Below are 56,848 nucleotides of genomic sequence, written 5' to 3' on the forward strand. Positions count from 1 at the left end.
CCGAGGCCGAGTCTCGCGCCCCTGACGGCCGCGGCGACCGTCTCCGCGTCCTCGTGGTGACCGAGGTCGTCCTCGTGGAAGAACGGGAGCCCCATCAGCAGGTCCGTGCTCTCGGGCGTCACTTCGAGGGCGAGGGCCGTCTGCTGGGCGACGTACCCGCCGTACAGGCTCTCCAGTGGCATCCAGGTGTCGTACGACATGACGGCGATCTGGTCGACGCGCCGCGCGACCTCGCCGAAGAACTCCTGCGACCACCACTTCTCGCTGCCGTTCGAACTGAGCGCGCCCAGCGCCGTGTGGGCGCCCGGCAGCGGGTCGATCTGGTGGGCGGCGACCGAGAGCGGGGCCTTGCGGGCGCGGGTCAGCTTCCCGAGGTCGTCGAGGAGGGAGAGGTAGTCCCGGTCGTCGGAGTGCAGCGGCTCCAGGTCGAAGTGGACCCCGTCGAAGCCGGCGTCGAGGATCTGCCGGGCCGAACCCACCACGGCGCGGCGCGACCCGGCGTCCTCCAGGCGCAGCCCCACCGGCCCCTCGGAGGCCAGGACGTCGCCGAGCCAGGCCTGGACCCGTATTCCGGGCATCGCGCGGTGCACCCCGTCGATCAGCCATCGCGCCCGGGGGTACTTCGCCGCCGGGAGGGTGCCGTCGTGCTCCAGGGGCCCGGCGTGCACGTACAGGTCGCGTATGCCGCTGTCCTTCAGCCGCGCGGCGAGGGCCGCGAGGTCGGCGTCCTTCTTCCGTCCGTCGACCCAGGCGTGCCCGATCCAGAACGCGTCCTTGCCGCGGGTCCGCGCGTCGTCCCTGAGGTCTCCCGCGTAACTGACGCGCAGGGCCAGGGCGCCGAAGAGCGGGGGCACCACGAGCAGCAGGACGACACCGAGGACGAACCAGCGCCCCCGCCTCCACACACGCCTCAGCCGTCCGTCCACCCGAGCCCCCCAAGAGCCGTCGCGTCACTGGAACCACCGTAGCGGCGGCTACTGACAGTGACGTCCTGGCGGGGGAAACGGTTTCGGGACGCGACGAGTCCGTGGTGTCGGCCCGGTCGCGGGACGGCATACCCGGACATAGCCTCACCTCTGTGACGCGAATAGCCACCCGAGCCCTTCTCGCGATGCTGGTGGCGGCGTGGTGGCTCCTCGTGCCCGCCGTGCACGGCGCCCACGCCGACGACCCCGTCGTCCTGTCCCGGGACGGCCAGATCACCGACCGGGTGGACGCCCTCGGCGACCGCCGCGCCTCCGTGGTCCAGGCCCTCGACCGGCTCTACGACGACCGGCGCGTCCAGCTCTTCGTCGTCTACGTGCGGGACTTCTCCGGGCGCTCAGGCCAGAGCTGGGCCGACGCCACCGCGGAGCGCAACGCGCTCCGCCTCGACGACGTCCTGCTCGCCGTCGCGACCCACGACCGGCAGTACGGCTACTCGGCCGACCCCGACTCCCGCCTCACCCAGGCCCAGCTCGACGAGGTCGCGCGGACCGCGATCGAACCCGCCCTGCGGCAGAACGACTGGGCCGGCGCCGCCATCGGCGCGGCGAACGGCTACGACGCCGTCCTCGCCGGCCGGCCCGTCCCCACCCCGACGCTCACCCCCGGGCCGGCCGACCCCGGTGCCGCGCCCGACGACGGCACCTCGGCGACCGACCTCGTGCTGCCCCTGGTCCTCGTCGGCGGCGCGGGGGCCGTGGCGGCCTACGCGTACACCAAACGGCGGCGGCGCGCCGAGACCCGTACGACACCGGGGGGCGGCCGGGGCTGGGGCCCTCCGAAGGAGACCGCTCCGCCGTCCCTGGAGGAACTCGACGGGGAGGCCCGCCGGACGCTGGTCGCCACCGACGACGCCGTCCGCACCAGCCAGGAGGAACTCGGATTCGCGTCGGCCCAGTTCGGCGAGGAGGCGGTACGCCCGTTCACCGGGGCGGTCGACTTCGCCCAGGAGCAGCTGACGGCCTCGTTCCGGCTGCGGCAGAAGCTCGACGACTCCTTCCCCGAGGACGACTCGACCCGCCGGGCCATGCTGGACGAGATCCTCCGGCGCTGCGCCGAGGCGAACGCCCGTCTCGACGCCGAGACGGAGGACTTCGACCGCCTCCGGGCCCTGGAGCGCACGGCTCCCGAGGCGCTGGGCACGGTGGAGGCGGCCTTCCGCGAGCAGACCGGCCGGATCGGGACGGCCGAGGCGTCACTGGCCGCGATGCGCGAGCGGTACGCGGAGACGGCGGTGGCGCCCGTCGCCGGCGACGTCGAGCAGGCGAAGGACCGGCTCGTGTTCGCGACGACCCACGTCAACCAGGCCCGGCAGCAGATCGACGCCGGTGACAACGGCGGGGCGGCCGTGCACATACGGGCCGCCGAGGGCGCCGTGGACCAGGCGGCCCGGCTGATCGAGGCGGTCGACCGGCGGGCGCAGGAGCTGGCCGAGGCCGAGGGGAAGCTGCCGGGGGCGCTCGGGGAGACGGACGCGGACCTGGCGGAGGCCGGCGGCTTGCTGAAGGGGACCGCGGAGGGGGTGTCCACGGCCGATCTGCAGGGCCGGATCGCGCGCGCCGAATCGGTGATCGCCGAGGTGCGGCGGGGCGTGGACGCCGGGCGGTACGACCCGATCGACGCGCTGCGCCGGGTCGAGGAGGCCGACGCGGCGCTCGACGAGGCGCTGGAGGGCGCACGGGAGCGCGAGTCGGGCACGCGGCGCGCCCGCGCGCTCCTCGATCAGGTGATGCTGACGGCCCGTTCGGCGATCGGGGCGGCCGCCGACTACGTCACCACGCACCGGGGCGCGGTGGGCAGCGAGGCCCGTACGCGCCTTGCCGAGGCCCAGCGCCGCTGGGAGAAGGCGCGGTCGCTCGCGGCCGCCGACGACCCCCAGGCGGCGTTGGCGGAGGCCCAGCAGGCGGACGCGCTGGCCCGGCGGGCGCAGGACCTCGCCGAGCAGGACGTCCGGACGTATGGGAACCCGAACGGCCTGGGCGGTGTAACAGGGGTGGGAGGAAGCGGTGGCGGCGGGCTCGGCGGTGCGGTGCTCGGCGGCATCATCCTCGGCGGACTGTTCGGCGGTGGACGGGGAGGCGGACATGGGGGGTTCGGTGGAGGTCAGGGTGGCGGGGGTTTCGGGGGCGGAGGTCTCGGCGGCGGGCCCGGCAGCTTCGGCGGCAGCGGCACGCGCGGCCGGCTGGGCGGCGGAGGCCGTTTCTGAGGACGGCCGTCCTCTCCCTTCTGTCCCTCTCAAGGAGAAGAGCCATGAGCAGCAAGCAGACCGTCCTCGGCCGGGTCACCCAGCTGGCGAAGGCGAACATCAACGCCCTCATCGACCAGGCGGAGGATCCGCAGAAGATGCTGGACCAGCTCATCCGCGACTACTCGAACAACATCGCGGAGGCGGAGGAGGCGGTGGCGGCGACCATCGGCAACCTCCGGCTGATGGAGCAGGACCACCAGGAGGATGTCGACGCGGCGAAGGAGTGGGGCGGCAAGGCGCTCGCCGCGAGCCGGAAGGCGGACGAGCTGCGGAGCGGCGGGCAGACGGCGGAGGCGGACCGCTTCGACAACCTGGCGAAGGTGGCGCTGGGCCGCCAGCTGCAGTCGGAGAAGGAGGCGCGGACGGCGGAGCCGACGATCGCCGCGCAGACCGAGGTGGTCGGCAAGCTCAGGACGGGCCTGGACCAGATGAAGGCGAAGCTGGGCGAGCTGAAGGCCAAGCGCGACGAGCTGGTCGCCCGCGCGAAGTCGGCCCAGGCGCAGAACCGGATGATGGACGCCGTGAAGAGCATCGACGTGCTCGATCCGACGAGCGAGCTGAGCCGCTTCGAGGACAAGGTGCGCCGGGAGGAGGCGAAGGCGCTGGGCAAGCAGGAGCTCGCCGCCTCCTCCCTGGACGCCCAGTTCGAGCAGCTGGACGCGCTCGGCGACAGCGCCGAGATCGAGGCCCGGCTGGCCGCGCTCAAGGGCTGATCCGTCGCTTCCTCGCGTCTGTGTGGGAGCCCCTCTCAGAACATGCTGAGGAGCTGCTCCACCGTGGGCTCCGCCGCTCCTTCGCCGTCCGGCAGGGCCAGTTCGAACCAGACGGTCTTGCCGCGCGGGGTGCGGCGCGAGCCCCAGGAGGAGGAGAGCAGCCCGACGAGCTGGAGGCCGCGGCCGCCCTCGTCGGTGTCCCGGGCCCGCCGGCGCCGCGGCTGGACCAGGCCGGCGTCCCAGACCTCGCAGACGAGGGTGCGGTCGCGCAGCAGGCGCAGCCGGATCTCCCCCTCGCCGTAGCGCAGGGCGTTGGTGACGAGCTCGCTGACGAGGAGTTCGACGGTGTCGACGAGCGGTTCGAGGTCCCAGGCGGCGAGCTGGGCGCGGGCGAGTTCGCGGGCCCGGCCGACCGAGCGGGGTTCCCTGGGCAGCCGCCAGTCGCCGACCGCCTCGCTGGGGAGCCCCTGGATCCTGGCCATGAGGAGGGCGATGTCGTCCTCGCCGTGACCGGTGTTCAGGCTGGTGAGGACCCGGTCGCAGACGTCCTCCAGGGGACGGGCCGGATCGGTGAGGGCACGCCGGAAGGCCTGGAGGCCCTCGTCCAGGGGGTGGTCCCGCGACTCGACGAGCCCGTCGGTGTAGAGGGCGAGGAGAGCGCCCTCGGGCAGCTCGACCTCGACCTCCTCGAAGGGTTCCCCGCCGACGCCGAGGGGCATCCCGGGGGGTACGTCGAGGAGCAGGGCCTCCTCGCCGGGTTCGACGAGCACCGGCGGAAGGTGCCCGGCGTTGGCGAAGGTGCAGCGGCGGGTGACCGGGTCGTAGACGGCGTAGACGCAGGTGGCGAGGTAGACCTCGGAGAGTTCGGGGCCGCGGTTCTTGTGGGTGCGGGACTGCTGCGCGCCGATGGGGGCGCCCAGGCCGCGGGCGATCTCGTCGAGGTGGGAGAGGACCTCGGCGGGCTCCAGGTCGAGCTGGGCGAGGGTGCGGACCGCGGTGCGGAGTTCGCCCATGGCGACGGCGGCGCGCAGGCCGCGGCCCATGACGTCGCCGATGACGAGGGCGGTGCGGTGGCCGGGGAGTTCGATGACGTCGAACCAGTCGCCGCCGACCTCGGTGGCGGCGGTGCCGGGGAGGTAGCGGCAGGCGATGTCGAGTCCGGCGGCCTCGGGGTCGCCGGGCGGGAGCAGGCTGCGCTGGAGGATCAGGGCCCGCTCGTGCTCGCGGCGGTAGAGGCGCGCGTTGTCGATGCAGACGGCGGCGCGGGCGGCGAGTTCGACGGCGAGGGCCCGGTCGCGCTCCCCGAAGGTCTCGCTGCCCTTGGTGCGGGAGAACTGGACGAGGCCGACGACGGTGTCGTGGGCGACCATCGGGACGACCAGGGTGGACTGGACGAGGTCTCCCTCGGAGCCCGGGACCGTCCGGATGCGGCCGGTGCGCAGGGCTCCGGCGCAGGGCGAGTTGAAGGGGTAGCGGTGGACGGCCCCGACCTCGATGGGTACGGGTCCGCAACAGCCGCTGCCCGCGCCGTGCCCCTCGTCGGTTCTGAGGGGGGTGTCGGAGACGGCGCTGGCGAAGGCGACCCTGCGGAGTTCGGCGCTGCCCGCCCCGTAGCCGACGTCGTGGGAGTTCCCCCACCGGCCGGGCGGTGCCTCGTCGCCGGTGAGGAGGCCCTGGTAGAGGTCGACGGAGGCGAGGTCGCAGAAGCCGGGTACGGCGACGTCGAGGAGCTCGCGGGCGGTGGCCTCCAGGTCGAGGGAGTTGCCGATGCGGGCGCCGGCCTCGTTGAGCAGGGCGAGGTTGCGGCGGGCGCTGGCGGCTTCCCTGGCCGCGTTGTGACGGCGCGTGACGTCGATGCCGAGCCCGGCGACTCCGATCGGGCGGCCGGAGCCGCTGTGCACGCGGTAGAGGTTGATGGACCAGTGGCGGCGGTCCCTGGCGCCGGGGGCGGCGCCGACGATCTGGAAGTCGGTGACGGACTCGCCGGTCTCCAGGACCCGCCGGAGCGCGGTGGTCATCCGGTCGGCCTCGGCGCGGTTGAGGTAGTCGTGGACGGTCCGGCCCCGGTGGTCGTCGGCCTCGCCGCCGAAGACGGTGGCGAAGCGCCGGTTGGCCCGCTTCACGGTGAGGTCGGTGCCGAAGAGAAGGAAGCCGAAGGGGGATTGGCCGAATATCGCCTGGGAGGCGGCGAGGTCGGTCTCGATCCGGCGGAGGGCGCGCACGTCCACGACGATGCACAGCGCGGCCCGTTCCCCGGTCTGGGTCTCGCTCGGCATGACGTACATCTCGGCGATGCCGCGGGGCCGGTCCTCGCCGGGCATGCGGAACGGGACGAGGCCCGTCCACTCCTTGCCGTCGAGGATCTCCTTGACCCGCCGGTGGCCGCGCTCGCGCAGGTCGGCGGGCATGAAGGCCTCGACGGGGTCCTTGCCCCTGGCCTCCTCGGCGGTGACCCCGAAGAGGTCCACGGCCCTTCGGCTCCACTGCTCGACGAGGCCGTCGGGCCCGATCGAGAAGGACGCCACCCGGATGTAGTCATAGATGGAGCCGGGCGGGCTGCTCTGCCACACGACGCCGCCGCTCGCCGTCTCAGGTATCTCGCTCACGCGACCGTCCCCTCCAGCTCACCGCACCGGACCGGCCATGCCCGCAGTATTCAATACGGCAGGCCCCGACGGCACGACGTTCACGATCACAGGGTGGTCTCGTTCGTCCCTCGCCGAGTACCGGTGATCGTTGTCCCACCCTGTTTACTCACCAGGGAGAGCCAGCTCGAACCATACGGTTTTGCCCGTCCTTCCTCTACGGGTTCCCCAGCGGCGTGCGGAACAGGCCACGAGACCCAGGCCGCGACCCCCCTCGTCCTCGGGTCCCGGGGCCCGCTCGGTCGGTGGATCCGGAAGCGGATCGGAGACCTCCACCAGGAGCGCCGGCGGATGCGCGGGGTCGGCGCCGTCGGAGCGGGGGCGGACGAGCCGGACCCCGATGGGGCCGGAGGCGTACCGCAGGGAGTTGGTCACCAGCTCGCTGACCAGCAGGACGGTCACATCGCCGAGGGCCGTGTCGAGCTCCCAGGCGCGCAGGGTCGCACGCACCGCGTGGCGGGCCGTGCGCACGGCGTTCGCCTCCGCCGGGAAGTGCCACTCCGCGCGGTCGCCGTCGGTGTCGATCACACCCGATCACTTCCCCAGCCGTGCGTCAGCAGGAAGGTTCACGCCCCCTCCCAAGGGGACATTCTGGACATACCCGCTATATGGTGCGGGATATCCCGTCGGGGGCGTCAGCGGGCGCACGGTGGCACGAACGGCGTAGGAAGTCAGCCGCGCGCTCCGTCGACGGGGGCCGGCGGCAGCCTCAGCGCGGCCTCGGCGACGGCGGGGCGGTCCTGGTCGAGCCAGTCGACCGAGTCCAGCTCGTGCCGGGAGAGCCAGCGGAGCTCGTCGTGGTCCTCCAGGGGACGCGGTTCGCCGGAGAGCAGCCGGGCGGTCCACACCCGCAGGACGTATCCGGGCTTCAGGGGCCACTCGCCGGGGATGCGCTCGCCCGGCTCGACCTCGACACCGAGCTCCTCCCGGAGCTCGCGGACCAGGGCCTCTTCCGGGCTCTCGCCCGGTTCGAGCTTGCCGCCGGGCAGTTCCCAGCGGCCGGCGAGCTCGACGGGGGCGCTGCGGCGCGCCGCGAGCAGCCGCCCCCGGTCGTACAGGGCGCCCGCGACGACCACGACGCCGGCTCCCTGGCCGGGGCCGGCGTCGCGCCGGGGCTCGTGGGGCGTGGGGTCGGTGGTGCGTTCCGTCATGGGCGCGAGGGTAGCCCGACCCGGTCGGTGCCCGCCGGGGTCAGAGGGCGGGGGTGCCGATGCGTTCGACCCAGTAGAGCTGCTTGTGGCCGCGGTCGTCGAGGCTGTCCGCGATCTTCTGGGCTTCGTCCTTGGTCGCGTACCGCCCCACCCGGTAGCGGTTGCCGTTGTCGTCCTGCCGTATGACGAGCCAGGGAAGAACAGGGCCGCTGTCGGTCATCAGGCTTCTCCCTCCGCCGGTCCGGGCACCGCCAAGGATCTCCGGGAAACCGCAATCCGCATATGCCGGAGCTTACGCCTGACCTTCACACAGCGGATACGGGTTTTCACAAAGAGGCACGGATCGGCCGGGAACCGACGGAGGGAGGCCGAAGGTCACACCACGGGCGCCGCCGCGGGAACGATCGGCACGGGCATGAGGACGGGGCCGCCGGCGCCTTCGGGATCCTTGCGGCAGACGTCCCCGCAGTCGGCGTCGAGCGAGCAGCAGAGGGAGCAGACCGGGCCGGACCGCACGGGGCAGTCGGCGATGTCCGGCAGCTCGTAGGCCGTCTCGCACTCCGCGCAGGTGTGGGTCGCCCGCTCGTCGGCGACCTCGGCGCCGGGGCCGTTCACCGTGTTGGGGCGGGCCAGGTAGTAGCGCCCCTTGGTCGCCCAGGCGATGAGCGGGCAGAGCACGACGGCGAGGCCGGCGGCGATGAAGGTGGAGAACGCCTCGGCGTACGTACCGAAGAGACCGAAGAAGGCGAGGATCGAGACGACGGAGGCGATGACCATGGCGCCGAAGCCGGCCGGGTTCACGGCGTACAGGTAGGCGCGCTTGAACTCGATGTACGGGGGGCTCCAGCCGGCCCGCTTGTTGATGACGAGGTCGGCGGCGACGGCCGCGATCCACGCGATGCCGACGTTGGAGTAGAACCCGAGCAGCTTGTTGAGGGCGGCGAACATGTTCATCTCCATCAGCGTCAGCGCGATGGCGAGGTTGAGGAAGATGTACCAGACGCGCCCGGGGTGCCGGTGGGTGACGCGGGAGAAGAAGTTCGACCAGGACAGCGAGCCGCTGTAGGCGTTGGTGACGTTGATCTTGATCTGGGAGACGATCACGAAGAGCGCGGCGGCGGGCAGCGCGAAGGAGCCGAGCCAGGGCTTGAGCGCCTCGATCTGCGGGGCGATCGGCTCCAGGGCGTGGGTCTTGCCGACGGCCTCCAGGGCGACGAAGGCGAGGAAGGCGCCGCCGAGCTGCTTGGCCGCGCCGATCACGACCCAGCCGGGCCCGGCGGCCAGCACGGCGAGGTTCCACCGGCGCCTGTTGGTCTCGGTCTTGGCGGGCATGAAGCGCAGGTAGTCGGCCTGCTCGCCGATCTGGGCGATCAGGGAGAGCGCGACGCCCGTGCCGAGACCGAAGCCGATCCACGAGAAGCCCGCGCCGGCGCCCTCCGTGCCGCCGAAGGAGGCGAAGGCGCCCCAGGCGTCGGGGGCCTCGAAGGCGAGCACGGCGAAGGGCAGCACCAGGCCGATGAGCCAGATCGGCTGCGTCCAGGCCTGCACCTTGGCCAGGGCGCCCATGCCGCGGAAGACGATCGGGATGACGATCAGGGTCGTGACGAGATAGCCGATCTCCACCGGCAGCCCGACGGCCTGGTGCATGGCCTGGGCCATGATCGAGCCTTCGAGGGCGAAGAAGATGAAGGTGAAGGAGGCGTAGATGAGCGAGGTGAGCGTGGAGCCGAAGTAGCCGAAGCCCGCGCCGCGCGTGATGAGGTCCATGTCCAGGCCGTACTTCGCGCACGCCCGGGCGATGGGGATGCCCGTGAGGAAGATGAGCGTGGCGGCGGTGAGGATCGAGGCGAGTCCGCTGCCGAAGCCGTAGGTGAAGACGATCGAGGCGCCGATCGCGAAGTCGGCGAGGTAGGCGATGCCGCCGAGCGCGGTGCCGGCGACGGTCCCGGGCGACCAGCGCCGGAAGGAGTGCGGGGCGTACCGCAGGGAGTAGTCCTCGCGGCTCTCGTCCGCGGCCAGCCTGGCGTAGCTGCGGCGGGGTCCGGCGGGCGGCGGGGCGGCCGCCTCCGGCTCCGGGGTGGGGGTGGTGACCGTGTCCGTCATGAGGGTTCCTGTCGTCCGACCGGGTCGCGGGTACGGACGAGGAAGGTAGGAGCCGTGCGTGACGGAGGCCGACGGCACGCGATTGCCGGGCGGTTACGCGAACTGACGCCCCGTTAACTCCCGGTCACACCCCCCGGACACCGGACCCCGCTGAACGGTCACGGTCGGCGCCACCGCGAACGGCACCCCAGGGCGCCGCCCCCGCCACACCGTTCCCGAGGCTCCATCCCGAGCCCGCGCCCCGAGCACGCGTCACCGCGCCCCGCCCCCGCGCCGCCGCCCCGCGCCAGTACCCCCGACTCCCCCTCACCCCTCCCGCCGCCCCGGCGTCACCGCACCGGCAGGTGGTACGCGATGCGGTAGCGGTCGGCCGGGACGACGACGTCGGCGGTCTCGACGGCGCGGCCCGAGGCGTAGTACGTCCGCTCCACGACCATGACCACGTGCCCGGGCACGCCGCCGAGGGCCAGGAGTTCCTCGGCGAGGCCGGGCCGGGCCCCCACCTCCTCCACGACGTTGTCCACGACGACGTCGATGGCCGCCATGCGCTCGACGACGCCGCAGCCGCCCAGGGGCCCCTCCTCGGGCAGCATGACCGGGGTCCGGCCGGTGACGGCGAGGGGCTCCCAGGAGGTGGAGACCATCATGGGCTCGCCCCCGTCCCGGTACACGTACCGCGTGCGCATCACCCGCTCCCCCGGCTCGATGCCGAGGCGCTCGGCCACCTCGACGCTCGCCGGCTCCTGCTCGCTGCGCGACTCCCAGGTGCCTCGGGCCCCTTCGGCCGCCTGCTCCTGGCGGAAGGGGCTGGCGCCGGACACGGGGCGATTGCCGGAGCGGGCGATCCGCCGCGGCACGGGGCGCTCGCGCACATAGGTCCCCGAACCCGAGCGCCCCTCCACGAGCCCCTCGGCCATGAGTACCTTGCGGGCCTCCAGCGCGACGGTGTCCGACACCCCGTACTCCTCGCGGATGCGTGCCTGCGAGGGGAGGCGGGTATGCGGCGGAAGCGAGCCGTTGGCGATCTTCTCCCGCAGATCGCTCGCCACGCGCAGATAGGCGGGCTGCTCACCGAACGTCACTGGACACTCCCCTCAGGTTGACTTACAGCTACAGCCTGGCAACCGACGGTCGCGATCCGCAAGCATGGGCCAAAGTTTCACTCGAAGTGATGACACTCGCGGCTACCCGCGGCCACCTCGGCGAGATGCCGTCGAACCCCTTGACCCCTATTGGTCCAGACCAATAGGTTCCTGCCCGCACGCTCCATCCCGCCTCGCACAGGAACGAGCCCATGCGCCCCAGAGCCCTGACCAAGCTGACCCTCGGCACCGCCGCCGCGGCCGCCCTCGGCCTCCTCGCCACCCTGGCCCCCTCCGCGGACGCGCACCAGCGGCCCCCGCAGGCATCCGCGCACACGCCCGCGCTCAAGCGGATCGGCTACTTCACCCAATGGGGCATCTACGGCCGGAACTTCCAGGTCAAGGATCTGGAGACGAGCGGCACCGCCGCCAAGCTGAGCCACATCAACTACGCCTTCGGCGTGGTCGGTCCGGACGGCAAGTGCCTCATGGGCAACGCCCCCGGCTCCGACCCCTGGGCCGACTACGTCCGCCCCGTCGACGCCGCGAACTCCGTGGACGGCGTCGGTGACACGGCCGATCAGCGGCTGGCCGGCAACTTCAACGAACTGCGCGAGCTCAAGGCGGAGAACCCCGGCCTCAAGGTCATGATCTCGCTGGGCGGCTGGAGCGGCTCCGCGCACTTCTCGGACGCGGTGCGCACCGCCGCGGGCCGCAAGGCCCTCGTCGCCTCCTGCATCGACACGTACATCAAGGGCAACCTGCCCGTCGACGGCGTCCGCGGCGGCGCCGGGGCCGCCGCGGGACTCTTCGACGGCGTGGACCTGGACTGGGAGTGGCCGGGCTCGGACGGCGCCCCCGGGAACGTGATCCGTCCCGAGGACAAGCCCAACTTCACCAAGCTCGTACGGGAGTTCCGCACGCAGCTCGACGCCTACGGGCGCTCGCTGCCGCAGCGCAGGCACTACGACCTCAGCGCGTACGTGCCCACCGCGCCGGCCAAGATCGACGCGGGCTTCGAAGTCGCGAAGATCATGCGGGACTTCGACTTCGTGAACCTCCAGGGCTACGACTTCCACGTCTCCGGCGAGAAGACCACCGCCCAGCAGTCCGCGCTCTTCGCGAAGGACGACTTCAGCGTCGACCAGACCGTCAGGGCCTGGCTGCGGCGCGGTGCCCCGGCCCACAAGCTCGTGGTCGGCATGCCCTTCTACGGCCAGGGCTGGACCGGCGTGACCGGCGGCGGCGACGGGCTCGGTCAGCCGGCGGCCGGCCCCGCCCCGGCGACCTGGACGGCGGGCTCCGAGGACTACAAGTTCCTGAAGAAGCTCGCGGATTCGGGGACGTACAAGCTCTACCGGGGACAGCGGAACGGTCACGCCTGGCTCTTCGACGGCACGACCCTGTGGACGTACGACGACCCGACCGTCCTGCGCGCCAAGGCCTCCTACGTCCGGCAGCACGGGCTCGGCGGCGCGATGGTCTGGTCGCTCGACGGGGACACCGCGGACGGCGAGCTGATCACCGCCATCGACCGGGGCCTCACCCGGCACTGACACCCCTTCCCCGGCCCCTCCGAGGGTCGGGCCCGAGAGCCGCGGACCGGCGCCCCCGCCGCTCACGGCGTTCCGCGACGGCGGTCGGTCACGGGCCGTCGTCGCGGGCCGCCGTCTCCGGTCCGCACACGACGGGGCCGGGCCTCCCGACGAGGGAGACCCGGCCCCGTTCCCGTACGGTCCGGCCTGCTCAGGCCTGGGTGCCCTCGCCCGCCGGCGGCGTGCCCGTCAGGCCGAGCGCGCGCCGGGCGTCCGCGCCGAGATCCTCGGGAAGGGCGTCCCAGGCCCCGTCGTACGCCTCCCAGTAGGCGTCCGCGTCGGCCGCCGCGGCCAGCTCGCGCCAGCGCGCGGAGGCCGTGGAGAGCTCCTTGCGGAGCGCGGCGACCGGGGCCGTGGATTCGCCGGGCCAGGAGTGCTGCCCCAGCCCCGCGTGCGCGGCGTCGATCGCCTCCAGAAGCTCCCCGGCCCATGCCTTGTTGGCGGCGAAGTCCTCGTCCGGGTCGTCCTCCGGCTCCCGGTAGGTGACCGTCTCGATCGGGTTCACGGCCGTCAGGAAGAAGCTCTGGTCGAGGGTCAGGGTGGACTTGTCGGAGCGCACCGAACCCGAGAAGGGCTTCTTCTCGGCGGCGAACGCGCAGGTCACCGTCCGGTCGCCGAGCCGCCAGCTCTTGCCGCTGGGCAGGTAGTAGTAGATCCAGACGTCCTTCGGGATCGCCCAGGTGTCCATCGCGTAGGCCGTGTTGATCGTCTCGCAGCGCTTCTGGGCGAGGTCGTCGACGGTGTCCTCGCCGGGCCACTTGTCGAAGCCGGTCACCTTGAAGCCGCCGGTGACCTCCCCGTCGTGCGGGCGGGCGCAGTCGACGATGGTGACGTCCGTCGTGTACTCCTCCAGCCCGCTCTCGTCGGTGAAGCACTGTCCGGTGCGCAGCGAGAACGGCGACGTGGAGCGGGAGGCCTCGTCCACGCCCTCCTGGAAGCCGTTCCACGCCGAGCCGATGCCGCCGGTCGCGAGGCCGACGACGAGCAGCAGGCAGCTGAGGGCGGAGAGCGTGATCCCGGCGATCGCGAGCCCCTTGCCCGCCTGCTCATTCTTCCTGATCTGCGGCAGGGCGACGAGGCCGAGGATCAGGCCGAGGGGCGGGAGGCAGCACACGATGCCGGAGACGAGGGAGCCGATGGCGAGGCCGTTGGTGGAGCGGCGCGGCGGCTGCCCGTACGGGACGGCTCCGGGCATGCCCGGCTGTCCGTACGGCGTGTAGGGCATCCCCGGGGAGGTGTACGGGCCCGGGGCGGGCCATCCCCCGGGCTGCGGCGGGCCGCCTGCGGGCGGCGGGGTCGGCTGGCTCGGCTGGCTCGGCTCCACGGGTGCGTGCTCCTGTTGCGCGGCGGGCGATGCGAACAAACGCTCGGTCGCGCATCGTACGGAGGGGGCGGCCGCCCGCAGGCGACCGCCCCCCTGTTTCAGCCGTGGATCAGAACTGCAGGGCCCAGGAGTCGATCTTCCCGGTGTCGACGTTCGCGTTGTCCGTGACGCGCAGCTTCCACGTGCCGTTGGCGACCTCCGAGGAGGCGTTCACGGTGTACGTGGTGTTGATGTTGTCCGTGCTGCCGCCGGTGCCGAAGGCCTTCAGCGTGTACGCCGAGCCGTCGGGGGCGATCAGCTGGACCTGGAGGTCACCGATGTAGGTGTGGACGATGTTCACCGGCACCTGGAGGGCGGCGGGCGCGTTGCCCGTGACGCCGCTGACGGTGACGGGGGACTCGACGGTCGCGTTGTCGTTGATCGCGTAGTCCGCGGTGTTCTCGAACTTCGGGCCGGTGGGCGGCGTGGTGGTGCCGCCGCCGACGTACAGCAGCCTGTTCGGGGAGCCGCTGCCGGGGCTGGTGACGACGTTCGGCGTGGCGGCGTTCACGAGGGCCGTGGAGACCTGCGCCGGGGTCGCCGTCGGGTTGGCCGCCAGGTAGAGCGCCGCGGCGCCGGCGACGTGCGGGGTCGCCATCGACGTACCGGAGATGGTGTTGGTGGCGGAGTCGCTGGTGTTCCAGGACGAGGTGATGGAGGAGCCCGGTCCGAAGAGGTCGAGGCCGCTGCCGTAGTTGGAGTAGCTGGCCCTGGCGTCGCTCGACGTGGTGGCGCCGACCGTGATGGCCTCGGCCACGCGCGCGGGTGAGTGGTTGGCGGCGTTGTCGGTCTCGTTGCCCGCGGCGACCGCGTAGGTCACGCCGGAGGCGATCGAGTTGCGGACGGCCTGGTCGAGGACGCTGTCGACGCCGCCGCCGAGGCTCATGTTGGCGACGGCCGGCTTGACGGCGTTCTGCGTCACCCAGTCGATCCCCGCGACGACCTGCTCGGTCGTGCCGGAGCCGGAGTCGTCGAGCACGCGGACGCCGACGATCTTCGCCTTCTTGGCGACGCCGTACGAGTTGCCCGCGACGGTGCCGGCGACGTGGGTGCCGTGGCCGTGGCCGTCCTGGGCGGTGTTGTCGTTGTCGATGGCGTCGTAGCCGTAGGAGGCGCGGCCGCCGAAGTCGCTGTGGGTGATGCGGACGCCGGTGTCGATGATGTACGCCGTGACGCCCTGGCCCGCGGTGTCCGGGTAGGTGTAGCTCTGGTTCAGCGGAAGGGCCTTCTGGTCGATCCGGTCCAGGCCCCAGGAGGGCGGCGAGGGCTGGGTGCCGTCGACGTGGAAGACGCGGTTCTGGACGACGGACCTGACCGCCGGGTCGGCCGCGAGCCTGCGCGCCTGCGCCTCGGAGACCTCGACGGAGTAGCCGTTGATCGCCGAGGTGAACGTCCGCTTGATCTTCGCGCCGAACCGGGCGGCGACGGCTCGGCCCGCGGCGGTCTCCGCCTGGGCGGACTCGTCGAGGGTGACGATGTAGCTGCCCGGGACGGTGCCCTCGGCCCCGGCGTTCTCGATGACGCCTTCGGGGGCTGCCGGTGCGGCGGCCGCCGGGAGGGCGGTGAGGGAGCCGAGGGCGAGGGCGGCGACGGCGATGGCCGCGGCGGTGGCCGTACGGCGACGCGGTGCACGCATCACTGACATGTGGGGGTCCTCCTCGTGGGGGTAAGGCAGGAACACGACACGATTGCGACATGGACATGTCAATACGTCACGGGAGGCCCGCGCCGTCTCGCACGTCCGGCTGCCGAGCGAAAGATTGACTGATCCATAGGAATCCCACAAGGGCTCGCACACGTGCGCAACACCCGTGCCACACAGCTGACATGCTGCCCCTCATGACCGTCTACGAGTGCCCCGAATGCCGCATCCAGTCCCCCGTCGACGCCCTCACCTGGTGTTGCCCGAAGTGCCGCGGCCCCTGGGACCTCGCGTTCGCCGGTGCGCCGGTCTCCCTCCCGTCACTCGCCTCACGTGTGAATTCATTGTGGCGTTACGCGGAGGCACTGCCTCCGGTCCCGCACGGGCCCGAGGTGAGCCTCGGCGAGGGCCGCACCCCGCTCGTCCGCCTCACCGACTCGGTCTCGGCCAAACTCGACTTCCTCATGCCGACCCTGTCCTTCAAGGACCGCGGCGCCGTGATGCTCGCCGCGCACGCCCGCCGCCTGCGACCCCGCACGGTCCTCGCCGACAGCAGCGGCAACGCCGGCACGGCGATCGCCGCGTACGGCGCGCGGGCCGGGCTCGACTGCGTCGTGTACGTCCCCGAGGGCACGTCCCCGAAGAAGCTGGAGCAGATCCGGGCGCACGGGGCCCGCATCGTCGAGGTGCCCGGCGACCGCGAGGCGACGGCCCGGGCGGCCCGCGAGGCCGCCGACGAACCGGGCGTCTTCTACGCCTCGCACGTGTACAACCCGTACTTCCTGCACGGCACCAAGACCTACGTCTACGAGCTGTGGGAGGAGCTCGGCGGACGCCTCCCGGACACGATCGTCGTCCCCGTCGGCAACGGCACCCTGCTCCTCGGCGCCGCCCTCGCCGTCGAGGAGCTGTACGGCCACGGCCTGGTCGACACCCGGCCCGCGCTCGTCGCCGTCCAGGCGGAGGCCGTGTCCCCCCTGGCCGAGGCCTTCCACGCGGGCGCGGAGGACCTCACGGGCCCGGCCGCCGCGCGCCCCACCCTCGCCGAGGGCATCGCGATCCCGGCCCCGCCCCGCGCCCGCCAGATCCTGCGGGCGGTCCGCGCGACCGGCGGCACGTTCCTGACGGTGACGGAGGACCAGATCCGCGCCGCACAAAGGGATCTGGCCGGTCGCGGCCTCTTCGTCGAGTCGACCGGCGTGGCCTGCTGGGCGGCGGTCGGCGCGACCCCGCCCCGCCCCGGGCTCACCGTGGTGCCGCTCTGCGGCGCGGGGGTGAAGACCGGCCTGGCGCCGTGAGGCCCGGGCCGGACCGCCCCCGGACGGGGCGGTGGCCTGACGAGCGTTCGGGGGCTACGAAAACACCTGGTCGCGCCGGGACGTTCCCCGGCAGACTGCGCCCATGAGCAGCAGCCGAGAGGTGACCGGGATCGAGGCCCACGTGGCGGGCGCCACCGGCCGGGTCGCCCTGCGGGACCCCCGGGACAGCGGGTACGGCCATGTCGTGGAGCGGTACGTGAGCACGAAGCGCCACGGCCGGCCGCGCTACATGGAGCTGCTCGGAGGCCGGTACCTGAACCCCGACCAGCCGCCGCCCCGCGGCTTCGTCCGCGGGATCGTCGAGGACGCGGCGGCCGTCACGGACGAGGAACTGGACGCCCTGCTCGCCTACGAGTGGCGGTCACGGTACACGGCGGCCTGGCTGATCGGCGTGGACCGGCGGGCCCGGTTCCGTGAGCGGCTCGGCGAACTGCTCCTGGCCAGCGAGGTCTGCTACGCGGGCGGGGCCTACTGCTTCGCCCTCGCCCGGCTCGGCACCCGCGCCGACGCGGAGCTCCTCGCCGCCTACCTGGACCGCTACCTGCCCCGTACCGACCTCAGGTACGACCAGCCCGAGGCCCTCGGCGCCCTGCTGCGGCTCGACGCCGGCCTGGGAAGCTCGTACGCCGAGCGGTTCCTCGTCCCGGACGGCCTCTGGGACACCTGGGTCGGCGCCCTCCCCTGGCTGCGCGACGACCCCGGGTTCACCCCGGAGAGGCAGCGGTGGTGGAGCGACCTCCGGTGCGACTTCGCGGACGGCTGGACCCGTCCCTGACACCGCACCGGGGGCGCTCACGCCCTCGCGCGGATCAGAACTCGTCGGCGCCGTTGCGGAGCTCGTACGTCCAGTAGCCCGTCTTCGCGGCGGCCTCGTCGACGGCGAGGCCGCCGGCGGGGGCCTTCACGACGATGCTGCCCTCGGCCGGACCCTGGGGGGCGAAGAGGTTCACGTTGAACTCCTTCACGACCTTGTTGTCCTCGTGGGCGCCCCCGAGCGCGACCCGGACGTTCGCGTAGGCGGGCTCGCCGGCCTTCAGGACGACCAGCTTCGCCGGCTTGCTCTTCGCGACGGCCGGGATGTCCTTGGCGGTCTGGATCGGGCCGAAGGCGATGAGCGGGTACTCCAGCAGGGTGCACGAGCGGCCGGAGGTGTTGGTGGCGGTGAGGACGATGTGCTCGGTCGGGACCTCGTCCGCCTTCGCCGCCGTCACCTTGATGTCACCGTAGGCACAGGCCGGGGCCTTGGCGGAGCTGTTCTGGCCGGTGGAGCCGGTGGAACCGGTGGAACCGGTCTTGGATCCGCCGGTGGAGCCGGTGGAACCACCGGCCGTGGAGCCGCCCGTGGCCGAGCCGCCGGAGGTCGAACCGCCCGTGGAGCTCGAGCCGCTCTTCGCGGACGTCTGGTCCGCCGTACCGCCGCCGGCCGTGCCGTTGTCACCCGTGCCGGCCGAGGTCTGCGCGGAGCTCGCGCTTCCCGCGTCCTTGGCGCCCGAGGCGCCGTCCCCGCCGCCGCAGGCGGTCAGGCCCAGCGAGAGGGCGGCGATGGCGGCGGCGGCCAGGACGGTGTGCTTGCGGTGGTTGCGCATGGTGGTTCTCCCCCGTTGACGCGGTCGGTCGGGGCGCACGCTCGGTGCCTGCGCCTCGTGGCACCGGCCTGTTCTCCCCGGTGCTGCATCCAGCTTCCCGTTCGGCGCTGCCGTCCCGCTTGCGTACCGCTAACGATCCGCTGTCAGCCGCGAGAGGTGCGCCGCCGCCCGCGCCGAACCCTCGGTGAAACCGGCCGCGTCGGCCGCGACGATCGCACGTTCCAGCTGGTCGGCGGCCTCTTCGAGACGGCCGATACCGGCCAGCGCCTCGCCCAGGGTGATCTGCAGCGAGGCCCGGATGACCACCGCGTCGGGCGCGACCAGTTCCCCGGCGCGAAGGGTGTGCGCGAGCGCCGCCTCGTACTCCTCCGCCTTCAGACAGTGGCCCGCCAGGTGCTGGAGGGTCAGCACCTGGGTGGACGGGTGGCCGATGCGGTCGGCGAGCGAGACGGCGTGCAGCATGAGCAGCCCGGCCCGCTCGTGCTCCCCGGTCGCGTCCAGGACGGCGGCGTAGTTGACGTAGGCGATCGCCTCGCTGATCGCGTCGCCCGCGCGGGCCGCCAGACCGGGCGCCTTCTCCAGGTGGACCAGCGCCTCGGCGTCCCGGCCCTCCTCGTGCAGGATCCAGCCGAGCAGGGCACAGGTGCGTGACTGGGCGTCGAGGTCGCCGATCGCCTCGGCCGAGGCGAGCCCGGCCTCCAGGAGCGGAGTCCAGCCGTCCCCGATCCGCATGAGCATCAGCGGCCACTGCACGAGCGCCAGCCGCCAGGCCCGGTCGTGCAACCCGAGGGCGGCCGCGGCGGCGACCGCTCCCTCCAGGGCGGGCCGCTCGGCCACGTACCAGTCGAGCGCCGCCGTACGGTCCTCGAACTCCCTCGTCGCGGCGGGCCGTCGGGCGTCGGCGGGCAGCGAGTAGCAGGGCTGCGAGCCGGGCTCCGCGGCGGCGTCGGCCGCGAGGCCGGTGTACAGGTAGTGGTCGAGCAGCCGGGGCAGGCCCTCGGGGTCGGCCTGCGCGGCGACATGGCGGGCGTAGAGGCGCACCAGGTCGTGCGGCGTCCAGCGGCCGGGGACGGCCTCGGTGAGCAGGTGCGCGGCGGCGAGCCGGTCCAGGTCGGCGGAGGCCTGCCCCGGTGTCGTGCCGGCGAGCGCGCCCGCCGCGAACCGGTCCAGGTCGGAGCCGGTGTGCAGCCCGATCGCGCGGAACATCCGGGCGGCGGACTCCGGGAGCTGCTGCACGGTGAGGCGCAGCGCGGCGGAGACGCCCCGGTCCTCCACGTCGAGGAGTGCCAGCCTGCTCTGTTCGTCGGCGAGTTCGCCGACCATGGCGTCGAGCGTCCACTGCGGCCGCTCGGCCAGGCGGGCGGCCGTGACCCGGAGGGCGAGCGGCAGGCCGTCGCAGAGCCGGGCGAGCCGGGTGGCGGCGGCGGGTTCGGCGGCGACCCGGTCCTCGCCCAGCACGGTGGTGAGCAGGGCGGCCGAGGCGGCCGGCTGCAGGTGCCCGAGCGGCACGGGACGGGCGGCGTCGGAGGCGATCAGGCCGCCGAGCCGGTCGCGGCTGGTGACGAGCGTCGTGCAGGGGGCGCCGCCGGGCAGCAGCGGCCGGACCTGCTCGGAGGAGCGGGCGTTGTCGAGGACGACGAGCAGCCGGCGCCCGCCGGTCAGGGAGCGGAACAGCGCGCCGCGCGCGTCGACGGTCTCCGGGATCCGCTGCGGCGGGACACCGAGGGCCAGCAGGAACTCCCGCAGGACGGCGGCGGTCTCGGGCTCCGCGGTGTCGCTGAAGCCGCGCAGGTCGGCGAAGAGCCGCCCGTCGGGGAAGTCGGCGCGCCGCTCGTAGGCCCAGTGGACGGCGAACGCGGTCTTGCCCACGCCGGCGGGCCCGGTGACGAGGCAGACCGGGCCGTCCCCGGCGCGGGCGGCGCGGTCGAGCGCGGCGAGTTCGGCGCCGCGTCCGGTGAATCCGCGCGGGGCCCGCGGCAGACCCTCGGGCGCCGGGGCCTTGACCTCGACGGCGGGCCGGGGCACGGAGACGGGCTCGGCGGAACGCAGCAGCGTCGCGTACGCCTCGCTGAGGGTCTCCCCCGGGTCGACGCCCAGCTCCTCGGCGAGCAGCCGCCGGGTCCGGTGGTACCAGTCGATGGCGTCCGACTGGCGGCCGGAGCGGCCGAGCGCCAGCATCAGCGCGGCGGCCAGGGACTCGCGCAGCGGGTGGGCGACGGCCTCGGTACGGAGGACGGCGGCGGCCCTGCCGTGCTCGCCGAGCTGTCCGTACGCCTCCGCCAGCGCCTCCACCGACGCGAGGCGCATCTCCTCCAGGCCTCCGGCCGCGGCCTCCAGGGGCCTGCTGTGCACGGTCCCGGTGAGCGCGGGCCCCTGCCAGTACGACAGCGCCTCCCGCAGCATCCGCACCGCGTCGGCGGGCCGGCGCTGCACCCCGGCGAGCCCGACGAGCTCCTCGAAGCGGTGGGCGTCCACCAGCGACTCCGGCATCCGCAGCACGTACGCCGAACCCTGCGTGGCGAGCTCGACCCCGTACGCCTCGGCCCCGTGCTCGGCGAGCAGCGCCCGCAGCCGTGAGACGTGCCCCTGGAGGACGGTCTTGGCGTGCGTGGGCGGCTCCTCCTCCCACAGGGCGTCGATCAACTGGCCGACGTTCACGGCACTGTTGGGCCGCAGCAGGAGCATGGCGAGCAGACTGGACCGCTTGGCGGGCCCCAAGGCTACGTCCCTGTCCTCCGTCACCAGCGCAACGGAGCCGAGCAGCCGGAACTCCACCTGTATACCTCCGCGATCCCTCTCCCCCATTCCGAGGAATCGAGGATACGTGGGAGTAGCAAGTCACCCGCCGGGTGATCCCGCACCCCAGAACGAACAGGGCCGGACCCCGAGGCCCGGCCCTGCTCATCACTCTCGAACGTCAGACGTTGAAGCGGAATGTCTGCGGGCTGATCCTGACCTGCGACGGAGCCTCGCACAGGGCCCTGACCTGGGATTTCCTCGTTGGCATGCGTTGGCTCCCGACGGCCGTATACGGGTGTCCTGCGGACTGGCTGCGGACTGGCCGGGGGTCCCGAGGCAGAGAAATCCATGGCACAGGGGCGGGACCTGCAACGAAACTGCGCAGGTGAGCGACTCCTACCCCTGCCCGTGCTGCGGACACCGCGTGCTGAGCGCGATGCCCGGCTCGTACGAGATCTGCCCCGTCTGCTTCTGGGAGGACGACGGGGTCCAGTTCCGCTGGCCGGCCATGAGCGGCGGCGCGAACAAGGTCTCCCTGATCAAGGCCCAGCGGAACTACCAGGACTTCGGCGCCTGCGACGAGCACGGCCGACGCTTCGTGCGACCCTCAGCAGCCGGCGAGCCACTCGACTCCGCCTGGCGCCCCATCGATCTGGCGCGGGACTCCTTCGAGGACTGGGCGGCCGAGGGCCGCGCCCCCTGGCCCGAGGACCTCTCGGTGCTCTGCTGGTGGCTCCCCACTTTCTGGCGCCGGGACCACTCCGCGTCATGACCTCCCACATCGAGACACTCGTCCAGCAGCTAGACGGCAAGGCCGACGAGTCCTACGACGCCCGCGCGGAGCTGATCTGCATCGGCTCCGACGCCACCCCCGCCATCATCGACGGGCTCCCCTCCCTCGGCGGCTTCGGGCAGCTGACCGCCATCGAAGTCTTCGAAGAGGTGACGGACCCACGCTGCGGCCCCGCTCTGATCGCCCTCCTGCACAGCGACAACCCCACCGTCCGGGAATGGGCGGCGATGGCTCTGGCGAGCCGAAGATCGACGGCGCGGTCGAGCCCGTGCGCCGTGCCTATCGCGCCTGCCTGGAACGGGCGACGCCACCGGACTGGAGCGAGCCGGAAGGCATCCACTGGGCCTGACCGAACTCGGCGCCCGCACCCCCGTCGTCCCACCGCTTGCTGCTCACCTACGAGCCACCGCTGCGGGCAACGCCCCGACCTGGATCGGCCATACCGACCTGCACCTGCCGCTGGATCGACGAGCGCTGCGGCTTCGTGAACGGCCGCCCCCGCCCACAACCCTGTCATTCTCAATCACTTTGTCCCAGTCTCGCTCGACCTCGGTCGCCCCAAGGAACGAACGGGGAACGACGGGGAACGAAAGAGGCAACAGGCAACACCGCCGAACCCCGATTCCCCAGGCGCGCCTCATGCCAGACTCACTCTCGAACGCGAAGCGAGACGGAACCGTCACAGTAAGTGTTCACCGTCGAGTTTCATGTCGACCGGTGATCGTCGGATGACGGCTCCCCGCGAGGGCGGACGGCTCTCGCGGTCACTGTTCAAGGGGAGGGTGACGATGAGCACGACTTTACGTTTTGGACCGGAACTTCGTCGTTTACGACTAGAAGCAGGACTGACTCTGACCGAGTTCTCCGTGGCGCTCAACTACGACAAGGGGCACCTCAGCAAGGTCGAGCGCGGGGAGCGTTCCGCGTCCCCCGAACTGGCCCGGCGGTGCGACGCCTTCCTCGGCGCGAACGGCGCGCTGCAGCGCCTGGTCACCCGCCCCGAGACGGACTCGGACTCGGGCGCCGCCGAATCCCCCATGGGTCCGAGCCGCTGGCTCGTCGGGCGCCGGGAAGTCCTCTCGGCGGCCACAGGAGCGCTGATCGACCTCGGCCTGAAACTCGGCGGTCAGGCGGTGTCCTCCACCGACGATCCCCTCCTGCCCTCCTTCCGCATGCAGTTCGACCAATTGCGGCAGCTCGGCCAGTCCACCGCACCCAAGGTCCTGCTGCCCCTGCTGGCGACGCAGACCCGCATGATCACCGGGCTGGCCGCCGACGCCCGGTCCGCTCATCGGGCCCCCGCACTCTTGCTCGCCTCTCGGTTCGCGGAGTTCACCGGCTGGATGGCCCAGGAGGCCGGGGACATCGACGCGGCACTCGGCTGGACGGGCGAGGCCGCCGAACTGGCGCGCGCCGGAGGCGACCCGTACCTCGGTTCCTACGCACTGGTGCGACGCGCCCTGGTCACGATGTACGCAGGGGACGCCGCCGGCACCATCGCCCTGGCCCGCCGCGCCCAGAGCAGCGAGCTCCCACCGCGCATCCGGGGACTCGCGGCCCAACGGGAGGCCCAGGGACACGCACTCGTCGGCAACGAAGTCGACTGCCTCCGCAGCCTCGACAGGGCATGGGAACTGCTCGTCGGCGACGACGCCCGCAACGGTGCCGAGCCCGTGATCGGCACCTCCCATGTGAGCGATCCGGCAGCGATGTCGACTGGCTGGTGCCTGCACGACCTCGGCCGTCCCAAGGCCTCCGCCGAGGTACTCGACCGGGAGTACCTCCGCCTCCCGCCGCACGCGCTGCGCACCCGCGCCCGATACGGCTTCCGCAGGTCCCTGGCCCATGCCGCTTCCGGAGAGGTCGAGCACGCGTGCACGATCGCCGCAGAGCTGCTCGGCGTGATGCCGGCCGTTCCGTCGGCGACGGTGAATAGCGACATCCGGCGTCTCTCGCGGGAACTCTCCCGGTTCCGGAGCAACCGCGCCGTACGCGATCTGCAGCCCGCACTGGCACGCGTACTCGCCCCCGCGCAGGACTGACACACGTTTCACGACCGACACTGGCTCGAGCCGCCCGGCTCGCCGGATCCCCTGATCCCGTTCGGTCGAGACCTGCGGACCTTCTGATCCCCGCCCGATGCATCACACCGAGCAGCGCTCGCTTCCTTCAGGCTGCCCGCGGCCAGTGACCCGTCGGGCGGCGCACCCTCCTCCGTACGCCTCCGATGGCTGCGCCATGCCGCCACGAGGTCGTGCCCTCTCTCCGTCCTCCATTCCACTCATGAAGGGAATCGGCATGTCCGACGTCTTCATCAACTACCGCACAGGCGACGAGGAATCCGCCGCGACTCTGATCGCCCGGGAGCTCGTCCGGCGGTTCGGCCGCGATCACATCTTTTTCGCCAGCGATTCGATCGAGCTCGGACACCGCTTCCCGGCGGAACTGGACGGGGCGGCGGAGAAGTGCGACGCGCTCATCGCGGTGATCGGCCCGCGCTGGGCGGAGGTCCCAGGGCCCGACGGCCGCCCCGCCCTCGAAGCCGAGCAGGACTGGACCCGCCGCGAGATCCGGACCGCGCTCGACCGCGGAATCCTAGTCATCCCCGTGCTCGTAGGAAAGGCGACGCGGATCGACCGCGTCGTCCTCCCGAAAGACCTGCGTGAGCTGGCGGACTGCCAGTACAAGCGCTTCGACCACCGCAACAGCGACGCGGACCTGGCAGTGCTCGGCGACGCCCTGGCCCGGCAACTTCCCGAACTGCTCGAGGTGGACCGCGACGCCCCCGCGGCGCGGGACAGGGCGAAGTCGAAGTCCCGCAAGGGGTCGGCCAAGGACGCGGGACACTCCAGGATGCGGACGCGCGATGTCGAGCAGCGAGTGCGTGGCGGCATCGGAAACCTCAACGGCGACCTCGGTACGTTCGTCAACGAGCCGCAGGGGCCGGTGAACACCGGCCCGGGGCCCCAGTACAACGCCCCCCACTTCGAGGGCGACAACACAGGGGTCCAGTTCACCGCGGGCGACAACAGCAGCACGGTCCACCAGCGTTTCAAGCGCGAGCGCCGGCCCTCGGACGACCGACGATGACTGCACAGGACCGCGTCACCGTCAACGATGCGCGTGGCCCGGTGAACAACGGCACGGGACCCCAGTACGTCTTCTACGGCGCCCGAACCACCTGGAGGAACCGTAGAAGTGCGGAACCCCTGCGGATCGTCCGCGAGGACCGGTTGCACCTGGCCGACCGGTTCGCCCCGCCGGGGAACTACCGCGCTGCCGCCGACCGCCTAGAGAAACCCGGCTCGGTGGTGCTGCTCGACGCTCAGCCCGGCACCGGTCGTCGCGCCGCGGCGATCATGCTGCTACACGAGCTCGGTGAGGACTGCGAAACCCCCAGAGGAGACGTCCGGTTCGAGGAGCTTCCCACCCCGGACAAGCCCACGAGCAAGGACGAGGACAGGGACTGGGACGGAGATGGAGGCGGCGACGCAAGACCTGCTGCCCCCGGTGCGGGAGACCGCCTCCTCCTCGACCTCTCCCGGATGGCTGGCGAGGAGGAGTACGCCGGCGTCCAGCGCCACTTGGCCGGGCTCCGGTCACAGGTTCAGGAGGCCGGGGCCCACTTGGTCGTCGTCCTGCCCTCGGGCATGACACAAGCCCATCCGCCAGAGCTCGCACCGCACACGGTGACGCTGGAACGCCCCCGGGGCATCGCCGTCCTCACCCGGCACCTTCGGATGGACCGGATGCCCTTCCGCCCCGCGGACCTGGAGCGCCCCGGCCTCCGGCTTCTGTACGACCGCTCCCCCATGCGGGAACTGGCACGGCTGGCAAGCCTGGTGAAGACTGCTCGCGACAGCGGCCGGTTCGGCACCGCTTTCACAAACTGGCTCGACCAAGCCCTGTGTGCGGTGACCGACCGTGCCACCGAGGTGAGCCGGCGAGTGGCCACGGCATGCACCGCGCCCGAACGGGCCCTGCTGCTCGCCGCGGCGATGTTCGAGGAAGCGCATGCCGACACCGTCCACGAGGCATGGCGCAGCCTGCTGACAACGGTGGGGCACGAGGAAGAGGCGGCCACCGAGCTCGCGCGGATGGATTTCGGGCAGCGGTTGACGGCCCTCGGGATCGAGCGAGACCCGGACGGACGGCTCCGCTTCGAGCAACTTGCCTACGCCGACGCGGTACGAACGTACTTCTGGGCGAACTTCCCCGGGCTGCGCGACGAGCTCGCGGAATGGATCGGCGTGACCGCCGGGCTTCCCGGTCTGACCACCGACGACCAGGCGAACATCGTCGTCCGCTTCGGCGAGCGGTCTCTGGCCACCGGGCGGCCCGACGACCTCTTCGAGCTCGCGACTCTGTGGGCGAAGGGCGCAACCGGGGCCTCCAGCGACCCGCGCGCCGTAGCCGCCCTCGAACTCGGACTCAGTCACGAGGGGTTCGGGGGCTGGTTTCGCAGACGGATGTACGACTGCGTGAACTCCCCCTCCTTGTCGGACGGTGTCGTCCGCGCCCTGACCACCGTGTGCGTCCGGAGTCTCGCCTCCACCCATCCCGATCAGGCCGTGGTGCGGCTGCGGCACCTCGCCGTACGGGAGGGGGAGGCGGCCCGCGCGGCCGAAGAGGCACTCTTCGAGATCGTCCGCAGCGACCGCCGGCTGTACCGATTGCTGATCGACCGCCTGCGGGGCCCGGCACGCCGGGAGTCCCGGGCGGCTGAGCCCCCTCTTCGGCTCCTCACCGAGCTGTTGAGGAGCGATCGGGTACCTGACCCGCCACGGTGGCCGGACCTGTCCTTGGGCTGGGGGACGGTGTTCTCCCGGCCATCCACGAAACTCTGGGACCCCATGGTGAAGAGCTGGCTCGACACCGTGGCGGGCGACCGTACGCAGGAAATGGCGCTGGAGGTGATGGTCGGGGCCACGCACGGCCGCAAAACCGCCCTCCATCGCCTCTATGCCATCGCCTGCGACTGGGCGGGCACGGCACGCGACCCGGCCCGGACAGCCGTCGCCGGCCGCTTGTGGCAGCACATCGACCAGGCGCAGTACGCCCGCGCCGACCGTACGCGGCGTGCGGGCGACGGACCACGGACCACGGAAGAGGCACGATGAGACCCCGCTTTCCCAGCCTGCTGCTCGTCGCTCTCTGCGGCGTCGCACCGGCTGTGCTCGGCAACCTCCTGCACTGGTCGGCTTGGCTGTGGGGCTTCATGTCCATGGGCACGGCCTCGGGCTCCCTCCTGCTCGTGCTGACGTTCCTCGACGGTGGCCATCCAGAGGCCGATCCGTACGGGACCGAGGAGCCCGAGCCGCCCGCAGCGCCCACAGAGCAGCCGTACCAGGAGACGCGGGTGATCGACGCGGCGCTGCCGAGCGCCGTGGACGGCTACGACTTCCTCTTCTCCGCCACCGTGTGGTGGCGGCCTGTCCCCGACCACACCGGCCGGTCCAACAGCGCCTCCCCGGCCCTCGCCGTGTCCGCGGTCGTCAGCCGGGCCCTGGAGATCGTCCGTCGCGAGCAGCCGGACAGGGCGAGCGTCGCGCGGTTCCTCCTGGAGGGAGAGCTGAGCGTCCCGCTCCCCGACCGGAGCGGACGGGTGATGGCCTTGGCTGCCGACGCGACGCTGACGCTCGCCCCCGCTGACCGCGAGCGCCTGCGGAAATTGAGTGACCTGCGCAAGGACGAGGAGATCTGGGAGTACGAGCGCCAGCACGAGCGCAACAAGCGGCGCTACCTCGGTGACGACGTGCTCGAGAGCCCGGGCAGTGCGGTGGTCTGGTGGCTGGCCCGGCACGAGGACGAGATCGAGAAGGCGGTCGACATGATCGGACCGCTCGCGCAGATCGCCTCGGCCGCCAACAACGAGGAGGTGCCCGAACTCTTCCGTCATCTGCTCGTCCCGCCCGTGGACGCGCGGAGCGAAGCGACCGGCAGCGGACCGCTCTGGGGCGACCCTGACCCGGGAGCAGGGCCGTTCGACCGCGAGGCGGAGGTCGGGGCCGCCGATCGGCTGGTCCTGCTGCTCACGGCGGCGGGCGTTAAGCCGGACATGGACGAGTACACGGTGCTCGTGAACCGTTTCGTCATGAGCTTGGAGATGGCCGAGCTGTACGAGGCCGCCGACGAGATCAGACGGGCCCTCTTCCCGACGCCCGATCAGAGCGACGGCGCGGACGAGGGCGAGGGCCCGGACGCCGATACGGGCGAAGGCGACACGACGTCCCCGTACTTCTGGGACGCCTCCTACAAGCCACACCGGCCCACGGCGCCCCGCGCACCGAACGAGGACGAAAGCTGATCCGTCAAGCATTCACGCCCACGGGGCCCGACTCCGAAGAACCGGGCCCCGTGGGCACGTCACGCATCAGACGTTGAAGCGGAACTCCACGACGTCGCCGTCCTGCATGACGTACTCCTTGCCCTCCATGCGGGCCTTGCCGGCCGCGCGGGCGTCGGCGACCGAGCCCGTCTCGACGAGGTCGGCGAAGGAGATGACCTCGGCCTTGATGAAGCCCTTCTGGAAGTCGGTGTGGATCACACCGGCCGCCTCGGGGGCCGTCGCGCCCTGCTTGATCGTCCAGGCGCGGGATTCCTTCGGGCCGGCCGTCAGGTAGGTCTGGAGGCCGAGGGTGGCGAAGCCGACGCGGGCGAGGGTGGCGAGGCCGGGCTCCTCGGCGCCGACGGACTGAAGGAGCTCCATGGCGTCCTCCTCGTCGAGCTCGGCGAGGTCCTGCTCCAGCTTGGCGTTGAGGAAGATCGCCTCGGCCGGCGCGACCAGGGCGCTCTGCTCGGCCTTGAAGGCGTCGTCCGTCAGCTCGTCCTCGTCGACGTTGAAGACGTACAGGAACGGCTTGGTGGTGAGGAGGTGGAGGTCGTGCAGGAGCTCCGCCTTCTCCGAGCCCTGGACGATGCCCTGCGAGAAGAGGGTGTCGCCCTTCTCCAGGATCGCCTGGGCGGCCTCGACGGCGGCGACCTTGGGCGCCGTGTCCTTCTTGATCCGCATCTCCTTCTGGAGGCGCGGCAGGACCTTCTCGATCGTCTGGAGGTCCGCGAGGATCAGCTCCGTGTTGATCGTCTCGATGTCGTCCTTCGGCGAGACCTTGCCGTCGACGTGGACGACGTTCTCGTCCTTGAAGGCGCGGATGACCTGGCAGATCGCGTCCGACTCGCGGATGTTCGCGAGGAACTTGTTGCCCAGGCCCTCGCCCTCGCTGGCGCCGCGCACGATGCCCGCGATGTCGACGAAGTCGACCGTCGCCGGGAGGATGCGCTGGGAGCCGAAGATCTCCGCGAGCTTGGTGAGGCGGGCGTCCGGGACGCCGACGACGCCGACGTTGGGCTCGATCGTGGCGAACGGGTAGTTGGCCGCCAGCACGTCGTTCTTGGTCAGGGCGTTGAACAGGGTCGACTTGCCGACATTCGGCAGACCGACGATTCCGATCGTGAGCGACACGGTGGCGACTTCCTGAAGTGTGGATGGTGGGCCGATCCCCCAGTTTACGGGCGGGGCGAACCGGCCAGCGACGCCGACCTTCGGTCGTTCTCGGGGGCAAGGTCACCCAAAGGGCGTGTCCCGGACCCGGTTCCCGCCCCCTTCCGACCTACGTTGGTCGAGTGGAGCAGCACAGGACAAGTCAGCCGCAAGGGCGCCGAAGGCCGCAGACCCCCGCCACGCCACCGGTCGCACCGCCCGGCGCGCTCGTGGAGGGCGCCGCCGTCTACCGCGTGACCGGCAGGGCCGGGCGCACGCCCGGACGTGCCCGCGTGGAGCGGGCCGCGGGTGCCGCCGCGGCCCCGGCCGGCCGCGTCGCGGGGCGGCCCGCCGGGCGCCGGCCCGTGCCGCCGGTCGTCCTCGCCCTGCGCCGGCTCCCCTCGCCCCGCCTCACCGGTCTCGGCGCCGGGCTCTTCGCCTCGGCCGTCATGCTGGCCCTGGGCCTCCTCGACGAGCTCCTCCTCGACGGCTCCCCCGTCGTCTACGGGCTGCTGTTCCTGCCGGTCAGCGCCCTGACCGCGCTCTGGGTCCGGACCGCCGACCTGGTCACCGCCCCGATCGGCGTCCCCATCGCCTTCGCCGTCGGCGTCGTCCCCATCGCGGGCGGCACGGGCGGCTTCGGCGGCCAGGCCATGGCCATCGTGACCGCCCTCGCCGTGCACGCCGGGTGGCTCTACGGCGGCACCCTCGTCGCCGGTCTCATCGCGAGCGTCCGCAAGGTGCGGGAGATCGGGCGCCGCCATCAGCGCGGTGCCGCCCGGACGGCCTCCGGGGCCGGCGTCGGCGCCGGGCCGGGCGAGGGGCCGGGCGGACGGGCTCCGGCGGCGGGCCGGAGGCCGGTCGTGTAGACGGGGGATCGGATCCCGCAGCCGGGATCCTGTAGCCGGGATCCAATATCCGGTGTTCGAATGTCGGATATTGGATCCCGGATCACCGCCGGACAGCCGCCCTCAGGCCGCCCCCGCCGCCATCCCCGCCCCCACGATCCCCGCGTTGTTCTGGAGCTCCGCCGGGACGATCTCCGCGCGGATGCCCTCGATCAGCGGCAGGAACTTGTCGGCCTTGCGGCTCACGCCGCCGCCGATGATGAACAGTTCCGGCGAGAAGAGCATCTCCACGTGCGCGAGGTACTTGCGCAGCCGTCGGGTCGCCCAGTGCTCCCAGCTGAGGTCCTCGTCCTCCTTGGCCTTGGTCGAGGCGCGGGTCTCCGCGTCGTGGCCCTTGAGCTCCAGGTGGCCGAGCTCGGTGTTGGGGACGAGGCGGCCGTCGACGAAGAGGGCCGAGCCGATGCCGGTGCCGAGGGTCAGCAGGATCACCGTGCCCTTGCGGCCCCGGCCCGCGCCGAAGGTCATCTCCGCGACCCCGGCCGCGTCCGCGTCGTTCAGGACGGTCACCGGGAGCCCGCCGAGGCGGTCGCCGAGCAGGGTGCCGGCGTCGACGCCGATCCAGGACTTGTCGACGTTGGCCGCGGTACGGATGGTGGAGCCCGTCACGACGCCCGGGAAGGTGACGCCGACCGGTCCGGTCCAGCCGAAGTGCTCCACGACCTCCGCGACGCAGCCCGCCACACCGTCGGGTGTGGCGGGCTGCGGGGTCAGTACCTTGTGGCGCTCCTCGGCGAGAGTGCCGCGCTCCAGGTCCACGGGAGCGCCCTTGATGCCCGAGCCGCCGATGTCCACTCCGAAGACGTTCATGGACCCCACGGTAAGGGCTGGCGCGCCCCGCTACTCCTTGACGGGCGCAGCCGCCGCGAGCTTCTCCGCCTCGGCCCGCAGGTCCTTGTTGCGGAGCTCCTTGGGCAGCGAGAAGGTCAGGGACTCGTCCGCCGTCTTGACGATCTCCACGTCCGCGTAACCGCGCTCGGCGAGCCACTCCAGGACCTCCTGCACGAGGATGTCCGGGACGGAGGCACCGGAGGAGAGACCGACGCTGGTCACGCCCTCCAGCCAGGCCTCGTCGATCTCGCTGGCGAAGTCGACCAGGTACGCGGCGGGAACCCCGGCCTGCTTGGCGACCTCGACCATGCGGATCGAGTTGGAGGAGTTCTTCGAGCCGACGACGATCACCAGCTCGGCCTGGCCGGCGAGCTCCTTGATCGCGATCTGGCGGTTCTGCGTGGCGTAGCAGATGTCGTCGGACGGCGGGGAGATCAGCTGCGGGAACTTCTCCTTCAGCGCGTCGACCGTCTCCATCGTCTCGTCGACCGAGAGCGTGGTCTGGGAGAGCCAGACGACCCGGGAGGGGTCGCGGACCTCGACCTTGGCCACGTCCTCGGGGCCGTCGACCAGCTGGATGTGGTCGGGGGCCTCGCCGGAGGTGCCGATGACCTCCTCGTGGCCCTCGTGGCCGATGAGGAGGATGTCGAAGTCCTCCTTGGCGAAGCGGACGGCTTCCTTGTGGACCTTGGTGACCAGCGGGCAGGTGGCGTCGATGGTCGCGAGCCGGCCCACGCGGGCCTCCTCGTGGACGGTCGGGGCGACGCCGTGCGCGGAGAACATCACGATGTTGCCGGGCGGCACCTCGGTCGCCTGGTCGACGAAGATCGCGCCCTTCCGCTCCAGGGTCTGGACGACGTACTTGTTGTGGACGATCTCGTGCCGGACGTAGATCGGCGCCCCGTACTGCTCCAGGGCCTTCTCCACGGCGATCACGGCACGGTCCACGCCCGCGCAGTATCCGCGGGGTGCGGCGAGCAGGACACGCTTCGGGCGGTTCGTCGCGGAGGCGGAATCGGGCGTCGGCGCGGGCGTTGCAGTCATGCGTCCCATCGTAAGGCCGCGTCGGTGAGCCCTTGGAGCCGCGCCGTGGCCGAAACTGGCGCCATGGCTCAGGAGACGCGGGTGCCGGACCACGAGAAGCTGCGGCGGAATCTCGGTTTCCGTGACCTCGTCGTGTACGGACTGCTGTTCATCGCCCCGATGGCACCGGTCGGCGTCTTCGGCACGCTCGACGCGAAGTCGCACGGGGCCGTCGCACTGGTGTACGTCGTGGCCACGGTCGCCATGGCGTTCACGGCGTTCAGCTATGCCCAGATGGTGCGGGTCGCCCCGCAGGCCGGTTCCGTCTTCACGTACGCGCGCAAGGGGCTCGGCGAAGGGCCGGGATTCATCGCCGGGTGGATGGCGATGCTCGATTACCTGCTCATCCCGGCCGTCGCCTACCTCTTCGCGGGCATCGCGATGGAGGCGCTGGTCCCGGAGGTGGACCGGTGGGTGTGGACCGGGATCGCCGTGGTGGTCACCACGCTGCTGAACCTGTGGGGCGTGCGGGCGGCGGCCCGGGTCGGCTTCGCGGTGCTCGCGATGGAGATCGTGGTCCTCCTCGTCTTCGTCGTCTCCGCGGTGGTCGTGCTCGTACGGGACGGGGCTCTGCGCGACGGGTGGTCGCCGCTCACCGGCGACGGCTCGTTCTCGCTCGCCGCGGTGATCGGCGCCGTGTCGGTGGCCGTCCTGTCGTACCTGGGCTTCGACGCCATCGCCTCCTTCGCCGAGGAGGTCACCGGGGGCTCGGCGAAGGTGGCGCGGGCGCTGCTGTTCTGCCTGGCGCTGGCGGGTGTCCTGTTCGTGGCCCAGACCTGGCTGGTGGCCCTCCTCGAACCGGTCTCCTCGGCCGAGCTCGCCGCCGACCCGGCCAAGCAGGGTTCGGCCTTCTACGACGCCGTGGACGCCTCGGTCGGCGGCTGGCTGCACGACCTGGTGGCCGTCTCCAAGGCGATCGGCGCGGCCTTCGCGGCGCTCGCGGGGCAGGCCGCGGGCGGCAGGCTGCTCTTCGCGATGGGCCGCGACCGGCGCCTTCCCCACGTGCTCGCCCGCACCGACGGCGGCGTCCCGCGCGTGGCGCTGCTCGTGTCGGCGACGGTGACGATGGTCGCGGCCCTGTGGGCGGCGCGCCGGGACGACGGCCTCGACCACCTGGTGTCGGTGGTCGACGTCGGCGCGCTGACCGCCTTCGTCCTGCTGCACGCGAGCGTGGTGGGCTGGTTCGCCGTACGGCGGGCGGAGGGGCCGCCGCACTGGCTGAAGCACGTCGTCGTGCCGGTGGTCGGCGCGGCGATCCTGATCGCGGTGATCATCGAGGCCTCGGCCGCGGCGCAGGTGGTGGGTGTGGTGTGGCTGGGCGTGGGCCTCGTGGTCCTCGCGGTGCAGGGGGCGACCCGGACGTCCACGCGCGCGTGAGCGCGATGGGGGCTCCCCGCGCGCGTGATCCGTCGCGACCGACGCGCGCGCCCCTGACGTTGTCGTACAGCGCGGTTACGCTCGGTCCATGGGTCTGACTACGTCCGCAGAAGCACCGCTTCCCGTCGGTGAGGTCTCCCGGATGATCGGGGGGTGGATCGACCGGCTCGGGGCGATCTGGGTCGAGGGGCAGATCACGCAGCTGTCGCGGCGCCCCGGCGCCGGGGTCGTCTTCCTGACGCTGCGGGATCCCTCGCACGACATCTCCATCGGCGTCACCTGCTACCGCCAGGTCTTCGACGCGGTCGCGGACGTCGTGTCGGAGGGCGCCCGGGTCGTCGTGCACGCCAAGCCCGAGTGGTACGCGCCGCGCGGCCAGCTGTCGCTGCGGGCGGTGGCGATCAAGCCGGTCGGGATCGGCGAGCTGCTCGCGCGCCTGGAGCAGCTGAAGCGGAGCCTGGCCTCGGAGGGGCTGTTCGCGCTCGACCGGAAGAAGCCGCTGCCGTTCCTGCCGCACCTCGTCGGCCTGGTCTGCGGCCGGGCCTCGGCGGCCGAGCGGGACGTCCTGGAGAACGCGCGCCGCCGCTGGCCCGCCGTGCGCTTCGAGGTGCGGAACGTGGCGGTGCAGGGCGTGAAGGCGGTCCCGCAGGTCGTCCAGGCGGTCAAGGAGCTGGACGCGCACGAGGACGTGGACGTGATCATCGTGGCCCGCGGCGGCGGCAGCGTCGAGGACCTGCTCCCGTTCTCGGACGAGCAGCTGGTCCGGGTGGTCGCCGAGTGCCGTACGCCGGTGGTGTCCGCGATCGGGCACGAGCCGGACTCGCCGCTGCTCGACCTGGTGGCCGATCTGCGCGCCTCGACGCCGACGGACGCGGCCAAGAAGGTCGTCCCGGACGTCGGCGAGGAGCTCGACCGGGTCCGCGGGCTGCGGGACCGGGCCCTGCGGACCGTCCGCGGTCTCCTGGAGCGGGAGGAGCGCGGCCTGGCGCACGCGCTCGCGCGGCCCGTCATGGAGCATCCGCAGCGCATGGTCGAGGTCCGCGAGGACGAGCTCGCGGCGCTCCTCGCCCGCAGCCGGCGGGTCCTCGGGCACCTCCTGGACCGGGCGGACTCGGAGCTCTCGCACACGCGGGCGCGGGTCCGGGCGCTTTCGCCCGCCGCGACGATGGAGCGGGGCTACGCGGTGCTCCAGCGGGCGGACGGGGCCGTGGTCCGTTCCCCCGAGGAGGTCGCGGAGGGCGAGGAGCTGCGGGCGAGGGTCGCCGAGGGCGAGTTCGCGGTGCGGCGCGTGGCCGACCCGGCCTGAGCGGGCGACGGGCCGAGGAAGAACCGGATGCGGAGGATGGAGCGACAGATGGCAGCGGGTACGGACACGGGCGCGGAAGAGGCGGCCCTCGGGTACGAGCAGGCGCGGGACGAGCTGATCGAGGTCGTCCGGCGGCTGGAGGCGGGCGGGACGTCCCTGGAGGAGTCCCTCGCGCTCTGGGAGCGCGGCGAGGAGCTGGCGAAGGTGTGCCGTCGCCGCCTGGAGGGCGCCCGGGCCCGACTCGACGCCTCGCTGGCGGCGGAACGAGCGGCCGAGGCGGAGGCGGAAGCGGGGGACGGGGAGGAGTAGCACCCGGGCGGGAGGCGGCGGGCGGCAGGCACCCCGGGCACGGCCGGTGGCACCCCGGGCACGGCGCCGGCGGCATCCCGGCCACGGACGGCCCGCACCCCGGGCACGGTCGACGGCAACCCCGGCCACGGACGGCGCGCACCCCGGGCACGGTCGACGGCAACCCCGGCCACGGACGGCGCGCACCCCGGGCACGGACGGCGCCGCCCCCGGTCGCAGGCGCCCTGCGCCCTCTTCCAGGCGGCGTCCCGCCCTTCTGGCGGCTCTGCGTGCGCCGGGCCCCCGCATGTAGACTTCAAGTGAAGCGGATCACTATCCGGATGGATTAGTTGAAGTTTCACCAATCTTCGGCGTACTGTCGAGACATCGCTTGGACCCCACAAGCGGCCCCCCTTTGCAGTCCGGAAGGTACGCAGCATGTCTCTCGCCCTTGACGCCGTCGCCCAGGACCTCCTCTTCCGTGAGGCCCGCACCGCCAACACGTTCACCGACGAGCCGGTGACCGACGAGCAGGTTCAGGCGATCTACGACCTGGTGAAGTACGGCCCGACCGCCTTCAACCAGACCCCGCTGCGCATCACCCTGGTCCGCTCCCCCGAGGCCCGCGAGCGCCTGGTGAAGCACATGGCCGAGGGCAACCAGGCCAAGACCTCGGCCGCCCCGCTGGTCGCGATCCTCTCCGCCGACAACGAGTTCCACGAGGAGCTCCCGGCCCTGCTCCCGCACTTCCCGCAGGCCAAGGACATGTTCTTCTCCGAGCGCCCGGTCCGTGAGGGCTCCGCGCTGATGAACGCCGCCCTGCAGGCCGCGTACTTCATCGTGGGCGTCCGCGCCGCCGGCCTGGCCGCCGGCCCGATGACCGGCCTGGACTTCGCCGGCCTCCAGAAGGAGTTCCTGGACGCCGACCACACCCCGCTGATGGTCGTCAACATCGGCAAGCCGGGCGAGGACGCCTGGTTCCCGCGCTCCCCGCGCCTCTCCTACGACGAGGTCGTCACCACCGTCTGAGTGGTACGCCGGAAGGGCCCCGCACTCCTGGAGTGCGGGGCCCTTCCCTTTGCGTCCCTCTGTGTCTCAGACCTTCTTCGACTGGAGCGAGCCAGCCATCTCGGCCAGCCGCTCGAAGGAGGCCGTGCCGGTCACCACCGTCGTCGCGCCGTTCTCCGTGCGGACCAGGGCGTCGTACTTCGGGCCCTCCCAGCGCTGCCAGACCCGGCCGGCCACCGTCTCGGTCTTCCCGGTGTTCTTCGCCTTCCGGGTCACCTCGGGCACGAACTTCCCCGGTTCGGCCGTCGACTGGTTCACGGCCACGTACTGGGTGTCCGGGGAGAGGAAACCGAGCTGCCAGGCGTCGGACTTCTCGCGCTTGTACGAGACGACCGTCGCCTTCCAGCCCTCGCCGAGGCCCTCGGGGGCCAGCACCGGATACGGCGCCGCCCGCTGGGCCGTGAGGAGCTCGACCCGGTAGTCCTTCGCCTTCACCGGATCCGCGTTCTCGTCGTGCGGGATGAAGAGATACATCACACCCGCGGCGACCATGATCACCCCGAGGGACTGGAACATCCCGCGTACCGTCTGCCTGCCTCGCATACCTGCCACGCGCACCATGGTCGCATCATGGTGTTGTGCTCATACGTGGGCCCCTCTGCTCATTTTGTCGACGTACCGATAGAGTCGCAGCACCCTCTTTTTTCCGGCCGTCGCCGTACAGAAAGGTGCGTTCCGATGACCGAGCACCACCACCTTCCGCCCGAGCTTGTCGTTTCCCCCGAGGCGCCCGACCGCAACCTCGCCCTGGAGCTGGTCCGCGTCACCGAGGCCGCCGCCATGGCCGCCGGCCGCTGGGTCGGTCGCGGCGACAAGATCGGCGCGGACGGGGCGGCGGTCAACGCCATGCGGACCCTGATCTCCACCGTCTCGATGAACGGCGTCGTCGTCATCGGCGAGGGCGAGAAGGACGAAGCCCCGATGCTGTTCAACGGCGAGCGGGTCGGCGACGGCACCGGCGCCGAGGTCGACATCGCCGTGGACCCGATCGACGGCACCACGCTCAACGCCAAGGGCATGCCGAACGCGATCGCCGTCCTGGCCGCCGCGGACCGCGGCACCATGTTCGACCCGTCCGCGGTCTTCTACATGGACAAGCTGGTCACCGGCCCCGAGGCCGCCGACTTCGTCGACATCAACGCCCCCGTCTCGGTCAACATCCGCCGGGTCGCCAAGGCGAAGAACTCCGCGCCCGAGGACATCACGGTCGTCATCCTGGACCGCCCCCGCCACGAGGGCATCGTCAAGGAGATCCGCGAGACCGGCGCCCGGATCAAGTTCATCTCGGACGGCGACGTCGCCGGTTCGATCATGGCCGTCCGCGAGGGCACCGGCGTCGACATGCTCATGGGCATCGGCGGCACGCCCGAGGGCATCATCTCCGCCTGCGCCATCAAGTGCCTCGGCGGCGTGATCCAGGGCAAGCTGTGGCCGAAGGACGACGCCGAGCGCCAGAAGGCGCTGGACGCCGGCCACGACCTGGACCGCGTGCTCTCCACGAACGACCTGGTCTCCGGCGACAACGTCTTCTTCGTCGCCACCGGCATCACCGACGGCGAGATCCTGCGCGGGGTGCGCTACCGCGCCGAGACGGCGACGACGCAGTCGCTCGTCATGCGCTCGAAGTCCGGCACGATCCGCCAGATCGACTCGACGCACCGGCTCTCGAAGCTGCGCGCGTACAGCAAGATCGACTTCGACCGCGCGAAGTAACGATCAGGCACGACGACACGAAGAGGGGCGCCCCCATGTGCGGTGGGGGCGCCCCTTCCCGTACGGACCGGGGAAAGCTTCCTCGATGCCGTCAGCCCGCCTGGGCGATCCGCTCGGTCGCGGCCGCCTTCCGCAGCTCCACCTCACGCCGCCGACGCCGGGCGAGGACGACGCGGCGCTCCGCCGCCGTGAGCCCGCCCCACACCCCGTACGGCTCGGGCTGGAGCAGTGCGTGCTCCCGGCACTCGACCATCACCGGACAGCGCGCGCAGACCCGCTTCGCCGCCTCCTCGCGGGCGAGTCGCGCGGCGGTCGGCTCCTTGGAGGGGGCGAAGAAGAGTCCGGCTTCGTCCCGGCGGCACACCGCCTCCGCGTGCCATGGACCGGCCTCGTCCTCCCGGGCAGGGGCGCGCTGAGGGGGTACGGCGGCGACCTGGAGGGGCTGATGCGGCAGTTGCAGCACGGTCTACTCCTGACGACGGCTTCGCGAGCGAGCGGCGATGCACCAGCCCTACCCGCTGTGCGCGCGCCTATGCACTGCGTGCCCCGTCGTTCCGCACTGCGGATACCCGAGGACGAATTCCGGTCACCTCGGCGGGCCCCCGGGCGTCAGTGTCCGAGGTGCTTGCGGAGCTTGTCCTGGAGGTCGGTGATCCACTTGCCGCGCTTGGGCCTGGCCTCGACGTTCCCGAAGACCGAGTAGCCGTTGATGACGACGACCGGGGCCTGCGGGTCGACCCCTTCCAGGGTCACGACCTCGAAGTTCCCGAAGATCCCGCTGCCGCTGCCGCGCAGGCTGATGTTCTCCGGGACGCGCACCTCGACGTTGCCGAAGATGGAGGTGGCGTTGATGGTGGTCAGGCGCTGGGCGAAGATCGCCTCGGTCAGGTCGACCTCGATGTTCCCGAAGAGCGCGAAGGCGTTGGTCCGGCGGCTCACCCGCCAGCGGCCCTTGCGGGTCGTGCTGGAGAAGATCGCGACGAGGTTGTCGGCGGGGCCACCGGCGTCGTCGGAGCCCCAGGCGAAGGCCGGTTCGGGCTCGGGGGCGGTCCGGGCGCCCGGCAGGTCGCGGACGATCGGCTCCAGCTCCCCGACGGTCTTGGCCCGGTAGACCGCGTCGATCCGGTCCGAGTGCTCCTCGGCGTCGAGCCGCCCCTCGGCCAGGGCGTCCCTGAGGATGTCCGCGATGCGGTCCCGGTCCGCGTCCGAGGCCCGCAGCGAACCCTGCGGATCGGCGAAGGCGGGCTCCGCGAGAGCGGGCTCGGCGGGGGCGACCGGCCGCTGCGGCTGCGGCTGCGGCTGCGGCTGCTTCTCGGGTTCGGGCTGCTTTTCGAGGTCCACGGAGCCAGCCTAGCGAAACGCGATAGATCGCAACCAGAGGGAACACCCTGGTCCCGTCCCCTAGGGGATGCCCCGGCCTCCGCACCCGAACTCCGGACCCCGGCCGCGCGGAAACACGCCATTCCGGTGCGGTCCCGGGCGCTAGTGAGCCTTACCTCACAGGATCCGGGCCGCCCCCGCGTCTTACGCTGGAGGGCGCGCGCGCCAATGGAGGCGGCGCAGCTGTCTGCCGAGTGAGGAATGGCCGCCGTCATGCCTGAGTTTGCGTACTCCGATCTGCTCCCCCTGGGAGAGGACACCACGCCGTACCGCCTGGTGACCTCCGAAGGTGTCTCCACCTTCGAGGCCGACGGGCGTACGTTCCTCAAGGTCGAGCCGGAGGCGCTGCGCACGCTGGCCGCCGAGGCCATCCACGACATCCAGCACTTCCTGCGCCCGGCCCACCTGGCCCAGCTGCGCCGGATCATCGACGACCCGGAGGCGTCGGGCAACGACAAGTTCGTCGCGCTCGACCTCCTGAAGAACGCGAACATCGCCGCCGCCGGCGTGCTGCCCATGTGCCAGGACACCGGCACCGCCATCGTCATGGGCAAGCGCGGCCAGAACGTGCTGACCTCCGGCCGCGACGAGGAGGCCCTGTCCAAGGGCATCTACGACGCGTACACCAAGCTGAACCTGCGCTACTCGCAGATGGCCCCGGTCACCATGTGGGAGGAGAAGAACACCGGCTCGAACCTGCCCGCGCAGATCGAGCTGTACGCGACGGACGGCGGCGCGTACAAGTTCCTCTTCATGGCCAAGGGCGGCGGCTCGGCCAACAAGTCCTTCCTCTACCAGGAGACCAAGGCGGTCCTGAACGAGGCCTCCATGATGAAGTTCCTGGAGGAGAAGATCCGTTCGCTCGGCACGGCCGCCTGCCCGCCGTACCACCTGGCGATCGTCGTCGGCGGCACGAGCGCCGAGTTCGCGCTGAAGACCGCGAAGTACGCCTCCGCGCACTACCTGGACGAGCTGCCCACCGAGGGCTCGGCCGAGACGGGCCACGGCTTCCGCGACAAGGAGCTGGAGGAGAAGGTCTTCGAGCTGACGCAGAAGATCGGCATCGGCGCGCAGTTCGGCGGCAAGTACTTCTGCCACGACGTCCGCGTCGTCCGCCTCCCCCGCCACGGCGCCTCGCTGCCCGTCGCGATCGCCGTCTCCTGCTCGGCCGACCGCCAGGCCGTCGCGAAGATCACCGCCGAGGGCGTCTTCCTGGAGCAGCTGGAGACCGACCCGGCACGCTTCCTGCCGGAGACGACCGAGGAGCACCTCGCCGGCGACGAGGACGTCGTCAGGATCGACCTCAACCAGCCGATGGACGAGATCCTCGCCGAGCTGACCAAGTACCCGGTCAAGACCCGTCTCTCGCTCAGCGGCCCGCTGGTCGTGGCGCGCGACATCGCGCACGCCAAGATCAAGGAGCGTCTTGACGCGGGCGAGGAGATGCCGCAGTACCTGAAGGACCACCCGGTCTACTACGCGGGTCCGGCGAAGACCCCCGAGGGTTACGCCTCCGGCTCCTTCGGTCCGACGACGGCCGGCCGCATGGACTCGTACGTGGAGCAGTTCCAGGCGGCGGGCGGCTCGAAGGTCATGCTGGCCAAGGGCAACCGCTCGCAGCAGGTCACGAACGCGTGCGGCGCGCACGGCGGCTTCTACCTGGGCTCGATCGGCGGCCCGGCGGCCCGTCTCGCGCAGGACTGCATCAAGAAGGTCGAGGTCGTCGAGTACGAGGAGCTCGGCATGGAGGCGGTCTGGAAGATCGAGGTCGAGGACTTCCCGGCGTTCATCGTGGTGGACGACAAGGGCAACGACTTCTTCCAGAACCCGGCGCCCGAGCCGACCTTCACGCACATCCCCGTGCGCGGCCCCGGTCTCGGCTGATCCCCCAGGCTCCCGCGAAGCCCCTGGTCCGTCCGTCGGGCCGGGGGCTTCGTCGATCTCCGCTCAGAAAGTCGCTACCGACCGGTAGCCTTCTCGTCGCCTACTGGTCAGTATGGGGCGCGAGCATGTCAACCACTGAGCCGGTCGACCACTCGGGAGCCCCCCATGCCCTCCGCCAAGGCCACCACCATGGCCACCACCGCCCTCGGCCTGACGGCCCTCCTCGTCGTCGGCCCCGCGCCCGCCGCCTCCGCGGCCGACCCGGACACCCACGTCACGTCGGCCGCGGCCCTCGCCGACATCGACTACGCGACCTGGCGCCGCGACGTGGCGGCCGTGGTCGCCGAGGCCCGCCCCTACATCGAGGCGCGCTCCGAGGACGCGGGCCGCGAGAAGCAGGCCATCGTCCTCGACATCGACAACAGCTCCCTGGAGACGGACTTCCACCCCTTCTGGGAGCTTCCCACCCCGGCCATCGCGGACGTGCGCGCCCTGGTCCGCGACGCCCACGCGCGCGGGGTGGCCGTCTTCTTCGTCACGGCCCGGCCCGGGATCATCCACTCCCTGACGGACTGGAACCTGAAGAAGGCCGGCTACCCGGTCGACGGGCTGTACGTGCGCTCGCTGCCCGACCTGTTCGCCGAGGTCAGCGCGTACAAGACCGAGAAGCGTGCCGAGATCGAGGCCAAGGGCTACACGATCATCGCGAACATCGGCAACAACACGACCGATCTCGTCGGCGGCCACGCCGAGCGCGCCTTCAAGCTCCCGGACTACGGCGGCAAGCTGTCGTAGCGGTCCCGGGGATCAGCGCGTGGTGATGTGGAACTCCAACTGCTCGTAGTCCCCGTCGGGGGTCGTACGGACGTAACCGCGCGCCTCCTTGAAGTCCCCGGTGCCGCCGGTGACGGCGATGTCGTAGGCCGCGGGCGTCTCGTTCGAGATGTCGAAGGTGACGAGGGCCTGGGCGGTGATCTGTCCGCCCGGCCCGCCGTTCAGGACGAAGGTGCCGACGCAGTTCGCGTCGGCCTGGTCCCCGGAGACGCGCACCACGGCGCAGGTGACCCCGTCGCGGCCGACCGTGTCGCCGCCCTTGGTCTTGTACAGGTCGTCGGCGACCGTGAAGACGTCCCCGACCTTGGGCGTCTGCCCGGTCTCGGTGGCCCCCTCGCCGGGGACCTCCTTGGCGTAGAGCGTGAACTCGAACCCGTCGACGGCCTGGGCCGGGGCTGCGGCGGCGAAGGCGGCGGCCGCGACTGTACACGCGCCGAGCACGCCGATCCTCCTGAGGCCGGTCCTCCTGAAGCTGCGGGTCATGTCCTGCCTCCCGTGGGCTGGGGTTCCCCCTCGGCATGCTTCACATTGTCCGGCGATCACCGCGGATTCGCCCGTCCGGCGCAATCCCCGGCCCCCGGGTCGGGGATCATGGCGCCATGCCAGACAGAGCACGTCCGATACGTACGTCCGCCCTCCCCGCCGCCCTGGTGGCGGCCGGGCTGCTGCTGACCGCCTGCGGGACGACCCCGGCGCCCGACCGCCCGGCGGGGGCCCGCGCACCGCGGGCCACCGCGACGGCGCAGACTCCGGAGAAGGCGGAGGCGGCCGCGACCCTCGGCGGTCCGGGTTCGGCCTGCGCGCTCCCCGTCTCCTTCGCGCTCGCCGAGGACTGGAAACCCGAGGCGATCAAGGACCCCGAGGACCCGGAGTTCGCGGCGCTCACCCGCCAGGGCCCCGCCGTCGTCCGCTGCGAGGTCGACGCCAAGCCCTCGGGGAACATCGGCTATCTGCGGGTGTGGACGGCCGGGAAGGGCCCGGCCCGGACGGCTCTCGAGGCCTTCGTGAAGGCGGAGAAGGGCAGTTCGAAGGCGTCCTACCGGGAGACGGAGGCGGGCACGCTGCCCGCGACCGAGGTGACCTACACCGTCTACAACGAGCTGATGGAGGAGTCCAAGGAGGAGCGGGCCTTCGCGGTCTCCACCCCGAAGGGGACGGTCATCGTCCATCTCGGCGGGCTCGACACGGGCGAGCACCGGGCGATGCTCCCCGCCTACGAGCTGGCGAAGAGCACGACGAAGGCGCTGTGAGCAGGACCGTGGCCCCCGTCCCGCACCGGACGAGGGCCACGGCGTTCCCGGGCGGACCCCTAGGCGAACTTCTGGTTCGCGGATCCGTCGCAGTTCTGGAGCCGGACCGGCTCCTTCGCCGCGCCCTGGGTGAGGCAGAGCCCCGTCGCGGCGGCGGGGCGGACGGTGGCGCCGTCACGGACGAACTTCTGGTTGGCGGCGCCGCTGCAGTTCCAGACGATGACGGCCTTGCCGGCCTGGTAGGCGGCTCCCGGCACGTCGAGGCAGCGGTCCTGGGTGAGCTGGGTGTGGACGGTCTGCCGGGCGGAGTCGTACCACCAGCCCTGGTTGCGGCCGCCGTGGCAGTCCCAGCCGAGGACGGCGGTCCCGTTGGCCGACTCGCCGGCGTTCACGTCGAGACAGTTGCCGGTCGCCTGGTTCCTCAGCGGCGCGTACGCGTCGTCCCAGGCGAGCGGGAAGAGCGACGGGGTGCCGGAGGAGTTGACGTCGGCGCAGCTCGCCTCGCGCAGACCCGAGTTGTAGATCTGGGTCAGGCAGGACGCGAAGGCGCCGTGGCCGCTCCTGTTGGGGTGGAAGGACTGGCGGACGGAGTTCTCGTCGATGCCGCCGGGCTTGGAGAGGTCGATGTAGAGGCCCCGGGCCCAGGTGTCCTCCATGCAGACCTCGTGGCCGTGGAAGAGGCGCGAGTTGTCGAGGTAGGTGGCCCCGGTGTCGGCCGCGATCCTCCGCATGCCGCGCTCGAACGCGGGGACGGCGGTGTTGCGGCCCCACTTGGTGTCGGAGTCGTACCCCATGCCGCCGCAGGCGAGCTTGCCGGGGAAGTTCGGGTTGTCGTGGAAGTCGGGGCCGATCGGGCTGGGGTAGCCCATGACGACGAGCTTGTAGTCGCCGTCGGCGTATCCGGCGTCGCGCATGACGGTCTTCAGGTCGCGGACGGTCTGCTCGACCTTGGGCACGAGTCCGTCGACGCGGGCCTGCCAGCCGGGCGCGTACTTGGGCTCGCAGGTGCCCTGGCTGAGCACGTACCGCTGGACGCAGTCGGTCATGACGGGCCCGAACTGCAGGTCGTCGTTGGCGCCGGCGACGAGCAGGACCATCTTGATGCGGGTGTTGCGGGCCTTCACCGCGAGGTTGTCGCTCTGGACGAGCTCGTCGGCGTACTGCTTGGAGCCGCCGATCCGGATGTTGCCGGTGTAGGCGCCGGAACAGGCCACGTTGAAGGTGAGGTCCGCGGGGATCCCGGTGCGGTGGATGGCGGCGTCCGGGGAGCGGTGGCACCAGTTGGTGGGCCCGTTGGTGGGCGACTCGTACGTGCCGACGCCCTCGCCGGAGATCTCGCTGTCGCCGAGCGAGATCAGGCCGGTCCTGCGCTGGGCGAGCGGGCGCTCCTCGGGGCTGCCGTAGAGCTTGGTCGCCTCGGCGGCCCGGATCGCCTCCAGCTCGGGGGAGAGCGGTACGGAGGTGATTCCGGCCGTGGTGCTCGTGTCGGCCGCGCCGGCGGGGGCGGCGGCGGTCATGCTGCCGAGGGCCGCCGCGGCCGCGGCGACGGCCGCGACGGACCAGCGGAATCTGTACCTGGTGCGCTTCACTGCGCCTCCTGGAAGTGGGGTTACCCACGGTTTTTACTGGCCGGTACGCGCCATGGGAATACATCGAACAAGACAAGTGCTCATCTTTTATTGGAGGTTGGATACATGAACCAGGACGATGGATACCGGATCGAGCACGACTCCATGGGAGAGGTGCGGGTCCCCGCGCACGCCAAGTGGCGGGCCCAGACCCAGCGGGCCGTGGAGAACTTCCCGGTCTCCGGGCAGCGCCTGGAGCGCGCCCACATCGAGGCCCTGGCCCGGATCAAGGCCGCCGCGGCCAAGGTCAACGCCGAGCTCGGGGTGATCGAGAAGGACCGCGCGGAGGCGATCGTCTCGGCCGCGGGGGAGGTTGCCGAGGGGCGCTGGGACGAGCACTTCCCCGTGGACGTCTTCCAGACCGGTTCGGGCACCTCGTCCAACATGAACACCAACGAGGTGATCGCCACCCTCGCCACCGAGCGGCTCCCCGAGGGCCGCGAGGTCCACCCCAACGACCACGTCAACGCCTCGCAGTCCTCGAACGACGTCTTCCCCTCCTCGATCCACATCGCGGCCACCGGCGCGGTCACCCGCGACCTGATCCCCGCCCTCGACCACCTGGCCGCCTCCCTGGAGCGAAAATCGGCCGAATTCGCGTCGGTGGTGAAGTCCGGCCGTACGCATCTGATGGACGCCACCCCGGTCACCCTGGGCCAGGAGTTCGGCGGCTACGCGGCCCAGGTCCGGTACGGCGTCGAGCGGCTGCGCGCCGCACTCCCCCGCCTCGCCGAACTCCCCCTCGGCGGCACGGCGGTGGGCACGGGCATCAACACCCCGGCCGGCTTCTCCGCGGCCGTCATCGACGAGGTCGCCCGCGCCACCGGGCTGCCGCTGACGGAGGCCCGCGACCACTTCGAGGCCCAGGGGGCCCGCGACGCCCTGGTGGAGACGTCCGGGCAGCTCCGGACCATCGCCGTCTCCCTCACCAAGATCGCCAACGACCTGCGCTGGATGGCCAGCGGCCCGCGCACCGGCCTCGCCGAGATCAACCTCCCCGACCTCCAGCCCGGCTCCTCGATCATGCCGGGCAAGGTCAACCCGGTGATCCCCGAGGCGGTCCTGATGGTCGCCGCGCAGGTGACCGGAAACGACACCACGGTGGCGGTGGCGGGCGCGGCCGGGAACTTCGAGCTCAACGTGATGCTGCCGGTGATGGCCAAGAACCTGCTGGAGTCCGTACGGCTGCTCGCCAACGCCTCCCGGCTGCTCGCCGACCGCACGGTCGACGGGATCACCGCGAACGTGGAGCGCGCCCGCGAGTACGCCGAGTCCTCGCCGTCCGTCGTCACCCCGCTGAACAAGTACATCGGCTACGAGGAGGCCGCCAAGGTCGCGAAGAAGTCCCTCGCCGAGCGGAAGACCATCCGCGAGGTGGTGCTGGAGTCCGGCTACGTCGAGCGGGGCGACCTCACCGTCGAGCAGCTGGACGAGGCGCTGGACGTGCTGCGCATGACCCACCCGTAGCGGGCCGGGCCGCGGGCCCCGGGGCGCGTCCCCGGGGTGCGCCCCCGGGGACGCACCGGGGACGCACCGGCAAGTGACCGGCCGGTAGCGACCGGCCGGTAGCCGACTCCTCCGTGATCTGTGCCGCAGCGGTCGTGGGAGCGCGCCCCTAAGATCTGCGCATGACAGGATCGGACGGCTCTCAGCACTGGGCGCCGGGGGAGCACATCCTCTGGCGGTACCGCGGCAACGGCACCGGAGCGGTGCACATCTGCCGGCCGGTGACGGTCGTCCAGGACACGCCCGACCTGCTCGCGGTCTGGATGGCGCCCGGCACCGAGTGCGTCCGGCCCGTCCTCGCCGACGGCACGCCCGTCCACGAGGAGCCGCTCGCCACCCGCTACACCGCACCGCGCACCACCGAGCGGACGCGCTGGTCCGGCAGCGGGGTGCTGAAGCTGGCACGGCCCGGCGAGCCGTGGTCGGTGTGGCTGTTCTGGGAGCGCGGCTGGCGCTTCCGCAGCTGGTACGTGAACCTGGAGGAGCCGCGGGTCCGCTGGTCCGGCGGCCTCGACTCCGAGGACCACTTCCTCGACATCTCCGTCTACCCCGACCACAGCTGGCTGTGGCGGGACGAGGACGAGTTCGCGCAGGCCCAGCGGTCCGGGCTCATGAGCCCGGCGCAGGCCGCCCGGGTGCGGGCCGCCGGGGAGCGCGCGGTGGAGCGGATCAAGGCGTGGGGGGCGCCGTTCGCGGACGGCTGGGAGGACTGGCGGCCCGATCCGGGATGGCGGGTTCCCGAGCTGCCGGCGGACTGGGATCGCACCCCGGCGCACACGGCGCCGTGAGACCCTTGATGCGCCCCCGGGGTTCAAACGTAGGATCGTCCTCCGCACGGCAGAGACGGACCGAACACCACGTCAGACCGACCGAACAGCACGTCAAAGACGCAGCACAGCACAGGACCTGACCAGAAGTCATCCACGAGGGGGAGAGCAGTGCCGGACGTGCGCCCGGGTGTTCCGACCCCAGCCGTTGCCGCAGCTCGCGGAACGTCCAGATCCGCTGCATACGAGGGGTTTACCCCCGCCGAAGGCGCGGCATCGGCGAGAAGAGCGAGTGCATCGCACCACCGGCCCGGACGGACGGAATCCCACGCGTGACGGAGCATCCCACCTCCCACGAAGGCCGGCAGCCCCTGGCTGCCCGGTCGCAGGAACGCGCGCGCCCTCGCCAGGAGGCGGCGGCCGGCCTGCCCTCCGACGTGCCCGCCCAGCCGGGCGGCCCGGCGGCCCCGGACGCGTCCGCGCAGCCCACCGGACCGGACTCCCCCGGCGGCACGGGCCGGCCGGGCACCCCCGCCGGCGCGAACCACCCCGGCTCCGCGGCCGGCGGCACGGGCCGGCCCGCCGACTCCGGCGGTACGAACCGTCCGGCCGGCCCCGGCGGTTCGGGCCATCCCGGCTCCCCCGGTGCGGTGGCCGTCGCCGTCTCCCCGCAGCCGCCCGGCGGCGGGTCCCGCGGCGGGGACGGCAGCGCGCGGCGCGAGGGCGACCGGCTGCGGTTCGTCGGCGCCGCGACCCGGCGCATCGCGCGCGGCATCGACCTGGACGAGATCGTCCTGGGCCTGTGCCGGGCCACCGTGCCGACCTTCTCCGACGAGATCCTGGTCTACCTCCGCGACCCGCTCCCGGTGGGCGACGAGCGGCCGGTGGCGCCGTTCGTGCTGCGGCTGCGCCGTACCGACCGGCTCCGGTTAAGCGATCTGGAGGGCGAGGAGCTCGTCCTCGTACCCGATCCGGATCCGACCCCCGCGGCCGAACTCTGCGAGGTACGGAACGGCGGGGCGCTGGCCGAGGTGCTGCGCGGGGTGCGGCCGGTGTTCGGCGACTCCGCTGCCGCCAAGGCGGCGCTGGCCGAACTGCTCGGACCCGAGCACCCGCTGCCCGGTGGGCTGCGCGCGGTCCTCGCGCCGCTGCGCGGCCGGCGCCGGGTGATCGGCGCCGCCGTGTTCCTGCGCCGCCCCGAGCGGGCCGGCTTCGAGCCGAACGACCTGCTCGTCGCGGCGCAGTTGGCGACGCACACCGCGCTCGGCATCGACAAGGCCGTGCTGTACGGCCGCGAGGCGTACATCGCGGACGAGCTCCAGCGGACGATGCTGCCGGACTCGCTGCCGCAGCCGACCGGCGTCAAGCTGGCCTCGCGCTACCTTCCGGCGGCGGAGACGGCCCGGGTCGGCGGCGACTGGTACGACGCGATCCCGCTGCCCGGCAGCCGCGTCGCCCTCGTGGTCGGCGACGTCATGGGCCACTCCATGACCTCGGCGGCGATCATGGGCCAGCTGCGCACGACGGCGCAGACCCTGGCCGGTCTCGACCTGCCGCCGCAGGAGGTCCTGCACCACCTGGACGAGCAGGCGCAGCGGCTCGGCGAGAACCGCATGGCGACCTGCATGTACGCGGTGTACGACCCGGTCTCGCACCGGATCACCGTCGCCAACGCGGGCCATCCGCCGCCGATACTGCTGCACCTGGGCGGCCGCGCCGAGGTGCTGCGGGTGCCGCCCGGCGCCCCGATCGGGGTCGGCGGGGTGGACTTCGAGGCCGTCGAGCTGGACGCCCCGGCCGGGGCCACGCTCCTGCTCTACACGGACGGTCTCGTCGAGTCCCGGCTGCGGGACGTGTGGACCGGGATCGAGCAGCTGCGGGAGCGCCTGGCGGCGACCGCGCAGCTCACGGGCCCGGACCACTCGCCGCCCCTGGAGGCGCTCTGCGACGACGTCCTCGACATGCTGGGCCCCGGCGACCGGGACGACGACATCGCGCTGCTCGCGGCCCGGTTCGACGGGATCGCGCCGAGCGACGTCGCGTACTGGTTCCTGGAACCGGAGGACGCGGCCCCGGGGCGGGCCCGGCGGCTCGCCCGGCGGGCCCTGGCCCGCTGGGACCTGGAGGAGCTGACGGACTCGGTCGAGCTGCTGATCAGCGAGGTCGTGACGAACGCCGTGCGGTACGCGGAGCGGCCGGTGACCCTGCGGCTGCTCCGGACGGACGTGCTGCGCTGCGAGGTCGGCGACGACTCCCCGCAGCTGCCCCGTCAGCGGCGGGCGCGCGACACGGACGAGGGCGGGCGCGGGCTCTTCCTGGTGAACCGGCTGGCCCGGCGCTGGGGGGCGACCAGGCTCTCGGGCGGCAAGGTGGTGTGGTTCGAGCTGGCGACCCGTACCTGAGCCGGCGCCGGAGCGTTCCCGTACGACCGAAGGCCGGACCCCTGTGCGGGGGGTCCGGCCTTCGGTCCGTCGTCAGCGGGGCGGGCGTCCCGTGCTGTTCGCGTCGGGCCCGCCGCCGGCGTCCGGCGGCTGGATCGACGTCGGCGGGGACGTCGGCTCCTGGGTCTCCGTCGGTTCCTGGGTGGGCTCCGGCGGCGTGGTGACCGGGTCGGTCGTCGGCTGCGGCGGGGTGGTGGCCGTCGAGGTCGGCGGGGCCGTCGGGTCCGGGGAGGCCGTGGTCGGCTCCTCGGTCGGCTCGTCGGTCTCCGGGGCCTCGGTGGTCGGGGTGGGGTCCGGGAGCGTGCCGTCCGGGGCGCCGCCCTCGGTCTCCAGGTCGAAGGCGGCGTCCGAGCCGCCGTTCAGGGCGCGTTCGGTGTAGTCGCCCCAGATCTGGGCGGGCGTGCGGCCACCGTTGGCACGGCCGGGGTTGATGGTGTCGGTGAGGGTGACCTGGTTGCCCTTGGCGTCCTCGCCGAAGAGGCCGACGGCGGTGACGAGTTCGGGGGTGTAGCCCACGAACCAGGCGGAACGGTTGTTCTCGGAGGTGCCGGTCTTGCCGGCGGCCTCGTAGTCACCGGCGGCCCGGAAGCCGGAGCCGCTCTGCACGACGCCCATCATGGCCCGGGTGGCGGTGTCGGCGGCCTCGCGGCTGATGACCTGGTCGCCGATCGCCTTGGCGCCCTGGACCGTGCGGTCCTTGTGCGCGGCGGTCTTCACGAGGGTCGGGGTGACCTTCTTGCCGTGGTTGTCGAGCGTGGCGTAGGCGCCGGCCATGTCCAGGGTCGAGGCGCCCATGGTGCCGAGGGAGATGGCCGGGGACTCCGGGAAGTCCGCGCCGTCCTTCATGCCGAGGGCGAGGGCGGTCTTCTTGGCCTTGGCCGGGGTGACGTCGACGATCATCTGGGCGTAGACCGAGTTGATCGAGCTGTTGGTGGCCTTCTGCACGGTGACGGGGCCGTAGCTGTCGTCGTCCTCGTTCTCCGGCGCGAAGGCGATGGGGCTGCCGACGACCGGCCGCTTGCTGGTGCCGTCGTAGATGGTGCCGAGGCCGATCGTGCGGCCGTCCTGGGTGACCGCGCGGTTGTCGACGGCGGAGGCGAGGACGATCGGCTTGAAGGTGGAGGCGGGCTGGTAGTCGCGGCGGGTCGCGTTGGACATCCAGTGCTCGGTGGCGCCGACGCCGCCGTACATCGCGACGACCGCTCCGGTCTTCGGGTCGACGGAGGTGGCGCCGGCCTGGACGGTGGCCTGCTTCTTGTCGCCCTTGCGGTCGAGCTTGGCCTCCAGCTGCTTGTCGACCGCCTTGACGAGGTCCTTCTGCTTCTTCTCGTCGATGTTGAGGGTGATCGTCCAGCCGCCGGCCTTGATGTCCTCCTCGCTGACGCCCTGGCGCATCAGCTCCTGGTTGGCGGCCTCGACGATGTAGCCGGTCTGGCCCTCCATGCCGGGGGCGGGCTTGGGCTTCTGCGGCACGGGGAACTTCATGCCGGCGCGCTCGGACGCGCTGAGCCAGCCCTCGCCGACCATGTTGTCGAGGACGTAGTTCCAGCGATCCTCGACGAGCTTGCGGCCGGTGGTGCTCGCGGAGGTCCAGTCGTACTGGTTGGGCGCCTGGAGCAGCGAGGCGAGGTAGGCGCCCTGTGCGGTGGTGAGCTGGGTGGCGTCGACGCCGTAGTACGAGCGGGCGGCGGCCTGGATGCCGTAGGCGCTGCGCCCGTAGTAGCTGGTGTTGATGTACCCGGCGAGGATCTCGCTCTTGCTCGACTTCCGGTCGACCTTGATGGCGATGACCATTTCCTTGAGCTTGCGCGTCGCGGTCTGGTCCTGGCTCAGGTAGAAGTTCTTGACGTACTGCTGGGTGATGGTCGAGCCACCCTGCTTGCCCTTGCCGGTGATGGTGTTCCAGGCGGCGCGGGTGGTGCCCTTGATGTCGACGCCGTTGTCCTTGTAGAAGGTCTTGTTCTCGGCGGCGACGAACGCTTTCTGGACCGGCAGGGGGATCTTCTCGAGGCCGACGATCTCACGGTTGATCTTGCCCGTGCGGGCGAGGATCTTGCCGTTGGAGTACTTGTAGATGTTGCTCTGCATCGTCGCCTCGGCGTTCGCCGACGGCACCGGGACCAGCAGGTAGACGACGTACAGGGCCCCCATGCCGAGCAGGCAGAACACGAGGAAGGTGCCCAGGAGCTTCTTCCAGGTGAAGAGGCGGCGTATGCCGCGCTTCTTCGCCTTGCCCTTGTCCGGTCGGCCCATGTGTCCAGTCGCTCCGCTCGTCTTGTGTCCGGCGCCCTCGGTGCTGAGCCCGTCCGCGCCGGATCAGCTTGGCAAGCTAACACCGGCGAGGCGGACAAAGGACAACCGATCACGTCTTTTCCGGACGTGAGAATCAGCACCCACACCCAGAGGAACCGACGCTCGGGCGGACCGGATGGTTGCGTGAAGGATCGGTTCCGCTTGGTGACCGTCCCTGGAACCCCGGGCTATACATCGTGCGTATACACCCCGTGTACAGTGATTCCCATGTCCATCGGTCACACCCTGCTCGGACTCCTGGAGTCCGGACCGCGCCACGGCTACGACCTCAAGCGCGCCTTCGACGAGAAGTTCGGCCAGGACCGGCCGCTCCACTACGGCCAGGTCTACTCGACCATGTCCCGGCTCCTGAAGAACGGCCTCGTCGTCGTCGACGGCATCGAGGCCGGCGGCGGCCCGGAGCGGAAGCGGTACGCCATCACCGAGGCCGGCATCACCGATGTCGCCCAGTGGCTCGCCACCCCCGAGAAGCCCGAGCCGTACCTCCAGTCCACGCTCTACACCAAGGTCGTCCTGGCCCTGCTCACCGGCCGCGGCGCCTCCGAGATCCTCGACACCCAGCGCGCCGAGCACCTGCGCCTGATGCGCGAGCTCACCCGGCGCAAGCGCGACGGCGACCTCGCCGACCAGCTCATCTGCGACCACGCCCTCTTCCACCTGGAGGCGGACCTGCGCTGGCTGGAACTGACCGCCGCCCGCCTCGACGCGCTCGCCGAGGAGATCCGCCGATGAACGCCACCCCGCTGCTGCTCGCCACCGGCCTGGACAAGACCTACGGCCCGACCCCGGCGCTCGCGGGCGCCGACTTCGCCCTCCGGGCCGGCGAGGTCGTCGCCGTCATGGGCCCCTCCGGCTCCGGCAAGTCGACGCTCCTCCACTGCCTGGCCGGCATCGTGCGCCCCGACGCCGGGACCATCACCTACGACGGGCGCGAACTCACCGCGCTCTCCGACGGCGCGCGCAGCTCCCTGCGCCGCACCGACTTCGGCTTCGTCTTCCAGTTCGGCCAGCTCGTCCCCGAGCTGACCTGCGTCGAGAACGTCGCCCTCCCGCTCCGTCTGAACGGCGAGAAGCGGAAGGCCGCCGAGGCCAGGGCCGCCGAATGGCTCGCCCGCCTGGAGGTCGACACCGTCGCGGGCAAGCGCCCCGGCGAGATATCCGGCGGCCAGGGCCAGCGCGTCGCCGTCGCCCGGGCCCTCGTCACCGCCCCGCGCGTGATCTTCGCCGACGAGCCCACCGGCGCGCTCGACTCCCTCAACGGCGAGCGGGTCATGCGGCTCCTCACCGACGCCTCCCGGGACACGGGCGCCGCCGTCGTCCTCGTCACCCACGAGGCCCGGGTCGCCGCGTACTCCGACCGCGAGGTCGTCGTGCGGGACGGTTCGGTACGGGACGCGGAGTGGGCGGCATGAGCCTAGGCACCTGGACCCGCGACCTGTCGCTCGGCGCCCGGTTCGCGGTCACCGGCGGCCGCTCCGGCCTGCTCCGCACCCTGCTCACCGCGACCGGCGTCGGCTTCGGCGTGGCCCTGCTCCTGCTCGCCTCCTCCTTCCCGAACATGCTCTTCCAGCGGGAGGTACGGGAGTCGGTCCGGGCCGTCGACGGCAGCGAGCAGGTCACCTCGCCGCGCCCCGACTCCTTTCTCCACCTCAGCCGGAACACCGTCTACCGGGACGACGTCATCAGCGGACTGCTGCTGCGCCCCGAGGGCGACGCGCCCCCGCTCCCGCCGGGCGCCCCGGTGTTCCCCGGGACCGGCGAGATGCTGGTCTCCCCCGCGCTCGGGAAACTGCTGGACTCCCCCGAGGGCGCCCTGCTCAAGGAGCGGCTCCCCTACAGGACCGTCGGGACGATCGGACAGGCCGGACTCATCGGCCCGGCCGAACTGCGGTACGTCGCCCACGTCGACTTCCTCGACACCGAGAACCTCGACGGACGCGGCACGCGCTACGGCTGGTCGGTGCCCGAGGAACCGATGAACGCGTTCCTGATCCTCCTCGTCGTCGTCGCCTGCGTCGTCCTGCTCCTGCCCGTGCTGGTCTTCATCGCGACCGCCGTCCGCTTCGGCGGCGAGCAGCGCGACCGGCGGCTCGCGGCGCTGCGGCTGATCGGCGCGGACACCGCCATGACCCGGCGGATCGCGGCGGGCGAGTCCCTCGCGAGCGCGCTGCTCGGACTCCTCGTGGGTCTCGGGCTCTTCGCGGTGGCCCGGCAGTTCGCCGGGACCTTCACCATCTGGGACGTCAACGCGTACCCCGGCGACGTCGTGCCCATGACGGCGCTCGCCGTGCTCGTCCTCGCCGTCGTCCCCGTCGCCTCGGTCGTCGTGAGCCTCTTCGCGCTGCGCGGGGTGGCCATCGAACCGCTCGGCGTCGTCCGGACCTCCACCCCGCGCCGCCGCCGGCTGTGGTGGCGGCTGCTGCTCCTCGTGGCCGGGGGCGCCTTCCTCGTCCCGCTCGTCGGCGACGTCCAGATGGCGGAGACCAGCATCGACGCCGTCGGTGTCGTGGCCGGCACCACGCTCGCCCTGATCGGCCTCACCACGCTCCTGCCGTGGCTCGTCGAGGCCGGCGTGAAGCGGCTGCACGCCGGGCCGGTGGCCTGGCAGCTCGCGGTCCGCAGGCTCCAGCTGAGCAGCGGCACGGCGGCCCGCGCGGTCAGCGGCATCGTCGTCGCGGCGACCGGGGCGATCGCGCTGCAGATGCTCTTCCAGGCGATGGAGACCGAGTTCACGCAGGTGAGCGGCGAGGACACCTCCCGCGCCCAGATCGCGATCGGCACCGACGCCAGGAACGCCGAGGAGGCCCGCGGGGTCATCGACCGCATCGCGCGGACCGAGGGCGTCGCCGGGGTGATCGGCATCGTCGAGTCGCACGTCTGGCGGCCCGGGCCGCTGAAGGGGGGCGAGGAGTTCTCCCCGACGGTCTCGCTCCGGGTCGGCGACTGCCCCTCCCTGAGGGAGTTCGCGACGCTGCCCTCCTGCACGGACGGGGACGTCTTCGTCTTCCTCGCGCACGGCGCGCAGGGCAACCCGGACGACTCCTACGTCACCCGGGCCGCCCGGCCCGGCGCCCTGGTCGCCCTGCGCGACCCCCATCCGCACCCGAGCGCGCCGAAGCCCCCGAAGGGCACCCCGCTGCCGCAGTGGCGCATCCCCGCCACGGCCAAGGTGGTGGACTCCCGCCCCGACCCGACGGGCATGTACGAGTACGGCGTCCTGGCCACCCCGTCGGCGATCGGCACGCTCCCGCTCGACGAGCCCGACGCGCAGGCCATGGTCCGGCTCGACCCGGCCGTGCCGGACGCCGCCGACCACGTACGGAACACGGCGGACGCGATCGATCCGACGTCCTGGGTGCGCACCCTGAAGGACACCGAGCGCGACGCGGCGTTCTCCAGCGTCCGCACCGGCATCCTGGTCGGCTCCACCCTGACCATGCTCCTGGTGGCGGCCTCGCTCCTGGTCGCGACGCTCGAACAGCTCAGGGACCGCAAGCGGCTGCTCTCCTCGCTGGTCGCCTTCGGCACCCGGCGCTCGACCCTCGGCTGGTCGGTGCTGTGGCAGACGGCGGTGCCGATCCTCCTCGGACTCGCGCTGTCCGTGGCGGGTGGTCTCGGCCTCGGGGTGGTCCTCCTGAAGATGGGCGGACAGCCCGTCCAGGACTGGTGGAGCTTCCTGCCGGTGGTCGGGATCGGCCTCGGGCTGATCGCGGTCGTGACGCTGCTGAGCATGCCGGTGCTGTGGCGGCTGATGCGGGCGGACGGCCTGCGGACGGAGTAACCCGCCGTTCGCATGTACGGGAGGGGCGTCGGCTCCTGGCACCGGGGGGTGTCAGGAACCGGCGCCCCTCCCGTACGAGGTCAGGCCGGTATCCGTACCGGAAGCTCCTCCATCGCCTCGCGCAGCGCCTCCGCCAGCTCCTCGAACTCGGCGTGCCGGGCCGCGCCCGTCCGCATCGCGAGGGCGATCCGCCGCGAGGGTGCCGGCTCGGCGAACCGCCCGGTCCACAGGGCGGTGTTCCGGGCGGTCTCGACGGTCACGGCGGTGCGCGGCAGCAGGGTCACCCCGAGGCCTCCGGCGACGAGCTGGACCAGCGTGGCGAGCCCGGCGGCGGTGGTGGTGACCTCGGCGCCGTCGGTGCGCCCGGCCTCCCGGCAGATGTCGAGGGCCTGGTCGCGGAGGCAGTGCCCTTCGTCGAGGAGCAGCAGCCGGAGCTCCTTGAGGGCCTCGCGCGGGATGTCGTCCCGCCCGGCCAGCGGGTGTCCCTCCGGGGCGACCAGGACGAAGTCCTCGTCGAAGAGGGGGAGTTCGGTGACCCCGGGCACGCCGAGCGGTACCGCGAGGAGCAGCAGGTCGAGCCGTCCTGCGGTGAGCCCCTCCAGGAGCGAGGAGGTCTGCTCCTCGTGGACCTGGAGGTCGAGCTCGGGGTAGCGCCGGTGGACCAGCCGCAGGACGGTGGGCAGCAGGTAGGGCGCCACGGTGGGGATCACGCCGAGCCGGAGGACGCCGGTGAAGGGGGCCTGGGCCGCCTCCGCCTCCTCCATCAGCTCCGCCACCGCATCGAGGACCGCCCGCGCGCGGGTGGCGAGCCGCTCCCCCGCGGGCGAGAGCAGCACCTTCCGCGTCGTACGCTCGAGGAGCTGGACACCGAGTGCCTCTTCGAGAGCCGAAACCGCGCCCGAGAGGGCGGGCTGGCTCATGCCGATGGCCGCCGCCGCGTCGCGGAAGTGCAGATGCTCGGCGACCGCCACAAAGGCTCTGAGCTGGGAGAGGCTCGGCTGCTTGCCTCGGTGCGGGCCGTGCGTCGTGCTGTACGGGGATGCCACTGAT

The 56,848-nt window shown here is 72.1% G+C and carries 47 protein-coding genes (1 of these 47 running past the window's edge); 26 read left to right on the forward strand and 21 right to left on the reverse strand.

Annotation, left to right across the window (positions count from 1 at the left end; all coding sequences use genetic code 11):
* On the reverse strand, window positions 1–926 hold the 5' portion of the coding sequence (locus tag IE237_RS02280; protein WP_370468139.1) for a glycoside hydrolase family 18 protein. Its footprint begins 100 nt before the window's first position; the window shows 926 of its 1,026 coding nt (coding positions 1–926); it begins with the start codon at window positions 924–926; its stop codon lies off the left edge, out of view.
* Window positions 927–1,111: 185 nt separating this feature from the next.
* On the opposite strand from IE237_RS02280, the gene IE237_RS02285 reads away from it, so the two are divergent.
* Together IE237_RS02285 and IE237_RS02290 are read left to right on the forward strand one after the other, a co-directional pair.
* Window positions 1,112–3,190 carry a TPM domain-containing protein gene (locus tag IE237_RS02285; protein ID WP_189800657.1) on the forward strand — a complete coding sequence of 693 codons (2,079 nt, stop codon included), beginning with the start codon at window positions 1,112–1,114 and terminating at the stop codon, window positions 3,188–3,190.
* 44 nt (window positions 3,191–3,234) lie between these two features.
* Window positions 3,235–3,945, forward strand: coding sequence for a PspA/IM30 family protein (locus IE237_RS02290; protein WP_189800076.1), 711 nt, complete (start codon window positions 3,235–3,237; stop codon window positions 3,943–3,945).
* A 35-nt stretch (window positions 3,946–3,980) separates the two neighbouring features.
* On the opposite strand, the gene IE237_RS02295 is transcribed toward IE237_RS02290, so the two are convergent.
* The 6 genes from IE237_RS02295 to IE237_RS02320 form a co-directional block, all read right to left on the reverse strand.
* Window positions 3,981–6,551: a SpoIIE family protein phosphatase gene (locus tag IE237_RS02295; protein WP_189800077.1), complete on the reverse strand. Its 2,571-nt coding sequence runs from the start codon at window positions 6,549–6,551 to the stop codon at window positions 3,981–3,983.
* A 144-nt stretch (window positions 6,552–6,695) separates the two neighbouring features.
* Window positions 6,696–7,118: an ATP-binding protein gene (locus IE237_RS02300; protein ID WP_189800078.1), complete on the reverse strand. Its 423-nt coding sequence runs from the start codon at window positions 7,116–7,118 to the stop codon at window positions 6,696–6,698.
* Between the two features lie 143 nt (window positions 7,119–7,261).
* Entirely contained in the window at window positions 7,262–7,741 is a 480-nt protein-coding gene (locus tag IE237_RS02305) for a (deoxy)nucleoside triphosphate pyrophosphohydrolase (protein ID WP_229842193.1), read from the reverse strand.
* A gap of 40 nt (window positions 7,742–7,781) precedes the next feature.
* Window positions 7,782–7,961: an SPOR domain-containing protein gene (locus IE237_RS02310; RefSeq protein WP_189800079.1), complete on the reverse strand. Its 180-nt coding sequence runs from the start codon at window positions 7,959–7,961 to the stop codon at window positions 7,782–7,784.
* A 155-nt stretch (window positions 7,962–8,116) separates the two neighbouring features.
* Window positions 8,117–9,844, reverse strand: coding sequence for a purine-cytosine permease family protein (locus tag IE237_RS02315; protein WP_189800080.1), 1,728 nt, complete (start codon window positions 9,842–9,844; stop codon window positions 8,117–8,119).
* A gap of 329 nt (window positions 9,845–10,173) precedes the next feature.
* Window positions 10,174–10,926, reverse strand: coding sequence for a GntR family transcriptional regulator (locus tag IE237_RS02320; RefSeq protein WP_189800081.1), 753 nt, complete (start codon window positions 10,924–10,926; stop codon window positions 10,174–10,176).
* 212 nt (window positions 10,927–11,138) lie between these two features.
* On the opposite strand from IE237_RS02320, the gene IE237_RS02325 reads away from it, so the two are divergent.
* Entirely contained in the window at window positions 11,139–12,482 is a 1,344-nt protein-coding gene (locus IE237_RS02325; RefSeq protein ID WP_189800082.1) for a glycoside hydrolase family 18 protein, read from the forward strand.
* 190 nt (window positions 12,483–12,672) lie between these two features.
* Here IE237_RS02325 and IE237_RS02330 read toward each other — a convergent pair whose 3' ends face one another.
* Together IE237_RS02330 and IE237_RS02335 are read right to left on the reverse strand one after the other, a co-directional pair.
* Window positions 12,673–13,845: a DUF4190 domain-containing protein gene (locus IE237_RS02330; RefSeq protein ID WP_189800083.1), complete on the reverse strand. Its 1,173-nt coding sequence runs from the start codon at window positions 13,843–13,845 to the stop codon at window positions 12,673–12,675.
* A gap of 109 nt (window positions 13,846–13,954) precedes the next feature.
* Window positions 13,955–15,529: a S8 family peptidase gene (locus tag IE237_RS02335; protein ID WP_189800084.1), complete on the reverse strand. Its 1,575-nt coding sequence runs from the start codon at window positions 15,527–15,529 to the stop codon at window positions 13,955–13,957.
* A 182-nt stretch (window positions 15,530–15,711) separates the two neighbouring features.
* Between IE237_RS02335 and IE237_RS02340 the strand changes: the two genes are divergently transcribed.
* Together IE237_RS02340 and IE237_RS02345 are read left to right on the forward strand one after the other, a co-directional pair.
* On the forward strand, window positions 15,712–16,824 hold the full coding sequence (locus IE237_RS02340) for a threonine synthase (RefSeq protein WP_189800085.1): 1,113 nt from the start codon (window positions 15,712–15,714) through the stop codon (window positions 16,822–16,824).
* Between the two features lie 103 nt (window positions 16,825–16,927).
* Window positions 16,928–17,620 carry a DUF6000 family protein gene (locus tag IE237_RS02345; protein ID WP_189800086.1) on the forward strand — a complete coding sequence of 231 codons (693 nt, stop codon included), beginning with the start codon at window positions 16,928–16,930 and terminating at the stop codon, window positions 17,618–17,620.
* Between the two features lie 34 nt (window positions 17,621–17,654).
* On the opposite strand, the gene IE237_RS02350 is transcribed toward IE237_RS02345, so the two are convergent.
* Together IE237_RS02350 and IE237_RS02355 are read right to left on the reverse strand one after the other, a co-directional pair.
* Window positions 17,655–18,431 carry a DUF4232 domain-containing protein gene (locus IE237_RS02350; protein WP_189800087.1) on the reverse strand — a complete coding sequence of 259 codons (777 nt, stop codon included), beginning with the start codon at window positions 18,429–18,431 and terminating at the stop codon, window positions 17,655–17,657.
* Window positions 18,432–18,560: 129 nt separating this feature from the next.
* A complete protein-coding gene (locus IE237_RS02355) occupies window positions 18,561–21,206 on the reverse strand; it encodes an AfsR/SARP family transcriptional regulator (protein ID WP_189800088.1) in 2,646 nt (881 codons plus the stop codon).
* A gap of 349 nt (window positions 21,207–21,555) precedes the next feature.
* On the opposite strand from IE237_RS02355, the gene IE237_RS02360 reads away from it, so the two are divergent.
* From IE237_RS02360 to IE237_RS02385, 6 genes are all read left to right on the forward strand, one after another.
* A complete protein-coding gene (locus tag IE237_RS02360; protein ID WP_189800089.1) occupies window positions 21,556–21,942 on the forward strand; it encodes a CPCC family cysteine-rich protein in 387 nt (128 codons plus the stop codon).
* A gap of 238 nt (window positions 21,943–22,180) precedes the next feature.
* Complete coding sequence (locus tag IE237_RS41270; protein WP_268253667.1) at window positions 22,181–22,312, forward strand: hypothetical protein; 132 nt, start codon at window positions 22,181–22,183, stop codon at window positions 22,310–22,312.
* 439 nt (window positions 22,313–22,751) lie between these two features.
* Window positions 22,752–24,005: a helix-turn-helix domain-containing protein gene (locus IE237_RS02370; RefSeq protein ID WP_189800090.1), complete on the forward strand. Its 1,254-nt coding sequence runs from the start codon at window positions 22,752–22,754 to the stop codon at window positions 24,003–24,005.
* A 256-nt stretch (window positions 24,006–24,261) separates the two neighbouring features.
* Window positions 24,262–25,053, forward strand: a complete 792-nt coding sequence (locus IE237_RS02375; RefSeq protein ID WP_189800091.1) for a toll/interleukin-1 receptor domain-containing protein — start codon at window positions 24,262–24,264, stop codon at window positions 25,051–25,053.
* Window positions 25,050–27,083, forward strand: coding sequence for a hypothetical protein (locus tag IE237_RS02380; RefSeq protein WP_189800092.1), 2,034 nt, complete (start codon window positions 25,050–25,052; stop codon window positions 27,081–27,083). Before IE237_RS02375 ends, IE237_RS02380 begins: the two co-directional genes overlap by 4 nt.
* On the forward strand, window positions 27,080–28,270 hold the full coding sequence (locus IE237_RS02385; RefSeq protein WP_189800093.1) for a hypothetical protein: 1,191 nt from the start codon (window positions 27,080–27,082) through the stop codon (window positions 28,268–28,270). The genes IE237_RS02380 and IE237_RS02385 overlap by 4 nt, the downstream gene beginning before the upstream one ends.
* Before the next feature lie 66 nt (window positions 28,271–28,336).
* Here IE237_RS02385 and ychF read toward each other — a convergent pair whose 3' ends face one another.
* Complete coding sequence (gene ychF / locus IE237_RS02390) at window positions 28,337–29,425, reverse strand: redox-regulated ATPase YchF (RefSeq protein ID WP_150266444.1); 1,089 nt, start codon at window positions 29,423–29,425, stop codon at window positions 28,337–28,339.
* A gap of 311 nt (window positions 29,426–29,736) precedes the next feature.
* On the opposite strand from ychF, the gene IE237_RS02395 reads away from it, so the two are divergent.
* Window positions 29,737–30,312, forward strand: coding sequence for a DUF6542 domain-containing protein (locus IE237_RS02395; RefSeq protein WP_370468147.1), 576 nt, complete (start codon window positions 29,737–29,739; stop codon window positions 30,310–30,312).
* A gap of 102 nt (window positions 30,313–30,414) precedes the next feature.
* Here IE237_RS02395 and ppgK read toward each other — a convergent pair whose 3' ends face one another.
* Together ppgK and IE237_RS02405 are read right to left on the reverse strand one after the other, a co-directional pair.
* The gene (gene ppgK, locus IE237_RS02400) at window positions 30,415–31,158 is read right to left on the reverse strand and encodes a polyphosphate--glucose phosphotransferase (RefSeq protein ID WP_189800094.1); all 744 of its coding nucleotides are present in this window, start codon (window positions 31,156–31,158) and stop codon (window positions 30,415–30,417) included.
* A 30-nt stretch (window positions 31,159–31,188) separates the two neighbouring features.
* Window positions 31,189–32,232: a 4-hydroxy-3-methylbut-2-enyl diphosphate reductase gene (locus tag IE237_RS02405; protein ID WP_189800095.1), complete on the reverse strand. Its 1,044-nt coding sequence runs from the start codon at window positions 32,230–32,232 to the stop codon at window positions 31,189–31,191.
* A 54-nt stretch (window positions 32,233–32,286) separates the two neighbouring features.
* On the opposite strand from IE237_RS02405, the gene IE237_RS02410 reads away from it, so the two are divergent.
* The 4 genes from IE237_RS02410 (at window position 32,287) to IE237_RS02425 (ending at window position 36,262) form a co-directional block, all read left to right on the forward strand.
* Window positions 32,287–33,639: an APC family permease gene (locus IE237_RS02410; protein WP_189800096.1), complete on the forward strand. Its 1,353-nt coding sequence runs from the start codon at window positions 32,287–32,289 to the stop codon at window positions 33,637–33,639.
* A gap of 88 nt (window positions 33,640–33,727) precedes the next feature.
* Entirely contained in the window at window positions 33,728–34,945 is a 1,218-nt protein-coding gene (gene xseA / locus IE237_RS02415) for an exodeoxyribonuclease VII large subunit (RefSeq protein WP_189800097.1), read from the forward strand.
* Between the two features lie 48 nt (window positions 34,946–34,993).
* Window positions 34,994–35,254 (forward strand): exodeoxyribonuclease VII small subunit, encoded by a 261-nt coding sequence (locus tag IE237_RS02420; protein WP_189800098.1) that lies wholly within the window; start codon window positions 34,994–34,996, stop codon window positions 35,252–35,254.
* Between the two features lie 417 nt (window positions 35,255–35,671).
* Window positions 35,672–36,262, forward strand: coding sequence for a malonic semialdehyde reductase (locus IE237_RS02425; RefSeq protein ID WP_189800099.1), 591 nt, complete (start codon window positions 35,672–35,674; stop codon window positions 36,260–36,262).
* A gap of 66 nt (window positions 36,263–36,328) precedes the next feature.
* Here IE237_RS02425 and IE237_RS02430 read toward each other — a convergent pair whose 3' ends face one another.
* Window positions 36,329–36,862, reverse strand: coding sequence for a DUF4245 domain-containing protein (locus tag IE237_RS02430; RefSeq protein WP_189800100.1), 534 nt, complete (start codon window positions 36,860–36,862; stop codon window positions 36,329–36,331).
* 117 nt (window positions 36,863–36,979) lie between these two features.
* Between IE237_RS02430 and glpX the strand changes: the two genes are divergently transcribed.
* Complete coding sequence (gene glpX, locus IE237_RS02435; RefSeq protein ID WP_189800101.1) at window positions 36,980–38,014, forward strand: class II fructose-bisphosphatase; 1,035 nt, start codon at window positions 36,980–36,982, stop codon at window positions 38,012–38,014.
* Between the two features lie 91 nt (window positions 38,015–38,105).
* Here glpX and IE237_RS02440 read toward each other — a convergent pair whose 3' ends face one another.
* Both IE237_RS02440 and IE237_RS02445 read right to left on the reverse strand, forming a co-directional pair.
* Window positions 38,106–38,477: a WhiB family transcriptional regulator gene (locus IE237_RS02440; RefSeq protein ID WP_030692804.1), complete on the reverse strand. Its 372-nt coding sequence runs from the start codon at window positions 38,475–38,477 to the stop codon at window positions 38,106–38,108.
* 146 nt (window positions 38,478–38,623) lie between these two features.
* Complete coding sequence (locus IE237_RS02445) at window positions 38,624–39,355, reverse strand: DUF1707 SHOCT-like domain-containing protein (protein WP_189800102.1); 732 nt, start codon at window positions 39,353–39,355, stop codon at window positions 38,624–38,626.
* 252 nt (window positions 39,356–39,607) lie between these two features.
* On the opposite strand from IE237_RS02445, the gene IE237_RS02450 reads away from it, so the two are divergent.
* Both IE237_RS02450 and IE237_RS02455 read left to right on the forward strand, forming a co-directional pair.
* Window positions 39,608–41,278, forward strand: a complete 1,671-nt coding sequence (locus tag IE237_RS02450; protein ID WP_189800103.1) for a fumarate hydratase — start codon at window positions 39,608–39,610, stop codon at window positions 41,276–41,278.
* A gap of 165 nt (window positions 41,279–41,443) precedes the next feature.
* Window positions 41,444–42,073: an HAD family acid phosphatase gene (locus tag IE237_RS02455; RefSeq protein WP_189800104.1), complete on the forward strand. Its 630-nt coding sequence runs from the start codon at window positions 41,444–41,446 to the stop codon at window positions 42,071–42,073.
* 12 nt (window positions 42,074–42,085) lie between these two features.
* Here IE237_RS02455 and IE237_RS02460 read toward each other — a convergent pair whose 3' ends face one another.
* Window positions 42,086–42,595 (reverse strand): dirigent protein, encoded by a 510-nt coding sequence (locus IE237_RS02460; protein ID WP_189800105.1) that lies wholly within the window; start codon window positions 42,593–42,595, stop codon window positions 42,086–42,088.
* 116 nt (window positions 42,596–42,711) lie between these two features.
* Here IE237_RS02460 and IE237_RS02465 point away from each other — a divergent pair, with 116 nt between their 5' ends.
* Window positions 42,712–43,362, forward strand: coding sequence for a lipoprotein (locus IE237_RS02465; protein WP_189800106.1), 651 nt, complete (start codon window positions 42,712–42,714; stop codon window positions 43,360–43,362).
* A 59-nt stretch (window positions 43,363–43,421) separates the two neighbouring features.
* Here the strand turns inward: IE237_RS02465 and IE237_RS02470 are convergent, their stop codons facing one another.
* On the reverse strand, window positions 43,422–44,951 hold the full coding sequence (locus tag IE237_RS02470; protein ID WP_189800107.1) for a ricin-type beta-trefoil lectin domain protein: 1,530 nt from the start codon (window positions 44,949–44,951) through the stop codon (window positions 43,422–43,424).
* 105 nt (window positions 44,952–45,056) lie between these two features.
* Here IE237_RS02470 and IE237_RS02475 point away from each other — a divergent pair, with 105 nt between their 5' ends.
* The 3 genes from IE237_RS02475 (at window position 45,057) to IE237_RS02485 (ending at window position 49,665) form a co-directional block, all read left to right on the forward strand.
* Window positions 45,057–46,457 carry a class II fumarate hydratase gene (locus tag IE237_RS02475; protein WP_189800108.1) on the forward strand — a complete coding sequence of 467 codons (1,401 nt, stop codon included), beginning with the start codon at window positions 45,057–45,059 and terminating at the stop codon, window positions 46,455–46,457.
* A gap of 161 nt (window positions 46,458–46,618) precedes the next feature.
* The gene (gene fomD / locus IE237_RS02480) at window positions 46,619–47,284 is read left to right on the forward strand and encodes a cytidylyl-2-hydroxypropylphosphonate hydrolase (protein ID WP_189800109.1); all 666 of its coding nucleotides are present in this window, start codon (window positions 46,619–46,621) and stop codon (window positions 47,282–47,284) included.
* Window positions 47,285–47,595: 311 nt separating this feature from the next.
* Complete coding sequence (locus tag IE237_RS02485) at window positions 47,596–49,665, forward strand: ATP-binding SpoIIE family protein phosphatase (protein WP_189800110.1); 2,070 nt, start codon at window positions 47,596–47,598, stop codon at window positions 49,663–49,665.
* A 72-nt stretch (window positions 49,666–49,737) separates the two neighbouring features.
* On the opposite strand, the gene IE237_RS02490 is transcribed toward IE237_RS02485, so the two are convergent.
* A complete protein-coding gene (locus IE237_RS02490) occupies window positions 49,738–51,957 on the reverse strand; it encodes a transglycosylase domain-containing protein (RefSeq protein WP_189800111.1) in 2,220 nt (739 codons plus the stop codon).
* Between the two features lie 267 nt (window positions 51,958–52,224).
* Here IE237_RS02490 and IE237_RS02495 point away from each other — a divergent pair, with 267 nt between their 5' ends.
* From IE237_RS02495 to IE237_RS02505, 3 genes are read left to right on the forward strand one after another with little or no spacing between them, the layout of a single operon-like run.
* A complete protein-coding gene (locus IE237_RS02495) occupies window positions 52,225–52,749 on the forward strand; it encodes a PadR family transcriptional regulator (protein ID WP_189800112.1) in 525 nt (174 codons plus the stop codon).
* Entirely contained in the window at window positions 52,746–53,429 is a 684-nt protein-coding gene (locus tag IE237_RS02500) for an ABC transporter ATP-binding protein (RefSeq protein ID WP_189800113.1), read from the forward strand. The genes IE237_RS02495 and IE237_RS02500 overlap by 4 nt, the downstream gene beginning before the upstream one ends.
* Window positions 53,426–55,798: an FtsX-like permease family protein gene (locus tag IE237_RS02505; RefSeq protein WP_189800114.1), complete on the forward strand. Its 2,373-nt coding sequence runs from the start codon at window positions 53,426–53,428 to the stop codon at window positions 55,796–55,798. Before IE237_RS02500 ends, IE237_RS02505 begins: the two co-directional genes overlap by 4 nt.
* An 80-nt stretch (window positions 55,799–55,878) precedes the next feature.
* Here the strand turns inward: IE237_RS02505 and IE237_RS02510 are convergent, their stop codons facing one another.
* Window positions 55,879–56,844, reverse strand: coding sequence for a LysR substrate-binding domain-containing protein (locus IE237_RS02510; protein WP_189800115.1), 966 nt, complete (start codon window positions 56,842–56,844; stop codon window positions 55,879–55,881).
* Window positions 56,845–56,848: the final 4 nt, after the last annotated feature.

It is taken from the genome of Streptomyces tanashiensis, assembly GCF_014648895.1.
GTDB lineage: Bacteria > Actinomycetota > Actinomycetes > Streptomycetales > Streptomycetaceae > Streptomyces > Streptomyces tanashiensis.

Excerpts from the sequence above, each read along its gene's own strand:
- IE237_RS02490 (WP_189800111.1), bottom strand. The coding sequence starts at position 51,957 with ATGGGCCGACCGGACAAGGGCAAGGCGAAGAAGCGCGGCATACGCCGC.
- IE237_RS02420 (WP_189800098.1), top strand. The coding sequence starts at position 34,994 with ATGGCAGCGGGTACGGACACGGGCGCGGAAGAGGCGGCCCTCGGGTAC.
- IE237_RS02310 (WP_189800079.1), bottom strand. The coding sequence starts at position 7,961 with ATGACCGACAGCGGCCCTGTTCTTCCCTGGCTCGTCATACGGCAGGAC.
- IE237_RS02315 (WP_189800080.1), bottom strand. The coding sequence starts at position 9,844 with ATGACGGACACGGTCACCACCCCCACCCCGGAGCCGGAGGCGGCCGCC.
- fomD (WP_189800109.1), top strand. The coding sequence starts at position 46,619 with ATGACAGGATCGGACGGCTCTCAGCACTGGGCGCCGGGGGAGCACATC.
- IE237_RS02370 (WP_189800090.1), top strand. The coding sequence starts at position 22,752 with ATGAGCACGACTTTACGTTTTGGACCGGAACTTCGTCGTTTACGACTA.
- IE237_RS02465 (WP_189800106.1), top strand. The coding sequence starts at position 42,712 with ATGCCAGACAGAGCACGTCCGATACGTACGTCCGCCCTCCCCGCCGCC.
- IE237_RS41270 (WP_268253667.1), top strand. The coding sequence starts at position 22,181 with ATGGGCGGCGATGGCTCTGGCGAGCCGAAGATCGACGGCGCGGTCGAG.
- IE237_RS02350 (WP_189800087.1), bottom strand. The coding sequence starts at position 18,431 with ATGCGCAACCACCGCAAGCACACCGTCCTGGCCGCCGCCGCCATCGCC.
- IE237_RS02305 (WP_229842193.1), bottom strand. The coding sequence starts at position 7,741 with ATGACGGAACGCACCACCGACCCCACGCCCCACGAGCCCCGGCGCGAC.
- glpX (WP_189800101.1), top strand. The coding sequence starts at position 36,980 with ATGACCGAGCACCACCACCTTCCGCCCGAGCTTGTCGTTTCCCCCGAG.
- ppgK (WP_189800094.1), bottom strand. The coding sequence starts at position 31,158 with ATGAACGTCTTCGGAGTGGACATCGGCGGCTCGGGCATCAAGGGCGCT.
- IE237_RS02450 (WP_189800103.1), top strand. The coding sequence starts at position 39,608 with ATGCCTGAGTTTGCGTACTCCGATCTGCTCCCCCTGGGAGAGGACACC.
- IE237_RS02500 (WP_189800113.1), top strand. The coding sequence starts at position 52,746 with ATGAACGCCACCCCGCTGCTGCTCGCCACCGGCCTGGACAAGACCTAC.
- IE237_RS02290 (WP_189800076.1), top strand. The coding sequence starts at position 3,235 with ATGAGCAGCAAGCAGACCGTCCTCGGCCGGGTCACCCAGCTGGCGAAG.
- IE237_RS02425 (WP_189800099.1), top strand. The coding sequence starts at position 35,672 with ATGTCTCTCGCCCTTGACGCCGTCGCCCAGGACCTCCTCTTCCGTGAG.
- IE237_RS02285 (WP_189800657.1), top strand. The coding sequence starts at position 1,112 with ATGCTGGTGGCGGCGTGGTGGCTCCTCGTGCCCGCCGTGCACGGCGCC.
- IE237_RS02380 (WP_189800092.1), top strand. The coding sequence starts at position 25,050 with ATGACTGCACAGGACCGCGTCACCGTCAACGATGCGCGTGGCCCGGTG.
- IE237_RS02475 (WP_189800108.1), top strand. The coding sequence starts at position 45,057 with ATGAACCAGGACGATGGATACCGGATCGAGCACGACTCCATGGGAGAG.
- IE237_RS02325 (WP_189800082.1), top strand. The coding sequence starts at position 11,139 with ATGCGCCCCAGAGCCCTGACCAAGCTGACCCTCGGCACCGCCGCCGCG.
- IE237_RS02455 (WP_189800104.1), top strand. The coding sequence starts at position 41,444 with ATGCCCTCCGCCAAGGCCACCACCATGGCCACCACCGCCCTCGGCCTG.
- IE237_RS02505 (WP_189800114.1), top strand. The coding sequence starts at position 53,426 with ATGAGCCTAGGCACCTGGACCCGCGACCTGTCGCTCGGCGCCCGGTTC.
- IE237_RS02345 (WP_189800086.1), top strand. The coding sequence starts at position 16,928 with ATGAGCAGCAGCCGAGAGGTGACCGGGATCGAGGCCCACGTGGCGGGC.
- IE237_RS02430 (WP_189800100.1), bottom strand. The coding sequence starts at position 36,862 with ATGGTGCGCGTGGCAGGTATGCGAGGCAGGCAGACGGTACGCGGGATG.
- xseA (WP_189800097.1), top strand. The coding sequence starts at position 33,728 with ATGGGTCTGACTACGTCCGCAGAAGCACCGCTTCCCGTCGGTGAGGTC.
- IE237_RS02495 (WP_189800112.1), top strand. The coding sequence starts at position 52,225 with ATGTCCATCGGTCACACCCTGCTCGGACTCCTGGAGTCCGGACCGCGC.
- IE237_RS02405 (WP_189800095.1), bottom strand. The coding sequence starts at position 32,232 with ATGGGACGCATGACTGCAACGCCCGCGCCGACGCCCGATTCCGCCTCC.
- IE237_RS02335 (WP_189800084.1), bottom strand. The coding sequence starts at position 15,529 with ATGTCAGTGATGCGTGCACCGCGTCGCCGTACGGCCACCGCCGCGGCC.
- IE237_RS02340 (WP_189800085.1), top strand. The coding sequence starts at position 15,712 with ATGCTGCCCCTCATGACCGTCTACGAGTGCCCCGAATGCCGCATCCAG.
- IE237_RS02385 (WP_189800093.1), top strand. The coding sequence starts at position 27,080 with ATGAGACCCCGCTTTCCCAGCCTGCTGCTCGTCGCTCTCTGCGGCGTC.
- IE237_RS02375 (WP_189800091.1), top strand. The coding sequence starts at position 24,262 with ATGTCCGACGTCTTCATCAACTACCGCACAGGCGACGAGGAATCCGCC.
- IE237_RS02460 (WP_189800105.1), bottom strand. The coding sequence starts at position 42,595 with ATGACCCGCAGCTTCAGGAGGACCGGCCTCAGGAGGATCGGCGTGCTC.
- IE237_RS02410 (WP_189800096.1), top strand. The coding sequence starts at position 32,287 with ATGGCTCAGGAGACGCGGGTGCCGGACCACGAGAAGCTGCGGCGGAAT.